Annotated in this window: 55 protein-coding genes and 1 pseudogene (2 of these 56 running past the window's edge); 39 read left to right on the forward strand and 17 right to left on the reverse strand. The window is 70.6% G+C overall.

Annotated features, from left to right (window positions below):
* Positions 1 to 476, forward strand: partial view of a radical SAM family heme chaperone HemW gene (gene hemW / locus LCH29_RS35010; protein WP_446465700.1) — the 3' end only. Its footprint begins 757 nt before the window's first position; only the last 476 of its 1,233 coding nucleotides appear in the window; its start codon lies beyond the left edge, outside the window; the stop codon is at positions 474 to 476.
* Here hemW and LCH29_RS35015 read toward each other — a convergent pair.
* Together LCH29_RS35015 and LCH29_RS35020 are read right to left on the reverse strand one after the other, a co-directional pair.
* Positions 473 to 1,303, reverse strand: coding sequence for a DUF3097 domain-containing protein (locus LCH29_RS35015; RefSeq protein WP_446465701.1), 831 nt, complete (start codon positions 1,301 to 1,303; stop codon positions 473 to 475). The genes hemW and LCH29_RS35015 overlap by 4 nt on opposite strands.
* A gap of 30 nt (positions 1,304 to 1,333) precedes the next feature.
* The gene (locus tag LCH29_RS35020; protein WP_446465702.1) at positions 1,334 to 2,056 is read right to left on the reverse strand and encodes an MBL fold metallo-hydrolase; all 723 of its coding nucleotides are present in this window, start codon (positions 2,054 to 2,056) and stop codon (positions 1,334 to 1,336) included.
* A gap of 175 nt (positions 2,057 to 2,231) precedes the next feature.
* Between LCH29_RS35020 and hrcA the strand changes: the two genes are divergently transcribed.
* From hrcA to LCH29_RS35100, 16 genes are all read left to right on the forward strand, one after another.
* Positions 2,232 to 3,248 carry a heat-inducible transcriptional repressor HrcA gene (gene hrcA / locus LCH29_RS35025; RefSeq protein ID WP_123106630.1) on the forward strand — a complete coding sequence of 339 codons (1,017 nt, stop codon included), beginning with the start codon at positions 2,232 to 2,234 and terminating at the stop codon, positions 3,246 to 3,248.
* Entirely contained in the window at positions 3,249 to 4,382 is a 1,134-nt protein-coding gene (gene dnaJ / locus LCH29_RS35030) for a molecular chaperone DnaJ (protein WP_123106629.1), read from the forward strand.
* A gap of 196 nt (positions 4,383 to 4,578) precedes the next feature.
* Entirely contained in the window at positions 4,579 to 5,667 is a 1,089-nt protein-coding gene (locus LCH29_RS35035) for a nitronate monooxygenase (protein ID WP_446465703.1), read from the forward strand.
* Complete coding sequence (locus LCH29_RS35040; protein ID WP_446465704.1) at positions 5,664 to 6,407, forward strand: 16S rRNA (uracil(1498)-N(3))-methyltransferase; 744 nt, start codon at positions 5,664 to 5,666, stop codon at positions 6,405 to 6,407. Before LCH29_RS35035 ends, LCH29_RS35040 begins: the two co-directional genes overlap by 4 nt.
* 125 nt (positions 6,408 to 6,532) lie before the next feature.
* Complete coding sequence (locus LCH29_RS35045) at positions 6,533 to 7,018, forward strand: hypothetical protein (protein WP_446465705.1); 486 nt, start codon at positions 6,533 to 6,535, stop codon at positions 7,016 to 7,018.
* A 21-nt stretch (positions 7,019 to 7,039) separates the two neighbouring features.
* On the forward strand, positions 7,040 to 8,365 hold the full coding sequence (locus LCH29_RS35050) for an ATP-binding protein (protein WP_446465706.1): 1,326 nt from the start codon (positions 7,040 to 7,042) through the stop codon (positions 8,363 to 8,365).
* Positions 8,366 to 8,387: 22 nt separating this feature from the next.
* On the forward strand, positions 8,388 to 9,464 hold the full coding sequence (locus LCH29_RS35055; RefSeq protein WP_446465707.1) for a tetratricopeptide repeat protein: 1,077 nt from the start codon (positions 8,388 to 8,390) through the stop codon (positions 9,462 to 9,464).
* Positions 9,465 to 9,534: 70 nt separating this feature from the next.
* Positions 9,535 to 9,894, forward strand: coding sequence for a histidine triad nucleotide-binding protein (locus LCH29_RS35060; RefSeq protein WP_446465754.1), 360 nt, complete (start codon positions 9,535 to 9,537; stop codon positions 9,892 to 9,894).
* 5 nt (positions 9,895 to 9,899) lie between these two features.
* Positions 9,900 to 10,820, forward strand: coding sequence for a ribonuclease Z (locus LCH29_RS35065; protein ID WP_446465708.1), 921 nt, complete (start codon positions 9,900 to 9,902; stop codon positions 10,818 to 10,820).
* A 209-nt stretch (positions 10,821 to 11,029) separates the two neighbouring features.
* Positions 11,030 to 12,139 (forward strand): PfkB family carbohydrate kinase, encoded by a 1,110-nt coding sequence (locus LCH29_RS35070; protein ID WP_446465709.1) that lies wholly within the window; start codon positions 11,030 to 11,032, stop codon positions 12,137 to 12,139.
* A gap of 171 nt (positions 12,140 to 12,310) precedes the next feature.
* Positions 12,311 to 14,395 (forward strand): PhoH family protein, encoded by a 2,085-nt coding sequence (locus tag LCH29_RS35075; RefSeq protein WP_446465710.1) that lies wholly within the window; start codon positions 12,311 to 12,313, stop codon positions 14,393 to 14,395.
* 47 nt (positions 14,396 to 14,442) lie between these two features.
* Complete coding sequence (gene ybeY, locus LCH29_RS35080) at positions 14,443 to 14,940, forward strand: rRNA maturation RNase YbeY (protein ID WP_123104078.1); 498 nt, start codon at positions 14,443 to 14,445, stop codon at positions 14,938 to 14,940.
* Positions 14,937 to 16,244, forward strand: coding sequence for a hemolysin family protein (locus LCH29_RS35085; protein ID WP_446465711.1), 1,308 nt, complete (start codon positions 14,937 to 14,939; stop codon positions 16,242 to 16,244). The genes ybeY and LCH29_RS35085 overlap by 4 nt, the downstream gene beginning before the upstream one ends.
* A 321-nt stretch (positions 16,245 to 16,565) precedes the next feature.
* Complete coding sequence (locus tag LCH29_RS35090) at positions 16,566 to 19,529, forward strand: beta strand repeat-containing protein (RefSeq protein WP_446465712.1); 2,964 nt, start codon at positions 16,566 to 16,568, stop codon at positions 19,527 to 19,529.
* Positions 19,530 to 19,648: 119 nt separating this feature from the next.
* Entirely contained in the window at positions 19,649 to 19,999 is a 351-nt protein-coding gene (locus LCH29_RS35095; protein ID WP_446465713.1) for a cytidine deaminase, read from the forward strand.
* 61 nt (positions 20,000 to 20,060) lie between these two features.
* Positions 20,061 to 21,080, forward strand: a complete 1,020-nt coding sequence (locus LCH29_RS35100) for a GTPase Era (protein ID WP_446465714.1) — start codon at positions 20,061 to 20,063, stop codon at positions 21,078 to 21,080.
* A 13-nt stretch (positions 21,081 to 21,093) separates the two neighbouring features.
* On the opposite strand, the gene LCH29_RS35105 is transcribed toward LCH29_RS35100, so the two are convergent.
* Positions 21,094 to 21,360, reverse strand: a complete 267-nt coding sequence (locus LCH29_RS35105) for a protealysin inhibitor emfourin (protein ID WP_123104072.1) — start codon at positions 21,358 to 21,360, stop codon at positions 21,094 to 21,096.
* Between the two features lie 27 nt (positions 21,361 to 21,387).
* Positions 21,388 to 22,470, reverse strand: a complete 1,083-nt coding sequence (locus tag LCH29_RS35110) for a M4 family metallopeptidase (protein ID WP_446465715.1) — start codon at positions 22,468 to 22,470, stop codon at positions 21,388 to 21,390.
* Between the two features lie 326 nt (positions 22,471 to 22,796).
* Between LCH29_RS35110 and leuA the strand changes: the two genes are divergently transcribed.
* Positions 22,797 to 24,575 carry a 2-isopropylmalate synthase gene (gene leuA / locus LCH29_RS35115; RefSeq protein WP_446465716.1) on the forward strand — a complete coding sequence of 593 codons (1,779 nt, stop codon included), beginning with the start codon at positions 22,797 to 22,799 and terminating at the stop codon, positions 24,573 to 24,575.
* A 166-nt stretch (positions 24,576 to 24,741) separates the two neighbouring features.
* On the forward strand, positions 24,742 to 25,455 hold the full coding sequence (locus LCH29_RS35120; protein WP_039939029.1) for a TerB family tellurite resistance protein: 714 nt from the start codon (positions 24,742 to 24,744) through the stop codon (positions 25,453 to 25,455).
* Positions 25,456 to 25,466: 11 nt separating this feature from the next.
* On the opposite strand, the gene LCH29_RS35125 is transcribed toward LCH29_RS35120, so the two are convergent.
* The 3 genes from LCH29_RS35125 to LCH29_RS35135 all read right to left on the reverse strand — a co-directional run bounded on the left by LCH29_RS35125 (position 25,467) and on the right by LCH29_RS35135 (position 27,588).
* Positions 25,467 to 26,579, reverse strand: coding sequence for a hypothetical protein (locus tag LCH29_RS35125; RefSeq protein ID WP_446465717.1), 1,113 nt, complete (start codon positions 26,577 to 26,579; stop codon positions 25,467 to 25,469).
* Between the two features lie 79 nt (positions 26,580 to 26,658).
* Positions 26,659 to 26,850: a YegP family protein gene (locus tag LCH29_RS35130; protein ID WP_009718006.1), complete on the reverse strand. Its 192-nt coding sequence runs from the start codon at positions 26,848 to 26,850 to the stop codon at positions 26,659 to 26,661.
* Positions 26,851 to 26,919: 69 nt separating this feature from the next.
* Positions 26,920 to 27,588, reverse strand: coding sequence for a GNAT family N-acetyltransferase (locus LCH29_RS35135; RefSeq protein ID WP_446465718.1), 669 nt, complete (start codon positions 27,586 to 27,588; stop codon positions 26,920 to 26,922).
* 103 nt (positions 27,589 to 27,691) lie between these two features.
* On the opposite strand from LCH29_RS35135, the gene LCH29_RS35140 reads away from it, so the two are divergent.
* The 5 genes from LCH29_RS35140 (at position 27,692) to LCH29_RS35160 (ending at position 31,742) form a co-directional block, all read left to right on the forward strand.
* Positions 27,692 to 27,901, forward strand: coding sequence for a helix-turn-helix domain-containing protein (locus tag LCH29_RS35140; RefSeq protein ID WP_055553048.1), 210 nt, complete (start codon positions 27,692 to 27,694; stop codon positions 27,899 to 27,901).
* A complete protein-coding gene (locus LCH29_RS35145; protein WP_446465719.1) occupies positions 27,901 to 28,449 on the forward strand; it encodes a Clp protease N-terminal domain-containing protein in 549 nt (182 codons plus the stop codon). The genes LCH29_RS35140 and LCH29_RS35145 overlap by 1 nt, the downstream gene beginning before the upstream one ends.
* Positions 28,450 to 28,490: 41 nt before the next feature.
* Complete coding sequence (locus LCH29_RS35150; RefSeq protein WP_446465720.1) at positions 28,491 to 29,006, forward strand: GNAT family N-acetyltransferase; 516 nt, start codon at positions 28,491 to 28,493, stop codon at positions 29,004 to 29,006.
* Positions 29,007 to 29,101: 95 nt separating this feature from the next.
* Positions 29,102 to 30,415: a M20 metallopeptidase family protein gene (locus LCH29_RS35155; RefSeq protein ID WP_446465721.1), complete on the forward strand. Its 1,314-nt coding sequence runs from the start codon at positions 29,102 to 29,104 to the stop codon at positions 30,413 to 30,415.
* Between the two features lie 595 nt (positions 30,416 to 31,010).
* On the forward strand, positions 31,011 to 31,742 hold the full coding sequence (locus LCH29_RS35160) for a class I SAM-dependent methyltransferase (protein WP_446465722.1): 732 nt from the start codon (positions 31,011 to 31,013) through the stop codon (positions 31,740 to 31,742).
* A gap of 17 nt (positions 31,743 to 31,759) precedes the next feature.
* On the opposite strand, the gene LCH29_RS35165 is transcribed toward LCH29_RS35160, so the two are convergent.
* From LCH29_RS35165 to LCH29_RS35180, 4 genes and pseudogenes are all read right to left on the reverse strand, one after another.
* Positions 31,760 to 32,338 (reverse strand): Clp protease N-terminal domain-containing protein, encoded by a 579-nt coding sequence (locus LCH29_RS35165; RefSeq protein WP_446465723.1) that lies wholly within the window; start codon positions 32,336 to 32,338, stop codon positions 31,760 to 31,762.
* 91 nt (positions 32,339 to 32,429) lie between these two features.
* The gene (locus LCH29_RS35170) at positions 32,430 to 33,557 is read right to left on the reverse strand and encodes a methyltransferase domain-containing protein (RefSeq protein ID WP_446465724.1); all 1,128 of its coding nucleotides are present in this window, start codon (positions 33,555 to 33,557) and stop codon (positions 32,430 to 32,432) included.
* Positions 33,558 to 33,833: 276 nt separating this feature from the next.
* Positions 33,834 to 34,339 (reverse strand): annotated as a pseudogene (locus tag LCH29_RS35175) (DUF6624 domain-containing protein).
* Between the two features lie 180 nt (positions 34,340 to 34,519).
* The gene (locus LCH29_RS35180) at positions 34,520 to 34,930 is read right to left on the reverse strand and encodes an ATP-binding protein (RefSeq protein ID WP_446465725.1); all 411 of its coding nucleotides are present in this window, start codon (positions 34,928 to 34,930) and stop codon (positions 34,520 to 34,522) included.
* A 164-nt stretch (positions 34,931 to 35,094) separates the two neighbouring features.
* Here LCH29_RS35180 and LCH29_RS35185 point away from each other — a divergent pair, with 164 nt between their 5' ends.
* On the forward strand, positions 35,095 to 35,943 hold the full coding sequence (locus LCH29_RS35185; protein WP_446465726.1) for a Scr1 family TA system antitoxin-like transcriptional regulator: 849 nt from the start codon (positions 35,095 to 35,097) through the stop codon (positions 35,941 to 35,943).
* Positions 35,944 to 35,953: 10 nt separating this feature from the next.
* Positions 35,954 to 36,163, forward strand: a complete 210-nt coding sequence (locus tag LCH29_RS35190) for a DUF397 domain-containing protein (RefSeq protein WP_446465727.1) — start codon at positions 35,954 to 35,956, stop codon at positions 36,161 to 36,163.
* 132 nt (positions 36,164 to 36,295) lie between these two features.
* On the opposite strand, the gene LCH29_RS35195 is transcribed toward LCH29_RS35190, so the two are convergent.
* Complete coding sequence (locus tag LCH29_RS35195) at positions 36,296 to 38,686, reverse strand: beta strand repeat-containing protein (protein WP_446465728.1); 2,391 nt, start codon at positions 38,684 to 38,686, stop codon at positions 36,296 to 36,298.
* A gap of 348 nt (positions 38,687 to 39,034) precedes the next feature.
* On the opposite strand from LCH29_RS35195, the gene recO reads away from it, so the two are divergent.
* From recO to LCH29_RS35235, 8 genes are all read left to right on the forward strand, one after another.
* Entirely contained in the window at positions 39,035 to 39,781 is a 747-nt protein-coding gene (gene recO, locus LCH29_RS35200) for a DNA repair protein RecO (RefSeq protein WP_063734250.1), read from the forward strand.
* Positions 39,782 to 39,823: 42 nt separating this feature from the next.
* Positions 39,824 to 40,663, forward strand: a complete 840-nt coding sequence (locus LCH29_RS35205; protein ID WP_446465729.1) for an isoprenyl transferase — start codon at positions 39,824 to 39,826, stop codon at positions 40,661 to 40,663.
* A 260-nt stretch (positions 40,664 to 40,923) separates the two neighbouring features.
* Entirely contained in the window at positions 40,924 to 42,279 is a 1,356-nt protein-coding gene (locus tag LCH29_RS35210) for a cytochrome P450 (protein ID WP_446465730.1), read from the forward strand.
* 110 nt (positions 42,280 to 42,389) lie between these two features.
* Positions 42,390 to 42,749, forward strand: coding sequence for a hypothetical protein (locus LCH29_RS35215; RefSeq protein WP_446465731.1), 360 nt, complete (start codon positions 42,390 to 42,392; stop codon positions 42,747 to 42,749).
* Positions 42,746 to 47,065: a DUF6531 domain-containing protein gene (locus LCH29_RS35220; protein ID WP_446465732.1), complete on the forward strand. Its 4,320-nt coding sequence runs from the start codon at positions 42,746 to 42,748 to the stop codon at positions 47,063 to 47,065. The genes LCH29_RS35215 and LCH29_RS35220 overlap by 4 nt, the downstream gene beginning before the upstream one ends.
* 113 nt (positions 47,066 to 47,178) lie before the next feature.
* On the forward strand, positions 47,179 to 47,529 hold the full coding sequence (locus tag LCH29_RS35225) for a barstar family protein (RefSeq protein WP_446465733.1): 351 nt from the start codon (positions 47,179 to 47,181) through the stop codon (positions 47,527 to 47,529).
* Positions 47,530 to 47,901: 372 nt separating this feature from the next.
* A complete protein-coding gene (locus LCH29_RS35230; protein WP_446465734.1) occupies positions 47,902 to 48,279 on the forward strand; it encodes a hypothetical protein in 378 nt (125 codons plus the stop codon).
* A gap of 476 nt (positions 48,280 to 48,755) precedes the next feature.
* Positions 48,756 to 49,253: a hypothetical protein gene (locus LCH29_RS35235; RefSeq protein ID WP_446465735.1), complete on the forward strand. Its 498-nt coding sequence runs from the start codon at positions 48,756 to 48,758 to the stop codon at positions 49,251 to 49,253.
* Between the two features lie 176 nt (positions 49,254 to 49,429).
* Here the strand turns inward: LCH29_RS35235 and LCH29_RS35240 are convergent, their stop codons facing one another.
* A complete protein-coding gene (locus LCH29_RS35240; RefSeq protein ID WP_446465736.1) occupies positions 49,430 to 50,284 on the reverse strand; it encodes an AraC family transcriptional regulator in 855 nt (284 codons plus the stop codon).
* A gap of 49 nt (positions 50,285 to 50,333) precedes the next feature.
* On the opposite strand from LCH29_RS35240, the gene LCH29_RS35245 reads away from it, so the two are divergent.
* The 4 genes from LCH29_RS35245 to LCH29_RS35260 are packed head-to-tail and all read left to right on the forward strand — an operon-like array spanning position 50,334 to position 52,152.
* A complete protein-coding gene (locus LCH29_RS35245; protein ID WP_446465737.1) occupies positions 50,334 to 50,783 on the forward strand; it encodes a DUF2000 family protein in 450 nt (149 codons plus the stop codon).
* 38 nt (positions 50,784 to 50,821) lie between these two features.
* On the forward strand, positions 50,822 to 51,304 hold the full coding sequence (locus LCH29_RS35250; protein ID WP_446465738.1) for a hypothetical protein: 483 nt from the start codon (positions 50,822 to 50,824) through the stop codon (positions 51,302 to 51,304).
* Complete coding sequence (locus LCH29_RS35255; protein ID WP_446465739.1) at positions 51,291 to 51,722, forward strand: helix-turn-helix transcriptional regulator; 432 nt, start codon at positions 51,291 to 51,293, stop codon at positions 51,720 to 51,722. Before LCH29_RS35250 ends, LCH29_RS35255 begins: the two co-directional genes overlap by 14 nt.
* A 10-nt stretch (positions 51,723 to 51,732) precedes the next feature.
* Positions 51,733 to 52,152 carry a VOC family protein gene (locus LCH29_RS35260; protein ID WP_009718028.1) on the forward strand — a complete coding sequence of 140 codons (420 nt, stop codon included), beginning with the start codon at positions 51,733 to 51,735 and terminating at the stop codon, positions 52,150 to 52,152.
* Between the two features lie 11 nt (positions 52,153 to 52,163).
* Here the strand turns inward: LCH29_RS35260 and LCH29_RS35265 are convergent, their stop codons facing one another.
* The 4 genes from LCH29_RS35265 to LCH29_RS35280 all read right to left on the reverse strand — a co-directional run bounded on the left by LCH29_RS35265 (position 52,164) and on the right by LCH29_RS35280 (position 55,540).
* Positions 52,164 to 52,583 (reverse strand): Fur family transcriptional regulator, encoded by a 420-nt coding sequence (locus LCH29_RS35265; RefSeq protein WP_446465740.1) that lies wholly within the window; start codon positions 52,581 to 52,583, stop codon positions 52,164 to 52,166.
* A gap of 110 nt (positions 52,584 to 52,693) precedes the next feature.
* Positions 52,694 to 53,581: a metal ABC transporter permease gene (locus LCH29_RS35270; RefSeq protein ID WP_446465741.1), complete on the reverse strand. Its 888-nt coding sequence runs from the start codon at positions 53,579 to 53,581 to the stop codon at positions 52,694 to 52,696.
* 1 nt (position 53,582) lies between these two features.
* Positions 53,583 to 54,506: a metal ABC transporter ATP-binding protein gene (locus tag LCH29_RS35275; protein WP_446465742.1), complete on the reverse strand. Its 924-nt coding sequence runs from the start codon at positions 54,504 to 54,506 to the stop codon at positions 53,583 to 53,585.
* A gap of 41 nt (positions 54,507 to 54,547) precedes the next feature.
* A complete protein-coding gene (locus LCH29_RS35280) occupies positions 54,548 to 55,540 on the reverse strand; it encodes a metal ABC transporter substrate-binding protein (protein WP_446465743.1) in 993 nt (330 codons plus the stop codon).
* A 153-nt stretch (positions 55,541 to 55,693) separates the two neighbouring features.
* On the opposite strand from LCH29_RS35280, the gene LCH29_RS35285 reads away from it, so the two are divergent.
* Positions 55,694 to 56,959, forward strand: partial view of a glycine--tRNA ligase gene (locus LCH29_RS35285; protein WP_123104010.1) — the 5' portion only. Its footprint extends 117 nt past the window's final position; the window shows 1,266 of its 1,383 coding nt (coding positions 1-1,266); it begins with the start codon at positions 55,694 to 55,696; its stop codon lies beyond the right edge, outside the window.

Here is a 56,959-nt window from a genome sequence, read left to right on the forward strand (position 1 = left end):
ACGCGGACCGCTACCTGATCGCCGAGGAGATGCTGTCGGCGGCCGGGTTCGCCTGGTACGAGGTCTCCAACTGGGCGACCTCGCCCGAGGGCCGGTGCCGCCACAACGAGCTGTACTGGCGCGGCGCCGACTGGTGGGGCGCGGGCCCCGGCGCGCACAGCCACGTCGGCGGGGTGCGCTGGTGGAACGTCAAGCACCCCGGGGCGTACGCCCAGGCGCTCGGCGAGGGCCGCTCCCCGGGCGCCGGGCGGGAGCTGCTGTCCGACGAGGAGCGCCGGGTGGAGCGGATCCTGCTGGAGCTGCGGCTGTCCGAGGGGTGCCCGCTGGAACTGCTGCGCCCGGCCGGGGCGGCGGCCGCGGCACGGGCGCTGGAGGACGGCCTGCTGGAGCCGGAGCCCTACGGCCAGGGCCGGGCCGTGCTCACCCTCAAGGGCCGCCTGCTGGCCGACGCGGTGGTGCGGGACCTGGTCGACTAGTCGGCCGGGGGCGCCGTGACGAAATCGATCAGTTCCTCCACCCGCCCCAGCAGCTCCGGCCGCAGGTCCTTGTAGGAGCGGACCGCGGACAGGATCCGCTGCCACGCCGCGCCCGTGTTCTCCGGCCAGCCCAGGGCGCGGCACACGCCCGTCTTCCAGTCCTGGCCGCGCGGCACCGCCGGCCAGGCCGGAATGCCGAGCGAGGACGGCTTCACGGCCTCCCACACGTCGATGAAGGGGTGCCCGACGACCAGGACGCTCTCGTCGGTGATCTGCTCGGCGATACGGGACTCCTTGGACCCGGCCACCAGGTGGTCCACCAGCACGCCGAGCCGGGCGTCCGGGCCGGGCGAGAAGTCGCGCACGATGGCGGGCAGGTCGTCGACGCCCGCCAGGTACTCCACGACGACACCCTCGATGCGCAGGTCGTCGCCCCAGACCCGCTCCACCAGCTCCGCGTCGTGGCGGCCCTCCACGTAGATGCGCCCGGCGCGGGCGACCCGTGCGCGGGCACCGGGGACGGCGAGCGAGCCGGAGGCCGTGCGCTGCGGCGCGCCGGGGGCCGCCGCGCGCGGGCGTACGAGGGTCACGACGCGGCCCTCCAGGAGGAAGCCGCGCGGCTCCATGGGGAAGACCCGGTGCTTGCCGAAGCGGTCCTCCAGGGTGACCGTCGGCCCCTGCGCGGTCTTCTCGCAGCGGATCACGGCACCACAGAACCCCGTGGTGACCTCCTCGACCACCAGGTCCGGGTCCGCGGGGACCTCGGGGGCGGGCTGCTGCCGCTTCCAGGGCGGGGTCAGATCCGAGTCGTACTGTCGGCTGCGCATCCGGATGACGATAGCGCGGCGGGTCAACGGTCAGCGGGACACGCCGAAGCGCGCGGCCAGTTCGTCGCGTTGGTCACGTACGAAGGCCGCGTCCACGACCGACCCGTGCCCTGGCACGTACCGCGCGTCCTCGCCGCCGAGGGCGATCAGCCGGTCGAGGGCGGCGGGCCAGTGGGCGGGGATCGCGTCGGGCCCGGCCTGCGGCGTGCCCGACTCCTCGACCAGATCGCCGCAGAAGACCACCTCCGGCCCTCCCGGGACCAGAACGGCCAGGTCATGGGCGGTGTGCCCGGGGCCCACGTTCGCCAGCAGCACGGACCGGCCGCCCAGGTCGAGGGTGACCTCCCCGGAGACCGCGTGATGCGGCGGTACGAGGTGATCGACGGCCTCGGCGGCGGCGTCGGGGGCCACCCCGTGCCGTACCGCGTCCTCGCGCAGCGCGTCCCGGTCGCGGCGCAGCACCCCCTCCAGGCCGGTGGCCCCGTACACCGCGCAGCCCGCGAAGGCGGCCGTGCCCAGGACATGGTCGAAGTGCGGATGGGTGAGCGCGATCCGGGTCGGCCTGCGGCCGGTCAGCCGGGTGATCTCGGCCCGCAGCGCCGCGCCCTCGCGCAGCGACGAGCCGGTGTCCACCACGAGGACGTCCGTAGCACCGACGACCACACCGACCGTGCAGTCCCAGTCCGGCAGCCGGCGGCGGGCGACATCGGGCGCGAGCTGTTCCCACCCGGCCTCTTCCCAACACGTCTTCATACCGAGACGCTAGCTCCAACAGCGATAGCGTGACGTGTGGCCGGGCACCGGCGGGGGGCGGCTCTTGCCGTGGCCACCGCACCCCGCCGTACACTGGCTGAGGGGTTCTGGCACTCGTGACCATTGAGTGCCAGAGGGACGACCTGATGACACGGCTGGACTGGAGGTGCGCGGGGTGCTCAGCGAACGCAGACTCGAAGTGCTGCGTGCCATTGTCCAGGACTACGTGGGCACCGAGGAGCCGGTCGGCTCCAAGGCGCTCACCGAGCGGCACCGGCTGGGGGTCTCCCCGGCCACGGTGCGCAACGACATGGCGGCGCTGGAGGACGAGGGCTTCATCGCCCAGCCGCACACCAGCGCCGGGCGCATCCCCACGGACAAGGGCTACCGGCTCTTCGTGGACAGGCTGGCGGGAGTGAAGCCGCTGTCCGCTCCGGAGCGGCGCGCCATCCAGAACTTCCTCGACAGCGCCGTCGACCTCGACGACGTGGTGGGGCGCACCGTCCGGCTGCTGGCGCAGCTGACCCGGCAGGTCGCGGTGGTGCAGTATCCGTCGCTGACCCGTTCGACGGTGCGGCACGTGGAGCTGCTGCCGCTGGCCGTGGCCCGGGTGATGCTGGTGCTGATCACCGACACCGGGCGGGTCGAGCAGCGCATGGTGGACTGCCCGGCTCCGATCAGCGACGACTCGCTGGCGGACCTGCGGGCCCGGCTCAACAGCCGGGTCGTGGGGCGGCGGTTCGCGGATGTGCCGCAATTGGTGCAGGATCTTCCGGAGTCCTTCGAGCAGGAGGACCGGGGGACGGTCTCGACCGTGCTGGCGACGTTGCTCGAAACGCTTGTCGAGGAGACCGAAGAGCGGCTGATGATCGGCGGCACCGCGAACCTCACGCGTTTCGTGCATGATTTCCCCCTGACGATCCGGCCCGTGCTGGAGGCACTTGAGGAGCAGGTCGTCCTCCTCAAGCTGCTCGGCGAGGCCAAAGACTCGGGTATGACCGTGCGCATCGGGCATGAGAATGCTCACGAGGGGCTGAATTCAACCTCGGTCGTCGCGGTCGGCTACGGTTCGGGCGACGAAGCCGTCGCCAAACTCGGCGTGGTCGGACCGACCCGCATGGACTACCCCGGAACGATGGGAGCGGTACGCGCAGTGGCACGTTACGTCGGACAGATCCTGGCGGAGTCGTAAGTGGCGACGGACTACTACGCAGTCCTGGGCGTGCAGCGCGATGCCTCGCAGGACGAGATCAAGAAGGCATTCCGCCGGCTCGCACGCGAGCTGCACCCGGACGTGAACCCGGATCCGAAGACCCAGGAGCGGTTCAAGGAGATCAACGCCGCTTACGAGGTGTTGTCGGACCCGCAGAAGAAGCAGGTCTACGACCTGGGCGGGGACCCGTCGGGTTCGGCCGCGGGCGGCGGCGCCGGTGGCTTCGGCGCGGGCTTCGGCAACTTCTCCGACATCATGGACGCCTTCTTCGGCACCGCCTCGCAGCGCGGACCTCGGTCCCGGACGCGGCGCGGCCAGGACGCCATGATCCGCCTCGACGTGGAGCTGAACGAGGCCGCGTTCGGCACCACCAAGGACATCCAGGTCGACACCGCGGTGGTGTGCACGACCTGTAGCGGTGAGGGCGCGGCGCCGGGCACCTCGGCGCAGACGTGTGACATGTGCCGCGGCCGCGGTGAGGTCTCGCAGGTGACGCGGTCCTTCCTGGGCCAGGTCATGACCTCGCGGCCGTGCCCGCAGTGCCAGGGCTTCGGCACCGTGGTGCCGACCCCGTGCCCGGAGTGCGCGGGCGACGGGCGGATCCGCTCGCGGCGCACGCTGACGGTGAAGATCCCGGCCGGTGTGGACAACGGCACCCGCATCCAGCTCGCGGGCGAGGGCGAGGTCGGCCCGGGCGGCGGCCCGGCGGGCGACCTGTACGTGGAGATCCACGAGGTCCCGCACCCCGTCTTCCAGCGGCGCGGCGACGACATGCACTGCACGGTGACGATCCCGATGACCGCGGCGGCCCTCGGCACCAAGGTGCCGCTGGAGACGCTGGACGGCCTGGAGGAGATCGACATCCGGCCCGGCACCCAGTCCGGCCAGTCGGTGCCGCTGCACCAGCGCGGCGTCACCCATCTGCGCGGCGGCGGCCGGGGCGATCTGATCGTCCACGTCGAGGTGACGACCCCGACCAAGCTCGACCCGGAGCAGGAGGAGCTGCTGCGGCGGCTGTCCAAGCTGCGCGGCGAGGAGCGGCCGACCGGGGAGTTCAAGCCGGGGCAGCAGGGTCTGTTCTCGCGCCTGAAGGACGCGTTCAACGGACGGTAGGCGCCCGGCCGGGGCCGGGGGCCCGCGGCGGAGCCGCTGTCCGCAGCCCCCGGGGGATGCGGCCAAGCCGGGGCAGCAGGGCCTGTTCTCGCGCCTGAAGGACGGGTTCAACGGACGGTAGGCGCCGCCGGTGAGCGCCTTCGGCGGACGCTGATCCGGTGACGGATCGCCGCGGGGGGCATGGCACCATGTGCCCATGTCCTCCGCGCTGACCGATCTCGCCCGGTACCCGATCGTGCAGGCTCCGATGGCGGGCGGGGCCTCCTGCCCGCAGCTCGCCGCCGCTGTCATCGAGGCCGGGGGCCTCGGCTTCCTCGCCGCCGGTTACAAGACGCCGGAGGCGATGTACGAGGAGATCAAGCAGCTGCGCGGGCTGACCGGCCGCCCCTTCGGCGTCAACCTGTTCATGCCGCAGGCGCCCGGCGACCCGGCCGCCGTCGCGGTGTACGCCGACCGCATCGCGGGCGAGGCGTCCCGCTACCAGACCGCGCTCGGGGACCCCGAGTCCGGCGCCGACGACGCGTACGACGCCAAGCTGGCGATCCTGCTGAACGACCCGGTCCCGGTGGTCTCGTTCACCTTCGGCTGCCCCACCCGGGCCGTGCTGGACGCGTTCGCCCGGGTGGGCACCCGGACCATCGTCACCGTGACCTCGCCGGTGGAGGCGGAGACCGCCCAGTGGGCGGGCGCCGACGCCGTCTGCGTCCAGGGCGTGGAGGCCGGTGGCCACCAGGGCGGCTTCCGCAACGACCCGGCCGACGACGCCCCCGGCGCCGTGCTCGGGCTGCTGTCGCTGGTCGCGCTGGTGCGCGAGACCGTGCAGATCCCGATCATCGCGGCGGGCGGGCTGATGCGCGGCTCGCAGATCGCCGCCGTGCTGGCCGCGGGCGCGGCCGCGGGGCAGCTGGGCACCGCGTTCCTGGTGTGCCCCGAGTCGGGGGCGAACGGCCTGCACAAGGCGGCCATGACCGATCCGCTGTTCGGCCGGACCGAGCTGACCCGGGCGTTCTCCGGCCGCCCGGCCCGCGGTCTGGTCAACCGGTTCATCCGCGACCACGGCCCGTACGCCCCGGCCGCCTACCCCCAGCTGCACCACCTCACCTCCGGGCTGCGCAAGGCGGCGGCCAAGGAGGGCGACCCGCAGGGCATGGCGCTGTGGGCCGGGCAGGGGCACCGGCTGGCGCGTGAACTGCCCGCCGCGCGGCTGGTGGAGACCCTGGCCGTCGAGCTGAACGCGGCGGGGTCCGCGTACGGGTTCCAGGACCCGCGTGGCGTGGTGTCGTGACCGCCCCGGTGTTCGTGGCCGACTCCCTCGCGGGAGCGGCCACCGGGGCCCGTATCGCGCTGGAGGGCCCGGAGGGGCGGCACGCGGTGTCGGTGAAGCGGCTGCGGGTCGGCGAGGCGGTGATCCTCACGGACGGCGCCGGTACGGGCGTCTCGGGCACCGTGGCGTCCGTCGAGGGCAAGGACCGGCTGCTGGTCGAGGTCGATGACGTACGCCACGAGGCGGCGCCGAGCCCGCGGATCACCGTCGTCCAGGCGCTGCCCAAGGGCGACCGCGGCGAGATGGCCGTGGAGACCATGACCGAGACGGGCGTCGACGCGATCGTCCCGTGGACGGCCGCCCGCTGCATCACCCAGTGGAAGGGCGAGCGCGGGCAGAAGGCGCTCGGCAAGTGGCGGTCGACCGCGCGCGAGGCGGGCAAGCAGTCCCGTCGGCTGACCTTCCCCGAGGTCGCGGACGCGATGACGACCAAGGAGGTTGCTCGACTTCTCGCCGATGCCGACCTCGCGGCCGTGCTCCACGAGGAGGGCAGCGACCCCCTGGCGACGGCTCAACTGCCCCAGGAGGGCCATATCGTCCTCGTCGTGGGCCCGGAAGGGGGCGTTTCGCCGGAGGAGTTGGCGGCGTTCGCCGCGGCGGGCGGGCGCCCGTACCGGCTGGGCCCGAGCGTCCTGCGCACCTCCACGGCGGGAACGGCCGCCGCCGCGCTCCTGTTGGGACGCACCGGCCGCTGGAGCTGACCCTTCCGCGGGGAGCCGCGAGGTGGCCGACGATGGTCTTCCGGTTCGCCGTGCGTGATGGGAACCTGACCCCTATGGGGGTATTAAGCGATCATGTACGGCATGGACGGCCACTGCTGGCGGTCGTGGCCGCGGTCGCCGCGGCCGCCGCGGTGACGGGGTGTGAGCCGAGGGACGGCGGGGTCACCGCGATCGCCGTCTCGATCACCACGGACAAGGTCTCCACCTCCGCCCTGGAGCGGGGCGGCATCGGGGTGCGCTGGCTGACCTGCAACGCGGACCTGAAGACCGGCCCCACCGCCGGGGCCTCGGCCTCCCGCGCCGGTGACGCGGGCACGACGGACGCCTCCGTGGACTGCCGGGGCAGGACCGAGGACGACAAGGCCATCGGGATCCGCGGCAAGGTCACCTATGTGCGGGAGAACCACTGCGTGCGCGGTGATCTGACCGGCACGGTCGACGGCCACAAGGTCTTCCAGGCCGATGTGATCGGCGAGTGCGACGGCGGCGACGCCACCGAGAGCCCGACGCCGGAGCGCACCCACCCCTGGGACGAGGCCACCAGCTCCCGCCACACGTACGACGAGAGGACCACCGCACCCGGGAAATAGCGTCCGCATAAGCTGTGGGCCATGTCGGACGAGTCACCGCTGATCCAGAGCCTGCGCACGGCCGTCGCCGCCGCCCCGGACGATGTACCCCTGCGGCTGCACCTGGCGGGGCTGTTGCTGGACGGCGGGCGCGGGCAGGAGGCGATATCCGAGGTCGCGGCGGCACTTCAGCGCGACCCCGGGAACGCCGGGGCGCAGGCCCTGATGGCGCGCGCCGTGGCGCCCCCGGCCCCGCCCGCCGCCCCGGCCCCCGCCGCGGCCCCGGCCGCTCCCGGCCCCGCGTCCGGAACCGGTTCGTACGATTGGCGGCGCGCCGAGGGCGAGTTGGCGGACGTTGTCCCACCGCGCTTCGTGGAGACCCCGGACGACCCCGCGGATTCCGAGCACCCCGAGCACCCCGACGAGGGGCCCCGGCCGCACAGGCCGCTGGCCGCCGACGGCTCCGACGACCCCGGTGAGACCTCCGCGTGGGAGGTGGAGCGCACCGGTGTGCGCCTGGCCGACATCGGCGGCATGGACGAGGTCAAGGAACGCCTCGACGCGGCCTTCCTCGCCCCCATGCGCAACCCCGAGCTGCGCAAGCTCTACGGCAAGAGCCTGCGCGGCGGGCTGCTGATGTACGGGCCGCCCGGCTGCGGCAAGACGTACATCGCGCGCGCCGTGGCGGGGGAGCTGGGCGCCCACTTCATGTCGGTCAGCATCAGCGACGTTCTCGACATGTGGATCGGCAATTCCGAACGGAACATGCGCGAGCTGTTCCAGACCGCCCGCCGCAGCGCCCCCTGTGTGCTCTTCCTGGACGAGCTGGACGCCCTGGGCGCCAAGCGCAGCCAGCTCCGCCACAGCGGGCTGCGCACCACCGTCAACCAGCTGCTGGCCGAGCTGGACGGGGTCGACGCGCAGGCCAACGAGGGGCTGTTCGTGCTCGCCGCCACCAACCACCCCTGGGATGTGGACGGCGCGCTGCGCCGCCCCGGCCGCCTCGACCGCACGCTGCTGGTGCTGCCGCCCGACCAGCCCGCGCGCGAGGCGATCCTCCGCCACCACCTGGCGGACCGCCCGATCGCGGGCGTCGACGTGCGCAAGCTGGCCAAGAAGACCGACGGATTCTCCGGCGCGGACCTCAAGTACCTGTGCGAGACGGCGGCCGAGCGCGCCCTGATGGACTCCGTACGGACCGGACAGGCCCGGATGATCGGCCAGGACGATCTGCTGGCCGCGCTGGGCCAGGTGCGGCCCTCGACCCGCCCGTGGTTCGACACCGCGCGCAACGTGGCCCAGTTCGCCAACGAGGGCGGCACGTACGACGATCTGCTGGTCTACCTCAAGAGCAAGCGGATGCTGTGAACGCCGCGAACGGGGACCGTACATGAGCGAGACTGGAACCGAGCACCCGCTGACCGCCCAGGCGGCCGCGCTGATCGAACTCGATCGGTACGACCAGGCGAAGGAGCTGCTGGCCCGCCGCCTGGCCGGTGATCCGGACGACGTCCGGGCCTGGGCGCGGCTGGCCGTCTGCCACAACCACGCCGAGGACTTCCAGGACGCGCTGCACGCGGCCCAGGAGGCGCTGCGCCGCGCCCCGGAGGACTTCGCCACGCACCGGATACGCTCGTACGCCCTGCGCCGGCTCGCACGTGCGGACGAGGCGGTCGCCGCCGCCCGTGAGGCCGTCCGCATCCTGCCGGACCACTGGGCGGGGTACGTGACGCTCTCCGAGGCGTTGATCGGTCAGCGTGAGTGGTCGCAGATGTACGAGGCGGCGGTGACCGCGGTGCGGCTCGGACCGGAGGAGATCGAGACCCACCACGGCCTGTGGCGGGCGGCCCTGGTCACCGGGCGGCAGGACGTATGCGACCAGGCGGTGCGCGAGGTGCTGCGCCTCGACCCGTCCAACGCCTGGGCGCTACAGCAGCTCGCCACCCGTAAGGCGGCCGCGAAGGACGCCAAGCTCCCGGAGGTCGCCCAGGGCTACGCCCAGGCGCTGGCCGCCGCCCCGAGCGACCAGGGGCTGCGCAGGGGCCTGGAGGGAACGCTGTTCCGGATGGTGCGCGGCACCCGCTGGCTCGCCCTGCTGTGCCTGCTGATCGCCGTGCTGACCGCCAGGGTCTTCCCCACCGGGGACGATCCGACCGCGCTGCCCGCGCCCCTCGGCACGAGGCTCTACTCGCTCGCCCTGATGGGGGTCGTCTGGGCGCTGGGCGCCTGGCGCGCGTACCGCAAGCTGCCGCACGGCGCCAAGCTGGGCGTCCGGTCGCTGGTACGGCGGGAGTTCTGGGTGAAGGTGTCGCTGTACGAGGCGGTGTGGAGCACGCTGTGCGCCGTGCTGATCGTGACCGTCCCGTGGACGGACCGGGTCTTCCTCCACGTGCTCACGCACGCGGGCTGGGTGCCCCCCTTGATCACCATCTGGTTCGAGCGGGCCGCCCTGAGGGAGGCCCGGTAGCATCCCGTGCGAAGACGTTGATGATCCAGAAGTGCCGATGATCCAGCCGACGATCCGTAAGGAGCCACCGGTGGCGGGAGAACCGCAGGCCGACTGCCTGTTCTGCAAGATTGTCTCGGGGGAGGTGCCGGCGACCGTCGTCCGCGAGACGGACACCACCGTCGCGTTCCGCGACATCAACCCCCAGGCGCCGACGCATGTCCTGGTGATCCCCAAGGTGCACTATCCGGACGCCGTGTCCCTGGCGGCCGCCGAGCCGCGGATCGCCGCCGACGTGCTGGTCGAGACGGGTGCGGTCGCCGCCCACGAGAAGATCGACGACACGGGCTACCGGGTCGTGTTCAACACGGGCTCGGGCGCCGGGCAGACCGTCTTCCACACGCATGCCCACGTCCTCGGCGGCCGCGGCCTCAACTGGCCCCCCGGGTAGTCCCGTTGTCCGCGCGGGAACTGGTCGTCCTCGGCACCGCGAGCCAGGTGCCCACCCGGCACCGCAACCACAACGGCTATCTGCTGCGCTGGGACGGCGAGGGCATGCTGTTCGACCCCGGCGAGGGCACGCAGCGGCAGATGCTGCGGGCCGGGGTGGCGGCCCATGACATCAACCGGATCTGCGTCACCCACTTCCACGGCGACCACTCGCTCGGGCTGGCCGGGGTCGTCCAGCGGATCAACCTCGACCGCGTGCCCCATCCGGTGACCGCGCACTACCCGGCGAGCGGACAGCGCTTCTTCGACCGGCTGCGGTACGCCACGGCCTACCGCGAGACGGTCCGGCTGACCCAGCGGCCGGTCAGCGGTGACGGCGAGGTGATCGCCCGTACCCCCGCGTACACCCTGGAGGCGGTCCGGCTCTCGCACCCGGTTGAGTCGTACGGCTACCGCCTCGTCGAGCCCGACGGCCGCCGGATGCTGCCGGAGCGGCTCGCGGCGCACGGGGTGCGCGGGCCCGAGATCGGGCGGCTCCAGCGGGAGGGCGCGATCGAGCGGGACGGGCGCACGGTCACGCTGGAGGAGGTCAGCGAGGCCCGGCGCGGCCAGCGGTTCGCGTTCATCATGGACACCCGGCTGTGCGAGGGGGCGCACGCGCTGGCGGAGGGCTGCGATCTGCTGGTGATCGAGTCGACGTTCCTGGACGAGGACGAGCCGCTGGCGACCGAGCACGGCCATCTGACGGCCGGGCAGGCGGCCCGGATCGCGGCCGGGGCGGGCGTACGCCACCTGGTGCTGACGCACTTCTCGCAGCGGTACGGCGACCCGGCCGAGTTCGAGCGCCAGGCGCGCGCGGCGGGCTTCGACGGGGAGCTGACCGTCGCCCAGGACCTGATGAGCGTGGCCGTGCCGAAGCGGCGCTAGCGCCGTCCCGCCGCCGTCCCGCCGCCGTCCCGCCGCCGTCCCGCCGCGGGACGGGTGTCATCGGGCACACTGGCCGCATCCGTCCCGGCGGCAACGACGGAACGAAGCGGCATCAACGGAACGAAGCACCAGCAAAAGCGCACGGCGCCAGCAACAGAACGAAACCGGTAGCAACAGAACAGAACGGTCCGACCTGGGAGCACACGGTGATGACACACGACGGTGATCAGCCCTCGCCCTGCCGCCCCCTGCTCGATCCGCTGGCGGCCGTCCGCGGCCCAGGCGACCCCGGCTGTGACGTCTATCTCACCGGCACCGTCTTCCTCGACATCATCTTCACCGGCCTCGACTCCGCGCCCGTCCGCGGCACCGAGTCCTGGGCGCGCGGCATGGGTTCCAGCCCCGGCGGCGTCGCCAACATGGCCACCGCGCTGGCCCGGCTGGGCCTGCGCACCTCGCTCGCCGCCGCCTTCGGCGACGACCACTACGGCGACTACTGCCGGGACGCGCTGGAGCGCGGCGAGGGCATCGATCTGGCGCTGTCCCGCACCATCCCCGGCTGGCACTCCCCGGTGACGGTCTCCATGGCGTACGAGGGGGAGCGCACGATGGTCAGCCACGGCCACGAGGCGCCGCCGCCCGAGGAGCCCGCGCCCAGCTGCCCGCCCCCGGCCCGGGCCGCCATCGCCTCCCTCGTCCCCGGCCGCCGGGAGGAGTGGGTCGCCGAGGCCGCCCGGCGCGGCAGCCGGATCTTCGCGGACGTCGGCTGGGACGACACCGGCCGCTGGGACCCGGCGGACCTCGCCGACCTGGAGCACTGCGAGGCGTTCCTGCCCAACGCGGCCGAGGCGATGTCCTACACCCGCACCGACTGCCCGCGGGCCGCCGCCCGCGCCCTCGCCGATCGGGTACCGCTCGCCGTGGTCACCCTGGGCGCGGAGGGGGCGTACGCGGTGGACGGCCGCACCGGCGAGACCGCCGAGGTGCCCGCGATCGCCGTGGAGGCCCTGGATCCGACCGGTGCCGGGGACGTGTTCGTCGCGGGCTTCGTCACCGGCACCCTCGCCGACTGGCCGCTCGCCGACCGGCTGGCGTTCGCCGGGCTGACCGCCGCGCTGTCCGTCCAGGAGTTCGGCGGCTCGCTCTCCGCGCCCGGCTGGTGCGAGATCGGTGCCTGGTGGCAGCACGCCCGCTCCTACGACGACCAGTCGCCGAGCGCGCTGCGCCGCTACGCCTTCCTGGACCGTCTGCTGCCCCCCGCCGCCCGCCCGAGCCTGCTGCGCCGGGCCGTCCCCACGATCGGCTTCCGCCGGGCGTGAACACCCGTGCCCGATACCAGGCACGAAGCGCCTGCGGCCCGGTGTGATGAAGGGTATGGAGTAAAAGCACTCGGGTCTTGTCGGTGGCCCGTCGTACCCTGGTATCTCAAGGTTGTCGAGCAGCGAGAACCCTTGTCGCAGGAGGTAGGAGCAGGCCGCAGAGCCGAGCCCATGACGCAACCAACCACAGCACCGCAGGCGCATGCGCAGTTCACGGTTCCGACCAAGCACCCGATGGTCATGGTCCTGGGATCAGGTGACTCGTTGCTGCGTGTGATCGAAAAGGCGTTCCCGTCGACCGATATCCATGTCCGGGGCAACGAAGTCAGCGCGACCGGGGACCCTGAGGAAGTCGCCCTGGTCCAGCGTCTGTTCGATGAGATGATGCTGGTGCTCCGCACCGGTCAACCGATGACGGAGGACGCGGTGGAGCGCTCCATCTCCATGCTGCGCGCAGCCGAGAACGGCGAGGGCGAGGCGGCCGAGACGCCCGCGGAGGTGCTCACTCAGAACATCCTCTCCAACCGCGGCCGCACCATCCGCCCCAAGACGCTCAACCAGAAGCGCTATGTCGACGCGATAGACAAGCACACCGTCGTCTTCGGCATCGGCCCGGCCGGTACCGGCAAGACCTATCTGGCGATGGCCAAGGCGGTCCAGGCCCTCCAGTCCAAGCAGGTCACCCGGATCATCCTGACCCGGCCGGCGGTCGAGGCGGGGGAGCGGCTGGGCTTCCTGCCCGGCACGCTCTACGAGAAGATCGACCCGTATCTGCGCCCCCTGTACGACGCGCTGCACGACATGCTCGACCCCGACTCCATCCCGCGCCTGATGGCCGCGGGCACGATCGAGGTCGCCCCGCTGGCGTACATGCGCGGCCGTGCGCAGCCCGTCTTCACCAAGGTCCTCACGCCGGACGGCTGGGTTCCGATGGGCGACCTCCGGGTGGGGGACCTGGTCATCGGATCGAACGGCGAGCCGACCCCGGTCCTCGGTGTCTACCCGCAGGGTGAGAAGGACATCTACCGCGTCACCGCCCAGGACGGTTCCCGGACCCTGTGCTGCGGCGAGCACCTGTGGACCGTGCGCACCGCCTCGGACCGCCGCCGGAACAAGCCGTGGCGGGTCCTCGAGACCCGGCAGATGATCGACAAACTGCGTGCCGCGCATGCCCGCAGGTACGAGCTTCCGATGCTCACCGCGCCTGTGCATTTCCCGGAGCGAGAGGTCCCCATGGACCCGTACGCCTTGGGTCTGCTGCTCGGGGACGGCTGCCTGACCGGATCCACCACGCCCGCTTTCTCCACCGAGGACCCGGAGCTGGCCTCAGCCCTCGGTGCGGCGTTGCCCGGTATCCAGATGCGCCGGAAGTCGAGTGTGGATTACGTGCTGAATCGGGTGCGGGCGTCCGGGGATGTCATCACCTTGGAGAACCCGGTCACAGGTGTGCTGCGCACCCTGGGGCTGCTCGGCACCCGCTCGCATACGAAGTTCATCCCGGAAAGCTATCTGCACAACACCGCGGAGACCCGGCTTGCTGTCCTTCAGGGCTTGCTGGACTCCGACGGCGGACCGGTCACCCAGGCGGCCCGGACCTGCCGCATCCAGTACACCACCACGTCGGCCCAGCTGAAGGATGACGTGATCTCCCTGGTCCGGTCGCTGGGCGGTGTCGCGTATACCCGCTGTCGGACAGCGGCAGGCCGGTCGCCGGGCAGGGCGAACGGCCGTGATGCCGGTTACCGCCATGACGCACACATCATGGACATCCGACTCCCAGAGGGTATCGAGCCGTTCCGGCTGCCGCGTAAGCGGGACAAGTACCATGCAGCCGGGGGCGGCGGTCGTCCGATGCGTTCCATCGACAGCATCGAGCCCGCTGGCCGTGAGGAGGCCGTGTGCATCCAGGTCGCGGCGGAAGACTCGTTGTATGTCACTGAGGACTACCTGCTCACACACAACACGCTCAACGACGCGTTCATCATCCTCGACGAGGCGCAGAACACGAACCCCGAGCAGATGAAGATGTTCCTCACCCGGCTCGGCTTCGACTCGAAGATCGTGATCACGGGTGACGTCACCCAGGTCGACCTCCCCGGCGGGACCAAGAGCGGTCTGCGCCAGGTGCGGGAGATCCTGGACGGCGTCGACGACGTCCACTTCTCCCTGCTCACCAGTAAGGACGTGGTCCGGCACAAGCTGGTCGGCCGTATCGTCGACGCGTACGAGCAGTACGACAGCCGCAACGGCCAGTGACCGACCCCGAAGAGACCCGAGAAACCCGAGAAAAGACGAACCACCCCATGGCGATCGACGTCAACAACGAATCCGGTACGGACATCGACGAGCGAGCGATCCTGGACGTCGCCCGCTACGCACTGGCCCGGATGCGTATCCACCCGCTCTCCGAGCTGTCGCTGATCGTCGTCGACGCCGACGCCATGGAGCAGCTCCACATCCAGTGGATGGACCTGCCGGGGCCGACCGATGTCATGTCCTTCCCGATGGACGAGCTGCGGCCGCCCGCCAAGGACGACGAGGAGCCCCCGCAGGGCCTCCTCGGTGACATCGTGCTCTGCCCCGACGTGGCCAAGAAGCAGGGGGAGGAGGCACCGACCGGGCATTCCATGGACGAGGAGCTCCAGCTGCTCACCGTCCACGGCGTCCTCCATCTCCTCGGCTACGACCACGAGGAGCCGGACGAGCGCGCCGAGATGTTCGGCCTCCAGGCGGCGATCATCGACGGCTGGCGGGCCGAGTACGGCCTGACCGGGCCCTCCCCGGCCCCCACCACGCGATGAACGGGCAACTCCTCACGGCGACCGTCCTGCTGGTGGTCGTCGCCTGGCTGGCGGCCTGCGCCGAGGCGGGCCTCGCCCGCACCACCCGGTTCCGCGCCGAGGAAGCGGTGCGGAACGGGCGGCGGGGCAGCGCCAAGCTGATGCTGGTCGCCGAGGACCCCACCCGCTACCTCAACGTGGCGCTGCTGGTGCGCGTCGCGTGCGAGGTGGCGGCGGGTGCCGTCGTCACGTACGCCTGTCTGCACGCGTTCCCGGAGACCTGGAAGGCGCTGACCGTCGCGATCGGCGTGATGGTCCTGGTGTCGTACGTGGCGGTGGGCGTCTCGCCGCGCACCATCGGCGCGCAGCATCCGCTCAACACCGCGACCGTCGCCGCCTATGTGCTGCTCCCGCTGGCCCGGATCATGGGCCCCATCCCGCCGCTGCTGATCCTCCTCGGTAACGCGCTCACCCCCGGAAAGGGCTTCCGGAAGGGCCCGTTCGCCTCCGAGGCCGAGCTGCGCGCGCTGGTCGACCTCGCCGAGCAGGAGTCGCTGATCGAGGACGACGAGCGGCGCATGGTGCACTCCGTCTTCGAGCTGGGCGACACCCTGGTGCGCGAGGTGATGGTGCCGCGCACCGATCTGGTGGCCATCGAGCGCTTCAAGACCATCCGGCAGGCGCTCACCCTCGCGCTGCGCTCCGGCTTCTCCAGGATTCCGGTCACCGGGGAGAACGAGGACGACATCGTCGGGATCGTCTACCTGAAGGACCTGGTCCGCAAGACGCACATCAACAGGGAGTCCGAGTCCGAGCTGGTCTCCACCGCCATGCGGCCCGCCGTCTTCGTCCCCGACACCAAGAACGCGGGCGACCTGCTGCGGGAGATGCAGCAGGCGCGCAACCACGTGGCCGTGGTGATCGACGAGTACGGCGGCACCGCTGGCATCGTCACCATCGAGGACATCCTCGAGGAGATCGTCGGCGAGATCACCGACGAGTACGACCGCGAACTGCCGCCCGTCGAGGACCTCGGCGACGGCACCCACCGGGTCACCGCCCGGCTCGGCCTCGGCGACCTCGGCGAGCTGTACGGCACGGCCCTGGAGGACGAGGACGTCGAGACGGTGGGCGGGCTGCTCGCCAAGTCGCTGGGCCGGGTGCCGATCGCGGGCGCCACGGCCCAGGTCGACGTCCCCGAAGGCGGCACCGACCCGGCCCTGAAGGCGCTGCGGCTGACCGCCGAATCCCCGGCGGGCCGCCGCAACCGCATCGTGACGGTGCTGGTGGAGCCGGTGCGGGAGACGGCGGCGGCCGAGTCGTAGGCGGGCGCGGGGCGCCTGGGGGCGCTCCGTATCACGCCCGCGCGGGGAGGCGCACGGACGCGCGGGGTCGCGCTGCGCCATACGGATGCATTCCCCCTCTGTGGTCTGGCCCATCTGGCGTAGGCAGCGGCTTACTTGCAGATACCGACCGGTGGGCCGCCCATACCCCTGTCGGGGGACAGCCGGCTTGTCGTTCCGACGTAGGCAGGTCGGCCGTATGGGCACCCCCACGCAGGGAAACACGGTCTCCGCGGGCTTGCGCGCGGAGACCCGGGCGGTCCACCCCTCCCCCATACCGCACCCCGGGAAGGGGCCGCTCCCATGGCTTCCTCGACCACCACGGTCACCTCCACCCCGAACCCCTCCGTCCCCGGCCAGGCCGTCACCTACACCGCGACCGTCGCCTCGGTTCCACCGGGCGCGTTCACCCCGACCGGCACGGTCACCTTCACCCTGGACGCCGGTGTGCCGGTGACCGTGGCGGTCGACGCCATTGGACAAGCCTCCTTCACCGACAGCTCCCTGTCCGTGGGCTCCCACACGGTGACGGCCACCTACAACGGCGACGCCAACCTGGACCCGTCGACGGGCACCAGCATCCAGCAGGTCAACCAAGGGGCGACGACCACCTCCCTGACGGCCTCGCCCAACCCCGTGGTCTGCGGCGAAGCGGTGACCCTGACGGCGACCGTGGCGGCCGTCCCGCCCGCCTCGGGGGTCCCGACCGGCACCGTGACGTTCATCATCAGCGCCGACGGACCGGCCCTCACCGCGCCCCTCGACGCCACCGGGCAGGCGTCCGTCACGGTCGCCGATCTGGACGTGGGCACCCATCTGGCGACCGCCTTCTACGGCGGGGACACCGAGTTCGCCGCGTCCAACTCGGCCCTGATCCCGGTGACGGTGAACCAGGCGGACTCGACCACCGCCTTCACCGCCACCCCCGACCCGTCGGTGTGCGGCGAGACGGTGACGCTGTGCGCGACGGTGACCGTGGACGAGCCGGGGACCTGTACCCCCACCGGAACGGTGACCTTCACCGTCCCCGGAGGCCCGACCCTCACCGCCCCGCTCGACGCGACCGGCCAGGCCTGTGTGACGACCGACGAACTGCCCCTGGGCACCAACTCGGTGACCGCCACCTACTCCGGTGACACCGGTGTCGCGGGCTCCACGGTCACCGGGACGGTCACCGTCGACCAGGCCACGTCCTCGACCGCCGTCACGGTGACGCCGGCCACGTCCGTCTGCGGCGAAGCGGTGACCCTCTGCGCGCAGGTGACGGTGGCAGCGCCCAGCACCTGCACCCCGATCGGCACGGTGACGTTCGTGGTCGCGGGCGGCCCGACGCTGACCGCGACGGTGGACGGCACCGGTCAGGCGTGCGTGACCACCAGCGCCATCCCGGTCGGCACCCACACCGTGACCGCCACCTATGGGGGCGACTCCGGCATCGCGGGCTCCACGGGCACCGCGAGCGTGACGGTGAATCAGGCGGCCTCCACCACCACCGTCACCGCCCCCGACCCCTCCGCCTGCGGCGAATCGGTGACGATCTGCGCCCAGGTGACGACCGTGCCGCCCGGCACCTGCCCCCCGACCGGCACGGTGACGTTCGTGGTCGCGGGCGGCCCGACGCTGACGGCCACGGTGGACGGCACCGGTCAGGCGTGCGTGACCACCAGCGCCATCCCGGTCGGCACCCACACCGTGACCGCCACCTACTCCGGCGACACCGGCGTCGCGGGCTCCTCGGGCGTCGGGACGGTCACCGTCAACCCGGGCACGTCCACGCTGACGGTCACGGCGACGCCGAGCCCCTCCGCCTGCGGCGAAGCGGTGACCATCTGCGCCCAGGTGACGGTGGCTCCGCCCAGCACCTGCGTCCCGACCGGTGACGTGACGTTCGTGATCACCGGTGGCCCGACGCTGACGGCGACCCTGGACGCCACCGGCCAGGCGTGCGTGACCACCACGGCGGTGCCGGTCGGCACCCACACGATCACCGCCACCTACGCGGGCGACTCCGGCGTCGGAGGCTCGACGGGCACGACCACGCTGACGGTGAACCCGGCGTCGTCCACCACCACGGTCTCGGTCACGCCCTCCCCGTCGGTCTGCGGCGAGTCCGTCCTGCTGTGCGCCCAGGTCACCACCGTGCCGCCCGGCACCTGCGCCCCGACCGGCACGGTGACGTTCGTGGTCGCGGGCGGCCCGACCCTCACGGCCACGGTCAACGCCAGCGGTCAGGCCTGTGTCTCCACCACCGCCATCCCGGTCGGCACCCACACGGTGACGGCGACCTACGGGGGAGGCGGCGGCGTCGCGCCCTCCACGGGCAGCGGCTCGGTCACCGTCAACCAGGCCGCCTCCACGACGACACTGACGATCTCGCCCAACCCGGCCGTGTGCAGCCAGCCGGTGACGATCTGCGCCCAGGTGACGACCGTCGCGCCGGGCACCTGCACCCCGACCGGCACCGTCACCTTCGTGATCAGCGGCGGTCCCACCCTGACCGGAACGCTCAACGCCAGCGGTCAGGCCTGCGTCACCACCAGTGCGCTGGGCGTGGGAGCACACACGGTCACGGCCACCTACGGGGGCAGTACCGGCGTCGCGGGCTCGACGGCCACCGGCACCGCCACGGTGAACACGGCCGGTACCACCACCACGATCACCTCCACCCCCAACCCCTCCGCCCCCGGCCAGACGGTGACCTTCACCGCCACCGTGGCACCGGTCGCCCCGGCGACCGGCACCCCGACCGGCACCGTCACCTTCGTGATCAGCGGCGGCCCGACCCTCGTCGGAACGCTCAACGCGGCCGGACAGACGACCGTGAGCACCAACGCGCTCACCACCGGCTCCCACACGGTCACCGCCACCTACAGCGGTGACAGCTGCTTCAACTCGTCGACCGCGACGCTCACCCAGACCGTGTCCGGCTCGACGACGACCACCCTGACCGCCGCCCCGGCGGTCATCCGGCTGCGGATGAACGGCCAGCTCGTCATTCCCACCCTCAGCGCCACGCTCAAGAACCAGGCCAACAACCCCGTCCCCGGCCAGACGATCGTCTTCACGGCCAACACCGTGCTGGGCCCGATCGCCCTGGGCAGCGCGGTCACCAACGCCTCCGGCACGGCGACGCTGACCAATGTCACCGTCCCGTCCTCGGTCCTGACCGCCAACACGTACACCGCCACCTTCGCGGGTGGTCCGGGCCTCAGCCCGGCCACGGCGTCGGCCTCGCTGACGTTCCAGCCGCTGCCGCTGCTCCCGTAGCGGATCCCGTCCGCCCGCGCCGGGCCGTCGCCACTGCGGCCCGGCGCGGGTCCATGCGTGCATGCAGTTCGCACAACCGGTGTCACGCCCGGTCAGTCCCCCGTCCTATGCTCATCCGTATGAGCGAAGCAGCGCAGCTGGACCCCGAAGACCGCAAGATCATCACGCTGGCCCGCTCCGCGCGCGCCCGCAACGGCGTCGCGGAGGGCGCCGCCGTACGTGACGAGACGGGCCGTACGTACGTCGCGGGCACCGTCGCCCTCGACTCGCTCCAGCTCAGCGCGGTGCGCACCGCCGTCGCGATGGCGGTCGCCAGCGGGGCGAAGTCGCTGGAGGCCGCGGCCGTGGTGACCGAGGCGGAGACCGCCACCGACGAGGACCGCGCGGCCGTACGGGACCTGGGCGGGGCCGGAACCCCGATCCTGCTGGCGGGCACCGACGGCACCCTGCGCGCCTCGCTGCCGGTCTGAGCCACCGGCCCGGAACGACGCTGTGGACGGCTGGTCGGAGCGGTCCGGGGCATCGGGGAGAATGGTGGCCATGACTGCCGGTACCCCGTCCCCGACCGAGCAGCGGGAGACCCCGCACCGCTCGGGTTTCGCCTGCTTCGTCGGCCGCCCCAACGCGGGCAAGTCGACCCTGACCAACGCGCTGGTGGGGACGAAGGTCGCGATCACCTCCAACCGCCCGCAGACCACCCGGCACACCGTGCGCGGCATCGTGCACCGCCCCGACGCACAGCTGGTGCTCGTGGACACCCCCGGTCTGCACAAGCCGCGCACCCTGCTCGGCGAGCGGCTGAACGACGTCGTACGGACCACCTGGGCCGAGGTCGACGTCATCGGCTTCTGCCTGCCCGCCGACCAGAAGCTCGGCCCCGGCGACCGCTTCATCGCCGCCGAGCTGGCCGGGATCAAGAAAACGCCCAAGGTCGCCATCGTCACCAAGACCGACCTGGTCGAGTCCGAGCAACTGGCCCAGCAGCTCCTGGCCATCGACCGGCTCGGCAAGGAGCTGGGCATCGAGTGGGCCGAAATCGTCCCGGTCTCGGCCGTGGGCGCGGAAAAAATGGGGGCGGGACGCAGTCCCTCGTCTGAGGGTGGTGGTGGGAGAGGGGCCGGCCAGGTGGGCCTGCTGGCCGATCTGCTCGTCCCGCTGCTCCCCGAGGGCCCGACCCTCTACCCCGAGGGCGACCTGACCGACGAGCCGGAGCAGGTGATGGTCGCCGAGCTGATCCGCGAGGCGGCGCTGGAGGGCGTACGGGACGAGCTGCCGCACTCCATCGCGGTGGTCGTGGAGGAGATGCTGCCGCGCGAGGACCGCCCGGCGGACAAGCCGCTGCTGGACATCCACGCCAACCTCTTCATCGAGCGCCCCAGCCAGAAGGGCATCATCATCGGCCCGAAGGGCCGCCGCCTGAAGGACGTCGGCTCCAAGTCCCGCAAACACATCGAGGCCCTGCTCGGGACCCCGGTGTTCCTCGACCTTCACGTCAAGGTCGCCAAGGACTGGCAGCGCGACCCGAAGCAGCTCCGTCGCCTGGGATTCTGAGACCGCTCGGGCGCTACGTGCCCTCCTTCAGGACCGTCCGCACCAGCTCCCGCTGGGCGTCGCTGAGGTGGGGGTCCGCGGCGTGGACCGTGCGGCCGTCCACCGTGATCTCGTAGTGGAAGCCGTCCGGGACGCCGCGCGTGGCCGCCGGGGCGCCGGACTCGACGGCCTGGTGGGCCAGGGCGGCCAGATGGGTGGCGTCGGGCCGACCGGCGGTGTCCAGATCGGCCCGGCGCTCGATTCCGGCGAATCCGCCGGATCGGGTCACGGAGATACGCATAGGTCCATCAGTACCCGAGGGTGGGGCTCAGCGCGCGTCCAGGTCCGTGATCCCGACGCCCTCCCAGGCCTCCCGCACCGCGTCCCGCTCCTCGCCCTCGCCGAAGCGGGCTCCGGCGGCGGCCACCGTGAGCCGGGCGAAGTCGTCGAACTGCGCGTCGGGGGACAGCTCGCCGCCGGTCAGCACGTCGTACCAGATCCGCCCGGCCTTCTCCCACGCGTTGCCGCCGAGGGCCGTGGCGGCCAGGTAGAACGCGTGGTTGGGGATGCCGGAGTTGATGTGGACGCCGCCGTTGTCGCGCGAGGTGCGCACGTAGTCGTCCATCGTGCCCGGCTGCGGGTCCTTGCCGAGGACGTTGTCGTCGTACGCCGTGCCGGGGGCCTTCAGTGAGCGCAGGGCCACCCCGGTGACCCGCTCCGCCAGCAGCCCGGCCCCGATCAGCCAGTCGGCCTCGTCGGCGCTCTGGCCCAGCGCGTGCTGCTTGACGAGCGAGCCGAAGACGTCGGACATCGACTCGTTGAGCGCGCCGGACTGGCCGAAGTACTCCAGGTTGGCGGTGTACTGGGTGACGCCGTGGGTCAGTTCGTGGGCCATGACGTCGATCGGGATGGTGAAGTCGAGGAAGATCTCGCCGTCCCCGTCGCCGAAGACCATCTGCTCGCCGTTCCAGAACGCGTTGTTGTAGTCCTGGCTGTAGTGGACGCTCGCGTCCAGCGGCAGGCCCGCGTCGTCGATCGAGTGGCGGCCGTAGACCTTGAGGAACAGCTCGAAGGTCGCGCCCAGCCCGTTGTAGGCCCGGGTCACCGACTCGTCCGAGGTCGCCGTGTCGCCCTCGCCGCGCACCTTCTTCCCCGGCAGCGCGTCCTGGTGCTGGGAGTCGTAGATCGTCCGCTTGGGCCGGTCGGAGGGCGCGCCCTCCAGGGTGGGGGCGGCGATCCCGCGGACGGTGGTGATCCGGCGGCGCGTGCGCTCCAGGGCGTCCCGCTCCAGGGTGCGGCGGGCGGGGTCGGCGAGGGCGGAGTCCTCGTGCTGGGAGACCTTGTCGAGGACATGCGGCGGCACGATCGTGCAGAAGACACGGCGGCTGCGGGAGTTCGCGTTGACATCCATCCAGGCAATGTCGCACCGCGTCTACCGCTTGTCACGCCTTGCGGTCATGATTGATGAAATCGAGTGGTAGATGTCTATTTCTCCTTGCAGGGATGCCGTGGTCCGCATAGTGATACGGGTCCACGCGCCGGGCGCGTCTCGGTTAGGCTGCTGAGCATCATGCGTTTCGGGCTGCTTCTTCTTAGCTGCCGCGGCGAGGGCCTGTAGTCGTAGGCCGACCCCCTCCCCGCGGAGTTCGGTGTTGCGGTGATTACGCCCCGTCGGCCGCCCCATGGACTTTCGTCCCAGCGGACACCACGAGCGGATCCCAGAGGAGCCCACGCATCATGAGCACGTCCGACAATCCCGGTCAGCGCGCCGTAGGCCGTCCCACCCCCATCACCGCCGCGACCGTCACCCAGAAGCCCTCGGGCATGCCGATCCACAAGTACGGCCCGTACGAGGCCGTCGACATCCCCGACCGCACGTGGCCGAACAACCGGATCACCGCCGCACCGCGCTGGCTGTCCACCGACCTGCGGGACGGCAACCAGGCGCTGATCGACCCGATGTCCCCGGTGCGCAAGCGCGAGATGTTCGACCTGCTGGTCCGCATGGGATACAAGGAGATCGAGGTCGGCTTCCCCTCCTCCGGCCAGACCGACTTCGACTTCGTACGGTCGATCATCGAAGAGGGCGCGATCCCCGAGGACGTGACGATCTCCGTCCTCACCCAGGCCCGCGAAGAGCTGATCGAGCGCACCGTCGAGTCGCTGCGCGGCGCGCACAAGGCCACCGTGCACCTGTACAACGCCACCGCGCCCACCTTCCGCCGCGTCGTCTTCCGCGGCACCCGTGAGCAGGTCAAGCAGATCGCGGTGGACGGCACCCGGCTGGTCGTCGAGTACGCCGACAAGATCCTGGGCGACGACACGGTCTTCGGCTACCAGTACAGCCCCGAGATCTTCACCGACACCGAGCTGGACTTCGCGCTGGAGGTCTGCGAGGGCGTCATGGACGTCTGGCAGCCCGAGGCCGGCCGCGAGATCATCCTCAACCTGCCCGCGACGGTCGAGCGCTCCACGCCCTCCACCCACGCGGACCGGTTCGAGTGGATGTCGCGGAACCTGTCCCGCCGCGAGCACATCTGCCTGTCCGTCCACCCGCACAACGACCGCGGTACGGCCGTCGCCGCCGCCGAGCTGGCGATCATGGCCGGAGCGGACCGCATCGAGGGCTGCCTGTTCGGGCAGGGCGAGCGCACCGGCAACGTCGACCTGGTGACCCTGGGCATGAACCTGTTCTCCCAGGGCGTCGACCCGCAGATCGACTTCTCGCAGATCGACGAGATCCGCCGCACCGCCGAGTACTGCAACCAGATGCAGATCCACCCGCGCCACCCCTACGCGGGCGACCTGGTCTACACCGCCTTCTCCGGCTCCCACCAGGACGCCATCAAGAAGGGGTTCGAGGCGATGGAGGCCGGCGCGGCCGAGCAGGGCAAGACGGTCGACGACATCGAGTGGGCCGTCCCGTACCTGCCCATCGACCCCAAGGACGTCGGCCGCTCCTACGAGGCCGTCATCCGGGTCAACTCGCAGTCCGGCAAGGGCGGTATCGCCTATGTCCTGCGGAACGACCACAACCTGGATCTGCCGCGCCGCATGCAGATCGAGTTCTCCAAGACGATTCAGGCCAAGACCGACGCCGACGGCGGCGAGGTCACCCCGGCCCAGATCTGGGCGACCTTCCAGGACGAGTACCTGCCGACGGACGACAACCAGTGGGGCCGGATCGCGCTGCGCACCGCCCAGACGTCCACCACCAGCGAGGGCACCGACGCGCTCACCGTCGAGGCCGTCGTGGACGGCACCGAGACCGTGCTGACCGGCACCGGCAACGGCCCGCTGGCCGCCTTCTTCGACGCCCTGGGCGCCATCGGCATCGACGTACGGCTGCTGGACTACTCCGAGCACACCCTGAGCGAGGGCGCGGCCGCCCAGGCCGCCGCGTACATCGAATGCGCGATCGACGGGAAGGTGCTGTGGGGCGTCGGCGTCGACGCCAACATCGTGCGCGCCTCCCTCAAGGCCGTCGTCTCGGCGGTCAACCGCGCACGGCGGTAAACGCCTGCTGAGCTTGTCACCCACACGGGGCCCCGTTCGCCGCATGAGGTGGGCGGGGCCTCGGGTTTGGCCTGTTGTCTCCGTTCGGGGTACTGACGGCGCATCATGGATGTGGCTAGCATCACGTCAACGCGGCAACGTGGCCGAAGCGTTATGGAGGTGTGACGTGGTGCACGCGCGAGCCCGCCGTGACCGGGACCTGTGTGTGGTAGGCGTCCGCACTCTATGGCGGACGGTCGGCGATGGTGAGTTCTTCTGCCCCGATTGCGGAGGCGACCGCAACTACCGCCGCCGCACCGGCCGCCGCCGCATCGTGGTGCTCGGCCTGCCGCTGCTGCCCCGCGGACCGGTCGCGCCCGTCGTCGAATGCGCCGCCTGCGCGGCCCGGTTCGGCACCGAGGTCCTGGACCACCCCACCACCACCCGCTTCTCCGCGATGCTGCGCGACGCCGTGCACACCGTCGCCCTCGCGGTCCTCGCCGCGGGCGGCACCGAGGCCACGGCGGTGCGTCAGGTGGCGGTCGGCGCCGTGCGCGCCGCCGGATTCGCCGACTGCGACGAGGACCAGCTCCTCGCCCTCATCGAAGCCCTCGCCGCCGACACCGGCCGCCTCCCCGGCGCCGCCACCGGCGAGCGCGACGGCCTCGACCCCTGCGGTACGGCGCTCGCCATCGAGCTCCACGAGGCCCTGGAGCCCCTGGCCCCCCACCTCGCCCCCACCGGCCGCGAAGCGATCCTCCTCCAGGGCGCCCGCATCGCCGTGGCCGACGGCCCCTACCGCCCCGCCGAGCGCGCGGTCCTCGAAACCGTCGGCCGCGCCCTCATGATCTGCCCCGACGACACGGCCCGCCTCCTGGCCGCCACCCGGGCGGCGTTCTGAGCGAGGCCCGGTCAGCCTCCGGACGCCTCCGCGAGCCCCCACCCCTCCCGGTACGCCGCCCAGTCGGCGTCCGTGGCGGCGAAGTCCACGTACAGCGCCACCCCGAACCGTTTCCGCAGGCGGTCCTCGCGGCCGAGGCCGAGGCGGGTGCCGCGGACGGCGGCGGTGACGGTCTCGGCCCAGGCGTGGTGGCCCCAGTTGTTGGTGTGGTAGCCGGGCAGGCCCATGAGGAGGTCCGTGCCCGGCGGGGTGGCCTCCAGGGCGAGTTCCGTCTGCTGGGCCACGTAGCCGCCGTACAGGCTCTCCAGCGGCATCGACGTGTCGTACGACATGACCGCGATCTGGTCGACCCGCCGCGCCACCTGTCCGAAGAACGCCTGCGACCACCACTTGGGGTGGTTGAAGAAGAAGCCCGCCACCGAGTGCAGCGCGGGCAGCGGGTCGATCTGGTGGGCGGCGACCGAGAGCGGGGCGCGGCGGGCGCGGGTGAGGGCGTGCAGGTCGTCGAGGAGGGTGAGGTAGTCGCGGTCGCCGGAGTGCAGCGGTTCCAGGTCGAAGTGGACGCCGTCGAAGCCCGCGTCGAGGATCTGGCGGGCGGAGCGCACCACCTGGGCCCGGCTGCCCGGGTCACTCAGCCGCAGCCCGGTCGGGCCCTCGGTGGCCAGGACGTCGCCGAGCCACGCCTGTACCCGCACGCCGGGCAGTTCGCGGTGGACGGCCTTCAGCAGCCACCCGGCGCGCGGGTAGCGCTTCGCGGACAGGGTGCCGTCGTGGTCCAGCGGGCCCGCGTGGACGTACAGGTCGCGGACGCCGGTGCCGCGTATCCGCCGGGCCAAGGCGGCGAGTTCGGCGTCGCCGTTGCGGCCGTCCACCCAGGCGTGGCCGAGCCACACCGCGTCCCGGCCCCGGGTGCGGGTGCCGGGCTCGGGGTCGCCCGCGTAGTTCAGCCGCAGCGTGATCCCGGCCGCGAGCAGGGACAGCACCAGGCACCCCACGAGGGCGGCCACGACGCGCTTGGGCCACCTCAGCCGGGGATGCGACCAGCAGCGGACGACGGCGGAGCGAGCCCGGCGGAGCCGGGTGCGGGCAGCGGCCAGGGCGGGGGATATCGGGGACTTGGTCACGTACGGGAGAGTAGCGAGCGCCGTACGGACGCCTTCGGCCGTACGGCGCGGCTACCGCACCGAACCTGCCCCGCCGGGCCTACGACTTGTCGGTCGGGATTTCCTTGACCTCGGCCGTGGGCGCGTTCTTCTTGACCGACTCGACGCCTTTCTGGGCCGCGGACTTGGAGTCATAGGACTCGCCGACCGCGATGATCTCGCCGTTGCCCGCTTTCAGGCGGAAGCGGTGCTTGCCGCGCTTGTCCTCATAGATCTCGAACTTGCCCGCCATGTGGATGCCACCTCCACGGGTCGTCGCGGCCCCCTCGAACCACCGTAAATCGGGCCACAGGTCCTCGCATCAGGGGTGCTCGGGGGTGCTGGGGGCGGGCGCGCCGAACATCTCCCGGCACGGCTCCAGCCCCCGCACCTCCACCGGGACGGTGCGCCGCTCCTCCCAGGCCGCGCGGTCCATCCGCAGTCGCTGGAGCGTCCGCTTCTCGCCCCGTACGGCGACCGTCTCCAGGCCGTCGGGACGGTAACCGAGGCGGCGCGAGACGCCGAGCGAGCGCCCGTTCTCCATGAACGCGGCCGACGTCAGGCTGAGCGCCCCCAGCCCGGCGAACGCCAGATGCGCCACGGCCGCGCGCATCTCCGTGCCGAAGCCCTGCCCCTGGTGGGCGATGCCCAGCCAGGAGCCGGTCCGCGCCTCCCGCGTCACCGCGAAGCCGGTGGCGGTGATGTCCTGCCGTCCGATCACCGTGCCGCCGTGCAGTACGGCGAGGCTCAGCGCCCAGTCCTCGGGTCGCCACTCGGCGATCGTGCGCAGGACGTGCTGGAACGTCGCGCGACCGCGTTCCGCCGGGGCGGCATCGGTCCACGGCACGCTGAACGGCATCTCCGTCGGGTCGTGCACCCCGCCCGCGGCGACGGCGGCCAGCTCGTCGGTCCGCGCGATGTCGGGAAGGCGCAGCTCAAGGCGCGGGGTGTGGAGGCGGAGTCCGTAGAGGGGCCAGTGACGGGGGTCCATGGCCAGAGGTTGCCGGAGCCACGGAGGGCGCGTCGACCCCATTACCGCCGCGGGCTGTCAATCACGGTTGACGTCCGAGTTTGTGTCAACGTACATTGACGGCATGACCGAAGCAACGGATCTCGCCGCGCGCGCCGGCGACCGGGACCCCCGGGTCGGACTGCGCGCCGTCGCCGCGCTGCGCCGGCTGCTGGAGCAGCTGGAGGCCGTACAGGTGCGCAGCGCCCGCGCCAAGGGCTGGTCGTGGCAGGAGATCGCGGCCGAACTGGGCGTCAGCCGTCAGGCCGTTCACAAGAAGCACGGGAGGCGTTGATGTTCGAGAGGTTCACCACCAGTGCCCGCGAGGTCGTCCGCGGGGCCGTCCGGCGGGCGGACGAGACGGGCGGCGCCACGGTCGGCGAGCCCGAGCTGCTGCTCGCGCTGCTGGACCGCGCGGACAGCCCCGCCGCCCACGTCCTGACCACCCTGGGCGCCACCACCCGGCGCGGCTCGATCGAACGCGCCCTGACCGAGGCCCGCCGCCGCGGCGGCATCTCGCCCGCGGACGCGGAGGCCCTGGCGGGGCTCGGCATCGACGTGGACGCGGTCGTCTCCCGGGTGGAGCAGGAGCACGGCGTCGGGGCCCTGGCCGCCGCCCCGCGCCGCCGCCGCTCCCGCGGCCGTTTCGCCCCCGAGGCCAAGTCGGTGCTCGAACGGTCGCTGCGGATCGCGCTCGGCCGCGGCGACAAGCACATCGGCGACGAACACCTCCTGCTCGCGCTCCTCGCCCGCCCCGGTGTCGCCGCGAACGTCCTCGCCGACCACGACGTGACGTACGTCCGGGCCGAACGGGCCCTCGCCACCCGCGCCGAGGCGAGCTAATTGGGTTGCCCCGGGCTCGATCCGCCACGCATCCTGTGCCGATGCTGATCCGACGAGAAACCCCCTCCGACCTCGCCGGCGTACGCGACGTCACGGCGGCAGCGTTCGGCAAGTCGGAGGCCGCGGTCCCGGTCGAGGTCACCCTCCTCGATGAACTCCGCACCTGCGACGCCTGGTTACCGGCCCTGTCGTTCGTCGCGGCCGACGACCGCGGCGACGTGATCGGCCATGTGGTGTGCACCCGCGGCCACGTCGGCCCTGACCTCGCCCTCGGACTCGGCCCCCTCAGCGTCCACCCCGCCCACCAGCGCCGGGGCGTGGGCCTGGCGCTGATGCACGCGATCCTGGGCGCGGCGGACGCGTTCGGCGAGTCCCTGGTCGCCCTCCTCGGCAGCCCCGCGTACTACGGCCGCTTCGGCTTCCGCCCCGCGGCCGCGTACGGCATCACGGCTCCCGACCTCGCCTGGGGCGACTACTTCCAGGCCCGCCCCCTGACCGCGTATCAACCCACCCTCAAGGGCCCCTTCGCCTACGCCGAGCCGTTCGACCGCGTCTGAGGCCGCGGCCCGACCGCGGCGAGGGGGCTGCCCCCACCCCCGGGCGGGTGGCTCGCCGGATGGGCCGCGGGCCCGCGTGCGGCGATCGTGGCGTCATGACACACCACGAAGGAAGAACGGCTCACGCGGAGCGCGCTCTCGCACGTCGCACGCTGCTGCTGACCGGCGCGGCGGCGGCCGGTGCCGGAATGACCTGGGGCACCGCGGGGCGGGCCGCCGCGCACGGAGGGACGCGGGGGACGCGGGGAGTGGCGCAGGGGGCGGTGGACGCCGAGGTGGCGCGGCTGGAGCGCGAGCTGATCGCGCTGCGGCGGGACCTCCACCGGCACCCCGAGACGCCGGGGCAGGAGCGGCGCACCGCCGGTGTGGTGGCGCGGGAGCTGCGGGCGGCCGGGCTGGACGTCGCCACGGGGGTGGGCGGCCACGGCGTGGTCGGTGTCCTGCGGGGCGTACGTCCTGGCCGGACCGTGGCGTACCGGGCGGACATGGACGCCGTGCCGCCCAAGGACATCGTCGGGGGCGGCCCAGCGGCGGCGCACCTCTGCGGGCACGACGTCCACACCGCCGTGGCCGTCGGCGTTGCGCGGGTCCTGGCGCGCCTGCGGCGGCATCTGCACGGAACGGTGGTGTTCCTCTTCCAGCCCGCCGAGGAGACGCTGTCCGGGGCCCGCGCGCTGATCGACGCGGGGGTGCTGGAGCGCACCGGGGTGGAGGAGATCCACGCGCTGCACTGCGGGCCGTTCCCCGTCGGCCGGTTCGCCGTGACCCCGGGCTACGGGCTGCCGGGCCAGGACAAGGCCGTAATGACGCTCTCCGGCCCGGACGCGCCCGAGGCCGCGAAGCGCTTGGCCCCCGAGATCGCCGCGCTCGCGACGGTGACCGTGCCGCAGACCCCGGCCGACCTGGAGCGGCTGGTCGCCGACGCCCAGGTGCCGGGCGGGCCGCTGGCCCGGTTCGTGGCCGTCCGGGCCACCGCGCAGGAGGACACGGTGAGCGTGGCCTACCGCTGCTGGCCGGAGGAGCGGTACCCGGAGGTTCGCGCGGACATCCGCCGACTGGCGGAGTCCGCCGACGTGAGCTTTCCCGCCGAGCCGTTCCCCGCCATGGTCTGCCCGGAGCCCGACGGCCGCAGGCTCGCCCGCCATCTGCGCCGCACGGTGGGCCGGGACGCGGTGGTCGAGCTCCATGCCGCGTTCCCGCCCTTCAGCGGCGAGGACTTCGCCCTCTACCTGGACCGCGTCCCCGGTACGTACACCTTCCTCGGCGTCCGCGCCCCCGGCGCACCCGTCACCGCCGCCTACCCGCACTACCCCGACTTCGCCCCGGACGAGCGCGCCATCGGCCTCGGCGTACGGACGATGGCGGGCTGGCTCGCGGAGCGGACCTCGGCCGCCGTGACGGGTCCCTAGTCCCGGAACGAGCCGTCCGCCCTGCGCGCGTGCCGGGACAGCAGGTGCTTGCACTGGGGGCAATGCCGCCTGAAGCCCCTCTTGACCAGATAGCTGATGCCGAGCGTGCACACGTGCATCAGCCCCACGGCCGCGTTCTGGAACACCCGCCCCAGCCACGACCTCGTACACGTCCCGCAGTCCCGGCAACCCGCCGCCATGCCGCACCCCCATCGTCGCGTCTCGTGGAACCAGTGTGCGGAACGTGCCGTGCCTGCGGCGCCCCAGCGCTTCCCGCCGCCCGGGTTGTGACCGGGTCAGGCCGGATCCGCCGCGCGGCTGTGACATCGGCGCCACGGGCGAGCACGACGTGAGGAGGCGATCACAGCCGGTCCGGGATCGTCCCGGATGATGAACGTGATGAGCGTCACCCACTCTGGTGTCGATGCCCCTCTTCACATCGGGCCTTCTCCCCAACTCATCCCGTAATGCGAGGAGGCCGATTACCCGGAGTTCCCACGGCGCCCTTCCGTGCCGACCCCGCGTCATCGCGGGTGGGAACTGTCACACGTGGAAGGATCTACCGATCCGGAGGTGGTTTGTAGCGTGCAGGGCCATGGACGACTCGACCACCTCGCACGACCGGGCCCTCGGGCAGACCGCTGCCGGGGGCTGGATGTTCCTTCTCGAGGCAGCCCGGGACATCCGCACCACCGGGGCCCTCGCCCCCAGCGGCCGGGCGCTCGCCCACGCGCTGACCGAACCGGTGCGCTCCCAGGCGGGGCGGCCGCTGAGCGTCCTGGAGGCCGGAGCCGGTACCGGCTCGGTCACCCGCTCCCTCATCCCCCAGCTCCCGGCGGGCAGCCGCCTGGACATCGTCGAGGCCAACCCCCGCTTCACCGGCCGGCTGCGCGACCTGGTCCGCACCCACCCGCACCTGGCCGGACAGTGTGAGGGGGTCCGCGTGCACGAGGCGTACGTCGAAGAGCTGGATGTAGGCCGTCGCTACGACGCGATCGTCTCGGCGCTGCCCTTCGCCAACTTCGACCCGCCCCAGATAGAAGCGATCATGGGCCGGTATCTGGAGCTGCTGCGCCCCGGCGGCCTCTTGGCCTACTTCGCCTATCGCGGCACGCGGCAGGCCCGCAGCCTGCTGCCCTCCCGCACCCTGGCCCGGCGGCACCGGGCCGCCGAAGAGGTGCTGGCCGACTACCGCCGCCGCTACGCCACCGCCCGCAGCACGGTCTGGGCCAACCTCCCCCCGGCCGATGTCTGGCACCTTCAGCGCCCCACGGAAAGGCTCCCGGGGGCGAGCCGGCAATCCGCTGGAGCCGCGGCCGGCCGGTAACGGCCCCACCGAAGCCCTTACGCCTCCGCCCCGCCCCCGCCCAGCACCGCCATGTCCGCGCCCGCCTCGCCGAGCACCGCCGCGGCCACCCCGCGGCCGATCCGGGCGAGGCCGAGCAGCGGGTGGTCGCAGTCGATACGCGCCGACCTTGCCTCCTCCGCCCGCTCCTCGGCGATGGCCATGGCCTTGCGGGAGTACGGGGTCCAGGCGATCCGTTCGGCCGCCTGCGACGCGCCCATGCTCAGCCGGGCGCCGACGGCCCGGTGCACCTCGGCGGGGGAGGCCCCCGCCGAGGACAGCAGTTGGCCGGCGCTGTTCTCCTCCGCGGTCAGCCCCCACAGCAGATGCTCGGTGCCGATGTAGTTGTTGCGGTGCTGCACCGCGGCCCGCTTCACGTGCGTCATCGCCTGGCGCAGGCCGTCGGTCATGTTCTCCGCCGCGTATCGCTTGTGGGGCGCGTAAAAGCGCTGCTGCACCGCCTGCCGGGTCACGCCGAGCGCCGTCCCGATGTCGGTCCACGAGCAGCCGTGCATGCGGCAGTGTTCGACGTAGTCCTCGACCAAATCGTCGGCCAGCGCTTGCCATTGCCCGGACACCCCGGCCGCCGCGGTCAGCAGCGCGAGCCAGTCGGGCTGCTCCTGTCCGCCGGGACGGCGACTCCGGGAGTTGTGACGAGCCAGGGACCGGTCACTGCTCCCGCAGGTCAGCGGGGAGGACGTTGTCCGGGCGGTCGAGCCACGCCCACTGTCCGGCGGAGGCGACGGTCAGTCCGAATCGCGTGCGCACCGGCCACCCGGCCCGTACCCACCAGGCGTGGGCCGCCTCCACCTCGCTCCAGAGCAGCCGGGGCCCGTGCTGCCGCACCTCGTACTCGGTGGCGTCCGGTTCGTAGTCGACGGACGCCCATGAACCTGTGGCCGAGTCGGCGAGCCAGAGAGTCCATTCCCCGTCAGGCCCCTGGCCCACGGCCGACCGGCAGCCCGGCACCAGGATGCCTGCGGCGAACCACGCGTCGTCGTCACCCAGGACGCTGGGATCGAGGCGAGTCCTGCCCCTGTCGCCCTCGCCTCGGACGACGGCCATGACGTCCCGCGCGGGTGCCTGTGCCCGCATCCACATGAACGCGCTGTCGCCGATGACCGGGCCGGACGCCACGGGGCCGTCGGGAGCGTGCTCGACCATGAGCCGCAGCAGGACGCCGTTACGCAGCGCGGTGCCCCACGGCAGGACGATGAGCCCGCCGGGTGCGGTCTGCTCGACCCAGGCCCGGAGGATGTCGTGTACGGCGCAGGTGGCGATGATCCGGTCGTACGGCGCGCCCCCGGGCCATCCCCCGGCGCCGTCTCCGGTGATCACCGCGGGGCGGTGGCCGATGGCTTTCAGGGCGGCGCGCGCCCCGTCGGCGAGGACGGGATCGACCTCAACGGTGGTGACGTGCTCGTCGCCGAGCCGGGCGGACAGCAGGGCGGCGTTGTACCCGGTGCCCGCACCGATCTCCAGGACGCGCTGCCCCTGTCGGATGTCGAGGGCGTCGAGCATGGTGCCGACGACGCTCGGCATGCTCGCCGAGCTGGACGGGACGCGCCCCGACGCGTCGACCTGGGTGACGAGGGCTTCGTCTCTGTAGGCCAGCTCCCGCCATCGGCCCGGCTCGGCGGTGCGGTCGACCGGCTCGTAGCCGTCGGCGACGCGGACCCAGATGCGATCGGGGAGGAATGCCGCACGGTCGACGCGGATGAAGGCGTCGTGCCAGGCGCGGGGGAGATGACCGGCGTCGGTAAGCCGCTGGGCCAGAGCGGCTGGGCCGACGGTCATCGCTTCGGCGGCTCGGGCCGCTTCGGATCGGGCGGTGGGATGGGCCGGTCCGGCTTGTGCCCGTCACTCTCGGCCGGGTCGGGCTTGCCCTCGTGCCTGCCCATGCGGGTCTCCCCCCTCCTGGCTGCGGTGCTTCCCGGGCCATAGTGACGCGGCCTCAGCTCGCGCGGCAGAGCGCACGGGCGCTCGCGGAGGAGTGTTTGGATCGCGGTGACCTGGCCGGTGGATCATTGCCCACGGCAGATGAGCCTCGGACAATGATTCGCCGGATGCGATTTAGGCCATCGAGAACTTGGCAACGTACTCGTCGAACGGATCGATGTCGACTTCCGCACGCAGTTCGTTCATACGCTCGGGCTCTTCGCAGGGCCACGGGACCGGTGACCCGTCCTTCACGCCGCGATCTGAGTCCCGTAGATCTGCTTGCGACCCTCATTGACCAGCGTGCGGTCGTGCAAGAAGGCCAGCTCACGTGAGCTGGCAGAGCCGGCCGACACCGCCTGCCGCATCAGATCGAGGGCGCGTCGCTGGACGTCGAGTTGCCGGTCGGCGTGCTGGGCGATCAGCCATGCCGCGCGTGCGGCCTCGGCGCCGACCAGTTCCGCCGTCGGCCAGCCGTACTCATCCATGATCTCGCTGAGCCGGTCACCGTGCCGCGCGGTCAGTCGACGCCACACCAGCTGCTCGGCAGGGTCATCACTGTTCGCGTGAACTGAGTACTGATGATCGGCCGCCGCCATCTCCTTAAGTTCCACCGCCAGCGCGGCAACGTCGTGCGCCATTCTCGCCTCCCCGCCTTATCAGTGTGTTGTGCTTGTCACCGGCAAGCCTAAAGGTGCATATCAGGCGTAAAGATCATTCCGGAGGACGGTGACAGGCGCCTCCGTGCGCCGGGATGATGGATCTACAGCCGGAGCGCGCGGTCGTCTCCTGCGGGCTCTGGCAATGATCCGCCGGGGGCCCTAGTGATCGCGCAGCTCGAACCAGATGTGCTTGCTGGTGGGCCGCAGTGTGTTCGCCCAGGTCACGCCCCAGGCGTACGCCAACTCCTGCATCAGCAGCAGCCCTCGACCGCCCTCCTCGTCGGTGTCGGCGTGGCGGAGGTGCGGATGCCGGTCCGGCGAGCTGTCCCGTACGGCGATGGTCGCGATGCCATCGTGGACGAGGGTGTCGATGTGGATCAGCTCGGTCGCGGTGTGCCGGTTGACGTTCGTCACGGCTTCGGAGACCAGGAGTTTCGCCGTGTCCGCGAGGTCGTGCAGGTCGTTGGCCTGAAGGAGGGCGGCGACCGCGTCCCGGCACGCTTTGGGGCTCGTGGGGGAGTTGGGTGCGCTGAGGCGGTAGGCGTACGGAGGGTTGGCGGCTTCGGGCATGGCGGTGCTCCCACTGCGGTGCGTAGTTGTTCCGATGCTTTGCGCTAGCAGGACCATAAGGCATACGTGAGCACACGTGCTACGCAATCTATAAATAGGTGCTTCCATTGGACGTGTGTGAACGTCTCACGCGACACTGTGTCCGTAAGCGAAGGGGAGAGCGCATGCCGAGGACGGCGCCGACTGCGAGGCAACGACGCCTTGGTACGGAGCTGCGCAAGATGCGCGAGCACGCCGGGATGAACGTGGCGCAGGCCGCCCAGCAACTGGGCGTGGATCGGACCCGGATCAGCAATACGGAAGCGGGTCGCTTCGGTGTGAGCGAAGAGCGCGTCCGCGCGCTGGCCGCGATCTACTCGTGCGGCGACAAGGCGTACGTCGACGCGCTCGTGGACATGGCCTTGGAGCGTGTCCAGGGCTGGTGGGAGGAGTATCACGGGAAACTTCCCAGCGGTGCTCTCGATCTTGCCGAGCTCGAGCACCATGCGGTAAGCCTGCGATCGATGCAGCCCATGCATATCCCGGGTCTCCTGCAGACGGAGGACTACGCCAAAGCCGTGTTCTCCACCGCTGTGCCCGACCTGAGCGCCGTCGAACTGCGCCGCAGACTGTCCCACCGGCTGAAGCGCCGCGACGTACTGGACAGCGATGACCCGCCGGAGNGCACCTTTCTCGTACATGAGGCGGCGTTGAGGATGCAGTTCGGCGGGGCAAAGGTGGCCCGTAGCCAGTTGGAGCACCTTCTGGAGACGTCCGAACGGGACAACGTGACCGTGCGCGTCATCCCGTTCTCCGCCGGAGGCTTTCCGGGTGCCGGAGCCTCAATCCTGTACGCGGCAGGCCCGGTACCGCAGTTGGACACGGTTCAGCTCGACGTGGCGACCGGAGTCGCCTTGGTGGACGCGGAAACGCTTGTCGCCAACTACCGGCAAGTCCTGGAACGGACGCAAGGGCTGTCGCTCAGCCCCGAGGAGACGCGCGACTTCGTCCGCGCGATCGCACACCAATCTTGAAGGCGTGGAGATGTCGGACATACATCAGTGGCGGAAGTCCTCGTACTCGGGTGACGCGGCCAACAACTGCGTCGAGCTGGCCCACGGCCCCGACGCCGCCGTCCTCCTCCGGGAGAGCGACGATCCGGACGTGGTGATCGCCACGGCTCCCGCCGCCCTCCGGGCGTTGGTCCGGGCCGCTCGGGCCGGGCGGTTCGATCAGCTGCCCCACTCGCCTTGAGGCGAAGGCGCGCGCGGAGAAAGTGCCTTCCTGCCGGAACGACAGAAGCTTTTCAAGAAAGCCCTGTCGTCCCAGTGCAGAAGGCACTTTCCCGTTCCCGCCCATGGTCCGGAGACCGCCGCGGGCGAAACGCTACGCCAGAGGCGAGGAGACGAGAAGGCGATCGCTGACCTGGCCGCCGACATTCGAGTAGACCTGATCCGCCACGTAGATCTTTCCGTCGCTCGAGATGTCGATGCCCGAGTAGCCGTTGTCGAGCGCGGTGTTCGGGTGGGGGAATGCGGGGATCGTGATCGTGGCGACCTGCGTAAGCGTCCCGGCGTCCAGCACCGCGATCTGCGAATTGTTGGCGAGGTACTGCGCCGTGTACACCTTGCCGCCGCGCAGGGCGACGTCCATCGCTCCGAACACCGTGGCGGAGGTGGCCGAGGAAAGATCGCTCGAGATCCTGTAGACCGTCCCGTTGGTGAAGTTCCCCGTGTCCGTGCTGGCGAGGTAGATGGTGCCGTCAGGGGCGACCGTCAGCCCACGTGGGAATCCGGCCGTGCTGAAGCCCGGAAGGGCGGCGAGGTTGAACGTGCCCGTGCCGTTGAAGGTGGTGTCGAGGACCGGGTTGGCAGGATCGGTCACGTCGAATCGCTGGATGTAGGCCTCACCACTCCCGCTCTCGCGCGAGATGTAGAGGTAGTAGGTGCTGCCGCTCTTCAGGATGGCGGCACCACCGATGCGCTTGTCCTTGGTCGCGGCGTCGGACGTCTGCACCCTTCCGCTGACCGGCGTCAGCGAGCTGTCGAGGACGAGGACGTACGGCCGGTCGACGTCTCCCGGGCCGCCGCAGGCGATGTCGCGATCACCTGAGCCGATGTAGACGAAGTCCCGGTCATCGGTGGCGATCGCTCTGGCCTGCTCGCGTCCGGCGGGGCAATTGACCGGATCGATGGTGCTCGCCGGAAGGGCGAAGGAGGCCAGCAGGGTGTTCGGAGTGGCCGTGGCGTACTTCCTGACCCTCCTGTTCGTCGGGCTCTGCTGAAGCCAGGTGGTGTAGACGGCTGTGCCGTCGCTCGACACGGCGACGCCCCGAATGCTGAATGTGCCCGAGGCGGCAACCGTCTGATCGACCAATGCCGACCAGCTGAGGTTCACGGTGTGGGTAGCCCCCGGCGAGGTGGAACCAGTGAAGCTGGCCGTATCCGGCGTGAACGTCGCACTGATCGGGAACGGTGAGACCGCGGCCGTGGTGTAGGTGTGCGTCGTGGTCGCCATCCCACCGGAGAGGGTGACAGTGGCCGTGTTGCCGTCACCGAAGTCGAACAGCACCGACCCGGTGGGGGTCCCCGCGCCGGGCGCCGTCACCGACACCGTCGCCGTGAAGCTGACCGACTGACCCACCACCGACGGATCCGGCGTATCCGTCAACGTCGTGGTCGTGGACGCCGCGCCGACGGTGTGACTGCCCGTACCCACCGAACCGGCGAAGGTGCTGTCACCGCTGTAGGTCGCGCTGATCGCGAACGGCGGACCCGACGTGGTCGTGTACGTATGGCTGATCGTCGCGACCCCGCCGGCCAGGGACACCGGCCCCGAGACGTTGCCGTCACCGAAGTCGAAGACCACCGTGCCCGACGGCACCCCCGTAACGGGGGGAACCGGTGCGACGGTGGCCGTGAACGTCACCGACTGACCCACCACAGACGGATCCGGGAGATCGGTCAGGGTCGTGGTCGAGGGCACCGGGGTGTAGGTGTACGCGGCGCCGTTGCTGGTGCCGCTGGGTGTCACCACGGTGACCAGGACCGTGCCGGTCCCGGGAGGGGCGACGGCGTTGATCACCGCGCCGCCGATCACGGTGAAGCTGGTGGCGTTGGTGGTGCCGAATTTCACGGCGGTCGTGCCGGTGAATCCGGAGCCGATGATCTGGACGGTGTTGCCGCCCGTGGCGGAGCCGATGATCTGGACGGTGTTGCCGCCCGTGGTCGGCCCGGAGGTCGGGACGATGGTCGTGATGGTCGCTGTCGTGGANCCNGCGTAGNTGTANGCGNCNCCGTTGCTGGTGCCGCTCGGCTTGACCACGGTGACCAGGACCGTGCCGGTCCCGGGAGGGGCGATGGCGGTGATCAGCGTGTCGGCGATCACGGTGAAGCTGGTGGCGTTGGTGGTGCCGAATTTCACGGCGGTCGTGCCGGTGAATCCGGAGCCGATGATCTGGACGGTGTTGCCGCCCGTGGTGGCCGGCCCGGAGGTCGGGACGATGGNCGTGATGGTCCCCCCTGTCGTGGATCCGGTATAGGTGAATGCGGCGCCGTTGCTGGTGCCGCTGGGTGTCACCACGGTGACCAGGACCGAACCGGTCCCGGGAGGGACGACGGCGGTGATCAACGTGCCGCCGGTCACGGTGAAGCTGGTGGCGTTGGTGGTGCCGAATTTCACGGCGATCGCACCCGTGAAACCGGAACCGATGATCTGGACGGTGGCGCCTGGGGGTGCGGTGGAGGGAGCGATGAGAGTAATCATCGGTGTTGCCATGGTGGCTCTCCTTGAGAGGTGATCCCAAGGCGGAGGTCCCGCTGGCCGAAGGCAGGCCGGTCAACTCCGAGTCCCCTGCCGGGGAGCACGGCTGGAGAAGGCCGTCCGCACGTGGCGAGGTGAGGCCCCACTACCTGATGCCGCAATTGAAGCGAACAGGCGACACGCCCCGAAAGGAGCAAAAAACCATAGAAGGAGTACAAGTGATGAATCAGACAATAGGATGAGGAGCGGGTTGCGTCATTCCGTGCTGGCGTACGCCCCTCGAGGAGCCGTCCGCGAGGCCGGATGACATACCCGGCAGCCGGGCGGTTCGATCACCTGTCCCGCTGGGGGACAATGGGCGCCATGAGTCTGTTCCGCGACGACGGCATCGTGCTGCGCACCCAGAAGCTGGGCGAAGCGGACCGGATCATCACCCTGCTCACCCGCAACCACGGCCGCGTCCGCGCCGTGGCCCGCGGGGTGCGCCGTACGAAGTCGAAGTTCGGCGCGCGCCTCGAACCGTTCTCCCATGTGGACGTGCAGTTCTTCGCCCGCGGCGGCGAGCTGATCGGCCGCGGGCTGCCGCTGTGCACGCAGAGCGAGACGATCGCCCCCTACGGTGGCGGAATCGTCACCGACTACGCCCGCTACACCGCCGGTACGGCGATGCTGGAGACCGCGGAGCGGTTCACCGACCATGAGGGCGAGCCCGCCGTGCAGCAGTATCTGCTCCTCGTCGGCGGGCTGCGTACGCTGGCCTCCGGGGAGCACGAGCCGCATCTCATCCTGGACGCGTTCCTGCTCCGCTCACTCGCCGTGAACGGCTACGCGCCCAGCTTCGACGACTGTGCGAAGTGCGGGATGCCCGGTCCGAACCGGTTCTTCTCGGTCGGCGCGGGCGGGGTCATCTGCGGAGAGTGCCGCGTGCCGGGAAGCGTCGTACCCTCTGCGGAGTCCCTGACGCTGCTGGGCGCGCTGCTGACCGGCGACTGGGAGACGGCGGACGCCTGTGAGCTGCGCCATGCCCGGGAGGGCAGCGGGCTCGTCGCGGCGTACTTGCACTGGCACTTGGAGCGGGGCCTCAGGTCGCTCCGGTACGTAGAGAAATAACACCAAGCACACAGCACACCGCATACGAGGAGACGCGAAGCCATGGCACGACGCGGGATTCTGGGCCGACAGCGGCGCGAGTACCGGGCCCCGGACCCGCACCCGTCCGGCGCCCGCCCGCCGAAGATCCCCGGCGAGCTGGTGCCGAACCACGTGGCCTGCGTGATGGACGGGAACGGCCGCTGGGCCAAGGAGCGCGGGCTGCCGCGTACGGAGGGCCACAAGGTCGGCGAGGGCGTCGTCCTGGACGTGCTCAAGGGCTGCCTGGAGCTCGGCGTCAAGAACCTCTCCCTCTACGCCTTCTCCACCGAGAACTGGAAGCGCTCGCCCGACGAGGTGCGCTTCCTCATGAACTTCAACCGTGATGTCATCCGCCGCCGCCGCGACGAGATGGACGAGCTGGGTATCCGCATCCGCTGGGCGGGCCGGATGCCGAAGCTGTGGAAGTCGGTGGCCCAGGAACTCCAGGTCGCGCAGGAGCAGACCAAGGACAACGACGCCATGACGATGTACTTCTGCATGAACTACGGCGGCCGCGCCGAGATCGCGGACGCGGCGAAGGCGCTGGCCGAGGACGTGCGCGCGGGCAAGCTCGACCCGTCCAAGGTGAACGAGAAGACGCTCGCCAAGTACCTCTACTACCCCGACATGCCGGACGTGGACCTGTTCCTGCGCCCGTCGGGCGAGCAGCGCACGTCGAACTACCTGATCTGGCAGAGCGCCTACGCCGAGATGGTCTACCAGGACGTGCTGTGGCCGGATTTCGACCGCCGCGACCTGTGGCGCGCCTGCCTCGAATACGCCTCCCGCGACCGCCGCTTCGGCGGGGCGATCCCGAACGAGGACCAGCTGAAGAAGGAGGACGGCCCACAGCCTGCATGAGGCCTTCCGGCAGGTCCGGGCCGGGGTCGCTCTGTTCAGTCCCTGGTCCGGCCGCTAGTGTGGCTGCCCAGTAGCGGGTCGATTTCGCTCCGTGCCGTGCGACAGGATGCCCTGTGGCCGTTCCCCCACCACGGACCACAAGGCCTGGCCGGAATGAGCACTGCTGTCGCTCCCCCAGCTACCGCTGGGCGGTACTCCCTAGGACATCGAAGATGCGATTCCCCCCGTCCGAGTTGGCGTCCCTGGCCGTTGAACCACTGATGACCCGGGACTTCGAGACCCGGCCCGGGTCGGTCTACGCACGGTTGCGGGGCCGGTACGGCCCGGTGGCGCCCGTGGACCTGCACGGAGTCCCGGTGTGGCTGGTTCTCGGCTACCGCGAGGTGTGGGAGGTCCTGCGGGACGAGAGCACGTGGAAGAAGGACGTCCAGCACTGGCGGTTGATGCGTGAGGGCCTGGTGCCGTCCGACTGGCCGTATCTGCCCGGCTATCAGGTCGGGCATCTGCTGCTGAGCGACGATCAGGAGCGCAAGGCGACGCGCGCCGCCGTGGACGACGCGCTCCGTCCCTTCCAGGACACTCAGGCGCCACATTCCTGGGATATGCAGAAGGCCATCTCCCAGCACGCCGACGAGCTGATCACGTTCTTCGCGGACGGCAGCGACAGCGGATGGGTGGACCTGGGCGCACAGTTCGCGCGTCCGCTGCCGCTGATGGTCGTCAACCGGCTGTTCGGCTTCCCGGTCGACCAGGGTGACGACGTCTTCATGGACTCGTGGCGCATGGTGGACGGCGGCCCGGACGCCGGTGCGGCCGTCGGACGGCTGGTGGCGGCGACGACCGAGCTGGCCGCGTACAAGCGCGAGAACCCGGGCGACGACCTGACCACCCGGCTGCTCGCCGCCGACCCGCCACTGACAGTGGAACAGATCGGCATCGAGCTGTACGCGATCCTCGTCATCATGTCCGAGCTGGTCAGCCACGCCATCACCAACAGTGTGCTGGAGGTGCTGGACGGAGAGGCAGGGGCGCAGGCGGCCCTCATGGCGGGCCCCACCGAAGAGCTGGTCAACCGCGTGCACATCGCCTCGCCCCCGTGGGTCAACCTCACCGCCCGCTACCCGGTGGCCGACACTGACCTGGGGGACTTCCGGCTCGCCGCGGGCGACATGGTCATGCCCTCGATCGCCGCCGCGCACGGCGACCCGATGTTCACGACGACCAACAGCTATGAGAGGTCGACCAGCTCGCGCGCCCATCTGGCCTGGGGCACGGGGCCGCACCAGTGCCCGGGGCGGGAACTCGCGGACATGATCGTGACCACGGCGGTGGGCAGGCTGTTCGAGCGGTGCGACTTCGAACTGGGGCTGCCCGCCGACCAGTTGCCGTGGCGCTCGTCGGCGTTCGTACGCGGTCTGAAGTCCTTCCCGGTCCGGTTCCGGATGCGCGCGCGCCAGGCCCCGGTGCCCTCGTCCCCCGGACTCCCCGTACCCGCGCCCGCTCCGGCCCCCGGGCCGACCCCACCGGTCGCCCCCGAGCCCGCGTCCGCGCCTGCCCAGCCGACCCGCCCCCGCTCCGCGCTCTGGCGGTTCCTGGCGAGCCTGCGCCGGGGGTAGACGGGCGGCGCAGGCTTTACTCGTTGTAGAGCCCACATTGAGCAGGTCGTGATCACACCCCCTCTAGGCTTGAGACTTTGCACCACGAAGGCCGGAGGGGGAGACCTGGCATGGGCGGCGGCCACGGCAAGGGCGAGGTCCTGGACATCAAGGTGGCGGACATCAAGTCCGTCTCGCCGACGTTCCACCACCAGGCGGTCAAGCTGAGCGAGGCGCTGACCACGCTGATCAACACGCTGGACGGCTACGGCGAGCCGTGGGGGGACGACAAACCGGGCAAGGACTTCGCGAAGCACTACAAGCCGAACCAGAAGCACATCGAGTCGGCGACCGGTGTCCTCGTCCTCGGCCTGACCAGCATCCACGAGGCGATGCAGGACATGGCCGACGGCCACGTCGACAACGACAAGCTGATCGAGGGCATGTTCACCAAGGCGAAGAACGCGCCTGGCAAGGACGGCCACCAGTGAGCTTCGGCAGCGCGGTCGAGGAGAAGGCCAAGGCGATCCTGCTCGAACTGGGCATGTGGTGGCCGGACGCCAACTCCGGCACCCTGCGCCACGCCGCCGACGCCTGGCGGACCTTCGCCGACACCGTGGATGACGTGCGCGCCGCGACCAACAAGGCCGCCACGACGCTCATCCACAACAACAAGGGCGAGGCGATCGACGCCTTCGAGACCTTCTGGGGGCGCTACGCCAAGGGCAAGGACGCGGGCTGGCTGAGCGACCTCGCCACATCCGCCCGCAGCATGGGCAAGGCGCTGGACAGCTTCGCCGACAAGGTCGATGAGGCGATCGAGGAGTTGTGGACGCAGATCGCCATCGATGCCGTGGCGATCGTCGCCGGCGGGTTGCTGACCCTGCCGACCGGGGGCGGTTCCGACGCGGTCGCCGGGGAGATCATCGCCATGGCGGCGGGCCTGGGTGTCGCGGTGGAGGGGGCGGTGGCCACCATCGCGGCGGAGATGCTGGTCGGCGCCGTGTACACCAGCATCGCGTCGGTCACCGTCGACCTCGCCGTCGCGCAGCCGGTCAAGATCGCGCTCGGTCAGCAGGGTGGTTTCAGCCTGGACGAGGTGAACGCCGCCGCCAAGGAAGGCATGATCTACGGCGGCCTCTTCGGCGCCGGAGCGGGCGTGCTCAAGCCCGGGGTGCTGCCCAAGACCGGCGGCGTCCCCGGCCTGCTGAAGCCGCCCGGCATCCGCCCCAACCTCATTGGGAAGGGCCCCGCGGGCCGTCCCGCCAAGGAGACTCCGAAGGTCGGCGAACCCATTGACATCGCGACGGGCGCGATGCTGATGGAGCAGACCGACCTGACCCTGCCGGGCTCCCTGCCGCTGGTCTTCGAACGCACCCACCTCTCCTCCTACCAGGGTGGTGTCAGCTTCGGCCCGACCTGGTCCTGTCTGCTGGACGAGCGCATCCAGTTGGACTCCGAGGGCGTCGTCTTCGCCGCCGCCGACGGCATGCGGCTCGTCTACCCGGTGCCGGAGCCCGACGTTCCCACCCTGCCGGAGAAGGGTGCCCGCTGGCCGCTGGAGTGGGACGGGAAGCCGGACGGCGTCATGACCGTCACCGACCCGCAGACCGGTGTCGTACGGACCTTCACCCGACCGGTCCCGACGGAGGAGTCCGGCGCCGTCCACCTCTGGCTGGAAAGCCTCCAGGACCGCAACGGCACCCGCATCGACATCGAACGCGCCCTCGCAGGCAACCCTCTCGCCATCCGCCACTCCGGCGGTTACTACGTGGCCGTCGACACCGACGAGCACCGGCGCGTCACCGCCCTGCGTCTGCTCGACGAGGCGCCCTCGATCTACGAGCCCCACGGCCGCGACGGTGCCGGCACGATGGTGATGCGCTACGCGTACGACGAGGCCGGAAACCTCGCCGAGGTCATCAACTCCAGCAACGAGCCCCTGCGCTACACCTACGACGCGCAGGGCCGGGTCACGTCCTGGACCGACCGCAACGGCACGTCGTTCGCGTACGTCTACGGCCCGGACGGCCGGGTGATCCGCACCGAGGGCAGCGACGGCGTCTACAACGGCACCCTCGAATACGACGACCAGGCGCGCACCACGGTCTACACCGACTCCCTCGGCCACCGCACCACCTACCGCTACAACACCGACGGCCAGGTCATCGAGGAGACCGATCCCCTCGGCCACACCACCCTCACCACGTGGAACACCCGGGGCGACCGCCGCCTCTCGGTAACCGACCCCCTGGGCCACACCACCCGCTACGCCTACGACGAGGACGGCAACCTCACCGCCGTCACCCTCCCCGACGGCAGCGAGGCCCGGGCCACGTACAACGACCTCTGCCTGCCCGTAGAGGTCACCGAACCGGGAGGCACCACCTGGCGTCACGCCTACGACGAGGCGGGAAACCTCCTCGCCACCACCGACCCGACCGGTGCGAGGACCCACTACGGGTACAACGACCACGGCCACCTGACCGAGGTCACCGACGCCCTCGACCACACCACGCGCGTCACCCCCGACCCGGCCGGACTACCCCTCACCGTCACGGACCCCCTGGGCCACACCACAACGGCCCGCCGCGACCGCTTCGGCCGTGTGGTGGAGGTGGCCGATCCCCTCGGCCACACCACCCGCATGGGCTGGACCACCGAGGGCAAGCCCGCCTGGCGGGACTGGCCCGACGGCGTACGGGAGACCTGGACCTGGGACGGCGAAGGCAACCTCCGCAGCCACACCGACCCCCCGGGCCACACCACCCGCCACACCGCCACCCACTTCGACGTCCCGGCGACTCGCACGGACCCGGACGGCGCGAGCTACGCCTTCGCGTACGACACCGAGGTGCGCCTGACCCAGGTCACCAACCCGCAGGGCCTGACCTGGACGTACACCTACGACCCGGCGGGCCGCCTCACCGCCGAGACCGACTTCAACGGCCGCACCCTCACCTACACCCACGACGCGGCGGGCGGTCTGCGGACCCGCACCAACGGCGCGGGCGAAACCCTCCACTTCACCCGCGACGCGCTCGGCCGTACCGTCGAACAACGCACCGACGCGGGCGAAACCACGCGGTACACCTACGACACCTCAGGCCACCTGACGCAAGCGGTCAACCCGGACTCCGAGCTGACGATAGAGCGGGACGTTTTGGGCCGGGTCCTCTCAGAAACCGTCAACGGCCGCATCACCACCTACGCCTACGACGCCGTCGGTCGCCGCACCGAACGCACCACCCCCAGTGGCCTGCGCTCCACCTGGACGCACGACGCCACAGGCCACGCAACCAGCCTCGACAACGGCGCGGGCGCCCTGTCGTTCACGTACGACGCAACGGGCCGAGAAACGGAACGCCACCTGGGCGACGGCGTATCCCTGACCCAGACCTGGGACAAGGCGGACCGCCTCACCACCCAAACCCTCACCGGCGGCTCCGACGCGGCCGACCACCTCCTCCAGCACCGCTCGTACGCCTACCGCGCGGACGGCTACCTCACCGAGATCCGCGAACTCACCTCCGGGACGCGCCGCTTCGACCTCGACCCGGTCGGCCGGGTCACCGCCGTCCATGCCCACGGCTGGACCGAGACGTATGCGTACGACACAGCGGGCAACCTCACCCACGCCACGGCCCCGGACCACGGCACCCCCGGCGACCGCGACTTCACCGGCACGATCCTCCACCGCGCGGGCCGCACCACCTACGAACACGACGCCCAGGGCCGCCTCACCCGCCGCACCCGAAAACTCCTCAACGGCCGGACCCGCACCTGGACCTACACCTGGAACGCCGAAGACCGCCTCACCGACGCGACCACCCCCGACGGCGAGCACTGGCACTACACGTACGACCCCCTCGGCCGCCGCATAGCCAAACACCGCCTGGCCGAGGACGGCACCGCCGCCGAAACCCTCCACTTCACCTGGGAAGACACCCGCCTGGCGGAACAGTCCACCCCGGACGGCACCCACACCACCTGGGACTACACCCCCGGCACCCACCGCCCCCTCACCCAGACCACCCACCACACCCGCCGCCCGGGCGACTCCCTCATCACCCAATTCGCGGACGCCACCGAGCCCCGCTTCCACGCCATCATCACCGACCTGGTCGGCACCCCCACCGAACTGGTCACCCCGGACGGCACCCTGGCCCGGCAAAACCGCACCACCCTCTGGGGCACCCCACTCCCCACCCCACCAGGTGCCGTCGACTGCCCCCTGCGCTTCCCCGGCCAATACGCCGACCCCGAAACGGGCCTGTACTACAACTACTTCCGCCACTACGACCCCGAGACGGCCCGCTACGCCACGCCCGACCCCCTCGGCCTCGCACCTGCTCCAAATTCCACCGTCTACGTCAGCAATCCCCACACCTGGATGGACCCCCTTGGCCTGAGCGGTTGTGGACCAAAGGGATTCGAGCCGGGCACTCAGCTGGGTGACACAAGTAAGCTTCGCGGATGGATCCCAACGAAGGTTCCGGACGAAGCCATGGAGTCTATTAAGGATGTCAAAAAATACGGCCGCGATGCGACAGGTTGGGGGTCTCAGTGGCACGGCCCCAATCTGACGATGGAGCCGTTCGGTAATACCGGAAAGAATGAGGCCCACGTGCTCCCGACGCGTGATCCGCAAGGTAATCCGATCACTTACAAAGAATACGGTGCGCCAGCTTCGAAGGACAATCCGAAGCCCGGTGGCGAGAGGACGGTCTGGGGGAGTGACGGATCCGTCTACTATACGCCTACGCACTACCAGACCTATATCGTTGTGGAGAGTCCGAAATGGTAATGGATCGGGGCTCCTGGATCCAGGTTAAGCCCTGGCTCCATCTCGTGGGGGCGGAGGTTCGTGTTCCGGTGCGAAGCTTGCTTCCCATGCCGGGGTCAACATTCACGGCATGGATGAACGGAACTCATATGGGAACCCTCGATGGAGTGTTCCAGAGTTTCTACGACGCGTTTAGGCTGCCGGATTATTTCGGATGGAATCTTCCTGCGCTGAATGACTGCCTCCGAGACCTGAGGTGGATCTCGGCGGATCAGTACGTCCTGCTGATCGAAGAGGCGCAGGATGTTCTCAGTGAGGAGAGGGAAGACCTTGCTGAATTCCTTAGCATTCTCGCGAGGGCTGGAGAGAAGTGGTCCTACGCGAAGCATCCTGGGGTAAATGAAAGGGCGGCCTTTCAGGTTGTTCTTGAATGCGGCGAGGAAGGTTTGTCACGTATGAGTGAGGCTACTTCCCATTTGCTGTGAATCGGTCACGAGAACCCGCTCTCCGTTGCTGTCTGCAGATTGCGACAGGGAGATCGGGCATCTGCTGAAATACGCGCGAGACGACTGGCTGGGATTCTCTGTGATCAGCGGTGCGGTCGCAACCTTCTTGGGGAAGGGGGCCACTCGTCAGGAGTTGACGAGCGTGACGCTACGAATCGTGGGTGATCTGTACGACAGGGGGGTTCGTGCCGGAGATCTCACTGCGTCGGAAGCGCGCCCATTCTCTCCGTGGCATGCGGACAAGCAGGTAACCCTGGACAGGATCGAGTCGGCTATGCGGAAACTACCTGGGATGCCGGACTCGGGAGATATTTGCTGGTTCACAGTCCCATGAACAGTGCGGACACAAGCATGGACATGAATGAGGGGAACCGAGCGGTCGAAGACCTCCTCCACTGGCGCGGCGCGTTGGCCGACCTCATCCAGGCGGCTCGGGGTGAAGACATGTCCTTGGCCAGCGTCCTCGACCGCGTCATCGTCGCGGCCGTGCTGGAGAAGGTCGTGGAGGGCTTGGCGGAGCCCGGCGAGCTATTCCTCTGGGCCCACACCGTGCACTTTCGCGAAGACGTGGATCTCGAAGAGGGGCACGAGGACTTGCTGACGCAGTTCCTGTTCGAGATCTCAACACCTGAGCTGTTCGAAGCCGTTACGCCCGACCTCTGCTATCGCTGGCTGGGAAGATTCCGTACATCCCTGGCGACATCGGCAGTCGGCGAATCCCAAGAGTGAGCCTGAGGCGTGGTGGAGAAGCGAAGATCGCCGGACCAGCTCTCGCACCGTACGTTGCCGGAGGGAAAGGCGATCTCCAGCGTGAGGCGCCCGGTGTCCGGGGATCCCACTTCCCGCACGGCGAGGATCGTCTCGCCGAGGTGTTCCGCGAAAGGCGTCCCGCCGTTGATCGGGGTCACCTCGACGCGGCCGTTCTGCCCCATGCTGTACCCCTCGTACGGGGTCGAGTTCTCCACGATCAGGCACCAGTCCGAGCCGGTCGTGATGTGGGTGGAGACCTGTGCGCTGTCGATCAGCCATACGTCCAGCGGGACCGAGCGAGCCTCGGCGCCGTATCGGTGCCAGGCGGCGACGACGTGCTCAAGGCGTCGGCCGACCAGGTACTCAGGGCGCCTGGCGGGCCCGTGCAATGGGCACCCGTGCAACCGCGTCGACTCCGTTCGATAACCGTACCGATCATCCGGAGGACCGAGTACGTGGACGGCATTTCCCTCTTGGCGGACCTCATCACCACTGGCCGACTTCATGGGGTCGGCCCGGGCGCCTCCATCGAAGAAGTTGTTCAGGTGGTGAAGGCCGAGTTCATCGAAGTGGTCGATGAGGCACATGAAATGCTGCGCAGGGACTACGGTTTCGTGGAGATGTACTTCTCCGGTCGGCCAGAGGAGTGGGTCATGACCAGCGGGACCATCGAGGTCCACCGCTTGGCGGCTGACGGCGAGGGCGTGGCGGAGGAGTGGCGCCGGGACATGGGAGTCGACTTTCCCGCGTACTGTTCCTGGGCCGAGCTGCGGGAAGCGTTGTCCAGGACGTCGGCGGCGCCCGAGCTCGATCGCGTACGGCAGGGTGGCCACCTCGAATACCGGGCGCACGATACGAACGTCTCCGTGTTCGTGGTCGATGATCGGGAAGAGCGCGATCATTGGCCGGGAAAGGGAGACGTGTGGAGTGTCGGATTCAGCGTGAAGGGGTGAGGAGTTGACCGCGGAAGATTTTCGGTTCTTCGCCGAGGTCCGGGTCGTGGCCTCCCCTCGTCGACCGGAGCTACAGGGGGCCATCGGTGCGATCCTCGGCATTTCCGAGCCGCCCGACCCCGGCGCGGCGCCCCATGACGGGGTCATGCTCGACGGCTTCGACCTCGTGCATGTGTTCACCGGCGAGCAGATTGCGCCGACGGGGCGGGAGCGCCGGGAATCGGCCTCCTACGAGAGCCGACCAACCGGGCGTACCGGCCCGGGGCTACCCCCACGACCCGCTTGAAGTGGCGGGTCAGGTGGGACTGGTCGTAGAGGCCCACTGCGGTGGCCACTTCTCCCGGCGGCTTCCCATCCAGGAGCAGGCGGCGGGCCAGGTCGATGCGACGGGAGGTCACGTACTGGTGCGGGGCGATACCGAACGCCGCGCTGAAGGCGCGTACGAGGTGGGTGGGGTGGGCGTGGAGGAGGCGGGCGGCCTCTTCCAGGGTGGGGGCTTCGACGTAGCGCTCGTCGAGGAGGTCCCGCAGGTCCCGGGCGACGCCGCGGTCGGGCATCGCGGCGGCGGCGGTCGGCCCGGGGCGCAGGTGGTCGCGGAGGCGCTGGCTGATGAGGGCCAGGCGGCTCTCCGCCTCGAGTTCGTCGCCCGGGGTGGCGAGGGCGGCGTGCAGCTGTGCGATGCGTCGGCGCAGGAGGGGGTCGGTGAGGTCCGGGCCGTCGACTGCCGGACCGATGTAGCTCGCGTCCAGCTGGGTCATGTCGAGGTAGATGACCCGCTTGCGGAAGCCGTGGGCGGTGGCGGGGGAGCCGTTGTGGGGGACCTGCGGCGGCAGCAGGCTGACGGTGTCGTTCGGGGTGCCGCGCTCGTGGCGGTCCAGGTCGTAGCGGACCGCGCCGTCGTCGACGATCAGCAGGGTCCAGGCGTCGTGGACGTGCATGGGGTACGCGTGCTCGGTGAAGTGGGCGTGGAAGACCTCGCTGACGCCCGGGACCGACGGGCGCCAGGCAGAGATTTCCTGTCGGGACGCCATGCAAGGAACGTACAAGACGACGAGGGCCCGCAGCCGTCAGTCTCGAAGCATGAGAACGAGTGAGGAGAACGGGGCGGAGAGCGCCCCCGTTCGGTTCGATACGAAGATCGCCGTACTGCTGCGTGACGATTTGGAGACCTGGCAGCGGCTGAACGTGACCGCTTTCCTCGTCAGCGGGCTCGGCACCGCGGCCCCCGAGGTGATCGGCGAGCCGTACGCGGATGCCGACGGGACCGCGTATCTGTCGATGTTCCGCCAGCCCGTGCTGGTCTTCGAGGGGACGAAGGAGACGCTGACCACGGCGCACGGTCGGGCGCTGTCCCGCGCGCTGCCGCGGGCCGTGTTCACCTCGGACCTGTTCGGCACGGGCAACGACCGGGACAACCGGGCGGCCGTACGGGCGGTGGGCACCGACCAGCTCGACCTGGTGGGGCTGGCGGTCTACGGGCCGCGCAACGCGGTGGACAAGGTCCTCAAGGGTGCGCGGATGCATCACTGAGCGGGGCGTGACCCGCCCCCGTCGTTAGCCTGAGGATCATGGAATTCGCGAGGGCTGATTGGGACCCGGAGCTGCATGGGTTCCGGGTCGATCCGACCGCCTATCTGGCGGAGCTGCCGCGGCTGCGGGCGGCTCTGCCGCCCGGGGCGTGGGCGTTCGCTTCCGATGAGGGGCACTACCGCCTCGGGAGCGGCACCAGGTGTGTGAAGGACCTGGGGCTGGCCGGGGTGGACATCCCCAGGGGCAAGGAGGGCGGGCTGACGCTCACCTTCGTGCCGAGCAGGTGGAAGCACGACGCGGGGCTGCGCATCCGCTACACCGGCGTACGGCACTTTTCGATCACGTACGAGCACGCCATCGACTGGATGGAGACGGACACGGTCCTGCTCGACGAGATCCTTCCGCATGACGCCGGATGCAGCCATGAGATCGTCCTGACCGATGCGGTGATCGTCGTGCACTGCCGGGATCTGGCAGCCGTCTGGGGCGGCGTGGGATCCTCTGGGAGTGAATCTGGATGACCTGGTCCGGTTGCGGCGGGCGCGGGACCGGATGGATCGGGACTACGCGCAGCCGCTGGACGTGCCTGCGCTGGCGCGCGGGGCGCTGATGTCGACGGGGCACTTCGCGCGGAGCTTCCGCGAGGCCTTCGGGGAGACGCCGTACAGCTATCTGATGACGCGCAGGATCGAGCGGGCGAAGGCGCTGCTGCGGCGGGGGGACCTGTCGGTGACGGACGTCTGCTTCGCGGTCGGGTGTACGTCGCTGGGGTCGTTCAGCTCGCGGTTCACGGAGCTGGTGGGGGAGAGCCCGAGCGCGTACCGGGCGCGCGATCACGAGCACGGTGCGGAGATTCCGGCGTGTGTCGCCAAGGTCTTCACCCGACCGGTCAGGGATCCGATCAGGAATGGAGAAGCGAAGCCCGCTTCCCGGTCGTAGCGTGACAGACATGAACACCAACATCACGCTTTCGACCTGCTTCATCGCCGTCGACGACCATGACAAGGCGCTCGAGTTCTACCGCGACATCCTGGGCCTGGAGGTGCGCCAGGACGTCGGTTTCGAGGGAATGCGCTGGGTGACCGTGGGCTCGCCGTCGCAGCCGGACGTCAACATCGTCCTCGAACCCCCCGCCGCGAACCCCAACGCCTCGCCCGCCGACAAGCAGGCCATGGCGGAACTGCTCGCCAAGGGCATGCTGCGCGGGGTCCTCTTCGCCACCGACGACGTCGACGCCACGTTCGAGCACATCCGGGCGGCGGGCGGCGAGGTGTTGCAGGAGCCGATCGACCAGCCGTACGGCGTGCGGGACTGCGCTTTCCGCGATCCGGCGGGGAACCTGCTGCGGTTCAACCAGCCGAAGCGCTAGCCGGGCAGCCCTCAGTCCGTCGCCGGGGCCGCGCAGTCGCCGCAGGTGCCGAAGATCTCGATCGTGTGGGCGACGTCCACGAAACCGTGCTCGGCGGCGATCGCGTCGGCCCACTTCTCGACCGCCGGGCCCTCGACCTCGACCGCCTTGCCGCAGGAGCGGCAGACGAGGTGGTGGTGGTGCTCCTCGCTGTTGCAGCGGCGGTAGACGGCCTCGCCCTCGGTGGTGCGCAGGACGTCGACCTCGCCGGCGTCGGCGAGGGACTGGAGGGTGCGGTAGACGGTGGTCAGGCCGACCGAGTCGCCCCGGTGCTTGAGCATGTCGTGAAGCTCCTGCGCACTGCGGAACTCGTCCACCTCGTCCAGTGCCGCCGCCACCGCCGCGCGCTGCCTGGTGGACCGGCCGCGTACTGGGGGACCCGCGGTCGCCACAGTTGCCTCCTCAACCTCGCTTGCCCGTAGCGCTCTGTCTGCCGCTCTGTCTGCTTGGCCATTGTGCCAGCTAATGGATCGGCTACGGGCTAGCTGTGGATGACTCCGTGCTACACGAGCACATCGTCCTTCAGCGTGCACCGCCCCTCGGCCGCCGCCGCGGACCGCCCGGCGTGTTGGGTGGCCCGGCGTTTGGCCAGGGGCGCGGCGAGCGCGGTGATGACGGCGAAGACGCCGATGGCGAGGACGACGATGCTCGCGCCGGGCGGCACGTTCTTGTAGAAGGAGAAGACGGTGCCGGACAGGGTGACCACGACGCCGATGCCGACCGCCAGCGCCAGCGTCATCGCGAAGCCGCGGGTGGCCTGCTGGGCGGCGGCGACCGGGACCACCATGAGGGCGCTGACCAGCAGCAGGCCGACGACGCGCATGGCGACGGTGACGGTGACCGCCGCGGTGACGGCCAGCAGCAGGTTGAGCGTACGGACCGGCAGCCCGGTGACCCGGGCGAACTCCTCGTCCTGGCAGACCGCGAACAGCTGTCGCCGCAGCCCGAGCGTGATCAGCACGACGAAGGCGGCGAGCAGGCTGATCACGACCACGTCCTGCTGCGACACGGTGGTGATCGAGCCGAAGAGGTACGTGGTGAGGTTGGCGTTGGAGCCGGTCGGCGCGAGGTTGATCAGCAGGACGCCGCCCGCCATGCCGCCGTAGAAGAGCATCGCGAGCGCGAGGTCGCCGCGGGTCTTGCCGTACCAGCGGATCAGCTCCATCAGCACGGCGCCGAGGGCGGAGACGAGGATGGCGGTCCAGACCGGGTTGGTGCCGGTCAGGAAGCCGAGCGCGACCCCGGTGAGCGCGACGTGGCCGATGCCGTCGCCCATGATCGCCTGGCGGCGCTGGACGAGGTAGATGCCGACGGCGGGGGCGGTGATGCCGACGAGGACGGCGGCGAGCAGGGCCCGCTGCATAAAGGCGTAGTCGAGGACTTCCAGCATGTCAGGTCAGCAACCCTGTCCGGATCGGTTCGGCGTCGGGCGCCGCGTGGGGATGGACGTGGTCATGGCCGGGCAGCGCATGCTGGCCGACGGCCTTGGGCGGCGGGCCGTCGTGGACGACGCAGCCGTCGCGGAGCACCACCGCGCGGTCGATCAGCGGCTCCAGCGGGCCCAGCTCGTGGAGGACGAGGAGGACGGTGGTCCCCGCGGCGACCTGCTCGCGCAGCGTCCCGGCGAGGATCTCCTGGCTGGCCAGGTCGACCCCGGCCATCGGCTCGTCCATGATCAGCAGTTCGGGTTCACCGGCCAGCGCACGGGCGATCAGCACCCGCTGGTGCTGGCCGCCAGAGAGCGCGCCGACCGGGTCGCGGGCGCGGTCGGCCATGCCGACCAGCTCCAGGGCGCGGCGGACGGCCGCCCGGTCCGCCTTGCGCGGCGGCCCGAACCGGCGGCGGGCCAGCCGCCCGGCCGAGACGACCTCGCGGACGGTCGCGGGGACGCCGCTGGCCGCGGTCGTCCGCTGCGGTACGTAGCCGACGCGGGCCCAGTCGCGGAACCGGCGCCCGGGGGTGCCGAACAGCGCCAGCTCGCCGCCGGTCAGCGGCACCTGGCCGACGACGGCGCGTACGGCGGTCGACTTGCCCGAGCCGTTCGCGCCGAGCAGCGCGACGACCTCGCCGCGGCCCACGGCCAGGTCGACGCCGCGCAGGATCGGGCGCCCGCCGAGGGAGGCGGTGGCGCCGCGCAGGGATATGACCGGGTCGGCGTCGCCCGCCGTCGCGGCGTGCTCGGTCGCCGCCCCGGGCCCGGTCGCCGTCCCGCGCTCGGTCGCCGTCCCGCGCCGGGCCGCTTTCTCGCGTTCCGCCGGTTCACCGGGCCGTGCACCGCTGTCGGGCGGTGCGCTGCCGTCGGGTTCCTTGGGCATGGGTTCCTCCGTCGTATCGCGCGTAACAGGCGTATCGCGCGTCATCCCGCGCCGAGCGCCTTGCGCAGGGCCGTCAGGTTGGACCGCATGACCTCGAAGTAGTCACGGCCCTTGGACGTCTTCCCGATCCCCTCGATGGGGTCGAGGACGTCCGTCTTCAGATGGAGATCGCCCGCCAGGGTCTTCGCCGTCTTGTCGCTCACCAGCGTCTCGAAGAAGACGGTGTTGACCTTGTCCTTCTTGGCGATCGTGTGCAGCCCCCGCATCCGCGCCGGGCTCGGCTCGGATTCCGGGTCGAGCCCGGAGATGGCCTCCTGGCGCAGCCCGTAGCGTTCGGAGAGGTAGCCGAACGCGGCGTGGGTGGTGATGAAGGTATCCGTGCTGCGGCCCTTCAATCCGGTCGTGAAGTCGTCATTGAGGGCGCCGAGCTGCTTCACCAGGGCGGCGGTGTTCTTCTTGTAGGCGGCGGCGTGGTCCGGGTCCGCCTTCTGGAGCGCCTTGCCGACGCCCTCGGCGACCTGGGCGTAGCGCACCGGGTCGAGCCAGACGTGCGGATCGGCGGCGGCGTCGCCCTCATGGGCCTCGTGCCCGTGCCCCTCGTGCCCGTGCTCGCCGGACTCGCCGTGCCCGTGGCCTTCCTCGCCCTCCACCTCCGTCCCGTGGTCCTCCAGGGAGGTGTACGAGGCGGCGTCGGCGAGATGCTGCGGCTTGGCCTGGCCAATGGCCTGGTCGACGGACGGCTGGAGCCCCTTGAGGTAGACCACCAGCCCGGCCTCGCTGAGCTGGGCCGTCTGCCGGGGGCTGATCTCCAGGTCGTGCGGTTCGACGCCGGGTTTGGTCAGGGTGGAGACATTCACATGGCTCCCCCCGATGCGCTGGGCGAGGAACTGCATCGGGTAGAACGACGCCACCACGTCGAGCTTGCCGTCCGTCCTTCCGTCACCGGTGTTGGAGGAGCAGGCTGTGAGGGTGGTCAAGCCCATCGCGGCGGCCCCGACGAGGGCTGCTGCGGGGGTGAGGCGGCGTATGTTCATGACTCTCATTTTCAACAAAAATGGAAACGGTTGTCAACAAGGGTCTTCTTCTTGATCAATTCCAGTATCGATTTGATCCGGGGGGTGCCGCCGCCGGTAACCTGAAGCATTCGCTTCGCGTCCTCCAATGTCGTCATCAATGAAGAGAGCACCGTGGCCGCCGACAAGATCGACACCATCGTCAGCCTGAGCAAGCGCCGTGGCTTCGTCTATCCGTGCAGCGAGATCTACGGCGGCCAGCGCGCCGCCTGGGACTACGGACCGCTCGGCGTGGAGCTGAAGGAGAACATCAAGCGCCAGTGGTGGCGTTCCATGGTCACTTCGCGCGACGACGTCGTGGGACTCGACTCGTCCGTGATCCTCGCCCGTGAGGTCTGGGAGGCGTCCGGCCACGTCGCCACCTTCACGGACCCGCTGACCGAGTGCACCTCCTGCCACAAGCGGTTCCGCGCGGACCACCTGGAGGAGGCCTACGAGGCCAAGCACGGCAAGCTGCCCGAGAACGGCATGGCCGACCTCAACTGTCCGCACTGCGGCAACAAGGGCAGCTTCACCGAGCCCAAGCAGTTCTCCGGGCTGCTCTCCACCCACCTCGGCCCGACCCAGGACTCCGGCTCGGTCGCGTACCTGCGCCCCGAGACCGCCCAGGGCATCTTCACCAACTTCCTCGCCGTGCAGCAGACCTCGCGCCGCAAGCCCCCGTTCGGCATCGCGCAGGTCGGCAAGTCCTTCCGGAACGAGATCACGCCGGGCAACTTCATCTTCCGCACCCGTGAGTTCGAGCAGATGGAGATGGAGTTCTTCGTCAAGCCGGGTGAGGACGAGACCTGGCACGAGTACTGGATGGAGCAGCGCTACAACTGGTACCGGGACCTCGGCCTCCAGGAAGCCAACATCCGTTGGTTCGAGCACCCGAAGGAGAAGCTCTCCCACTACTCGAAGCGCACCGCCGACATCGAGTACCGCTTCAACTTCGGCGGCTCCGAGTGGGGTGAGCTGGAGGGCGTGGCCAACCGCACCGACTACGACCTCAAGGCGCACTCCGCGGCGTCCGGCCAGGACCTGTCGTACTTCGACCAGGAGGCCGGGGAGCGCTGGACCCCGTACGTCATCGAGCCGGCGGCGGGCGTCGGCCGCGCCATGCTGGCCTTCATGCTCGACGCGTACATCGAGGACGAGGCGCCCAACGCCAAGGGCAAGCTGGAGAAGCGCACCGTGATGCGGCTCGACCCGCGGCTCGCCCCGGTCAAGGTCGCGGTGCTGCCGCTGTCCCGCAACCCGCAGCTGTCCCCGAAGGCCAAGGGGCTCGCGGCGGACCTGCGCAAGCACTGGAACATCGAGTTCGACGACGCGGGCGCCATCGGCCGCCGCTACCGCCGTCAGGACGAGATCGGCACGCCCTTCTGCGTCACCGTCGAC

It is taken from the genome of Streptomyces sp. BRA346 (assembly GCF_052851135.1).

Excerpts from the sequence above, each read along its gene's own strand:
- LCH29_RS35210 (WP_446465730.1), top strand. The coding sequence starts at position 40,924 with ATGACCCGGGACTTCGAGACCCGGCCCGGGTCGGTCTACGCACGGTTG.
- LCH29_RS35085 (WP_446465711.1), top strand. The coding sequence starts at position 14,937 with ATGAACGGGCAACTCCTCACGGCGACCGTCCTGCTGGTGGTCGTCGCC.
- LCH29_RS35215 (WP_446465731.1), top strand. The coding sequence starts at position 42,390 with ATGGGCGGCGGCCACGGCAAGGGCGAGGTCCTGGACATCAAGGTGGCG.
- LCH29_RS35180 (WP_446465725.1), bottom strand. The coding sequence starts at position 34,930 with ATGCCCGAAGCCGCCAACCCTCCGTACGCCTACCGCCTCAGCGCACCC.
- LCH29_RS35100 (WP_446465714.1), top strand. The coding sequence starts at position 20,061 with ATGGTGGCCATGACTGCCGGTACCCCGTCCCCGACCGAGCAGCGGGAG.
- LCH29_RS35270 (WP_446465741.1), bottom strand. The coding sequence starts at position 53,581 with ATGCTGGAAGTCCTCGACTACGCCTTTATGCAGCGGGCCCTGCTCGCC.
- LCH29_RS35035 (WP_446465703.1), top strand. The coding sequence starts at position 4,579 with ATGTCCTCCGCGCTGACCGATCTCGCCCGGTACCCGATCGTGCAGGCT.
- LCH29_RS35190 (WP_446465727.1), top strand. The coding sequence starts at position 35,954 with ATGTCGGACATACATCAGTGGCGGAAGTCCTCGTACTCGGGTGACGCG.
- LCH29_RS35245 (WP_446465737.1), top strand. The coding sequence starts at position 50,334 with ATGAGAACGAGTGAGGAGAACGGGGCGGAGAGCGCCCCCGTTCGGTTC.
- LCH29_RS35205 (WP_446465729.1), top strand. The coding sequence starts at position 39,824 with ATGGCACGACGCGGGATTCTGGGCCGACAGCGGCGCGAGTACCGGGCC.
- LCH29_RS35050 (WP_446465706.1), top strand. The coding sequence starts at position 7,040 with ATGTCGGACGAGTCACCGCTGATCCAGAGCCTGCGCACGGCCGTCGCC.
- LCH29_RS35095 (WP_446465713.1), top strand. The coding sequence starts at position 19,649 with ATGAGCGAAGCAGCGCAGCTGGACCCCGAAGACCGCAAGATCATCACG.
- LCH29_RS35135 (WP_446465718.1), bottom strand. The coding sequence starts at position 27,588 with ATGGACCCCCGTCACTGGCCCCTCTACGGACTCCGCCTCCACACCCCG.
- LCH29_RS35260 (WP_009718028.1), top strand. The coding sequence starts at position 51,733 with ATGAACACCAACATCACGCTTTCGACCTGCTTCATCGCCGTCGACGAC.
- LCH29_RS35280 (WP_446465743.1), bottom strand. The coding sequence starts at position 55,540 with ATGAACATACGCCGCCTCACCCCCGCAGCAGCCCTCGTCGGGGCCGCC.
- LCH29_RS35170 (WP_446465724.1), bottom strand. The coding sequence starts at position 33,557 with ATGACCGTCGGCCCAGCCGCTCTGGCCCAGCGGCTTACCGACGCCGGT.
- LCH29_RS35140 (WP_055553048.1), top strand. The coding sequence starts at position 27,692 with ATGACCGAAGCAACGGATCTCGCCGCGCGCGCCGGCGACCGGGACCCC.
- LCH29_RS35150 (WP_446465720.1), top strand. The coding sequence starts at position 28,491 with ATGCTGATCCGACGAGAAACCCCCTCCGACCTCGCCGGCGTACGCGAC.
- LCH29_RS35250 (WP_446465738.1), top strand. The coding sequence starts at position 50,822 with ATGGAATTCGCGAGGGCTGATTGGGACCCGGAGCTGCATGGGTTCCGG.
- recO (WP_063734250.1), top strand. The coding sequence starts at position 39,035 with ATGAGTCTGTTCCGCGACGACGGCATCGTGCTGCGCACCCAGAAGCTG.
- LCH29_RS35090 (WP_446465712.1), top strand. The coding sequence starts at position 16,566 with ATGGCTTCCTCGACCACCACGGTCACCTCCACCCCGAACCCCTCCGTC.
- LCH29_RS35160 (WP_446465722.1), top strand. The coding sequence starts at position 31,011 with ATGGACGACTCGACCACCTCGCACGACCGGGCCCTCGGGCAGACCGCT.
- leuA (WP_446465716.1), top strand. The coding sequence starts at position 22,797 with ATGAGCACGTCCGACAATCCCGGTCAGCGCGCCGTAGGCCGTCCCACC.
- LCH29_RS35240 (WP_446465736.1), bottom strand. The coding sequence starts at position 50,284 with ATGGCGTCCCGACAGGAAATCTCTGCCTGGCGCCCGTCGGTCCCGGGC.
- LCH29_RS35275 (WP_446465742.1), bottom strand. The coding sequence starts at position 54,506 with ATGCCCAAGGAACCCGACGGCAGCGCACCGCCCGACAGCGGTGCACGG.
- LCH29_RS35055 (WP_446465707.1), top strand. The coding sequence starts at position 8,388 with ATGAGCGAGACTGGAACCGAGCACCCGCTGACCGCCCAGGCGGCCGCG.
- LCH29_RS35155 (WP_446465721.1), top strand. The coding sequence starts at position 29,102 with ATGACACACCACGAAGGAAGAACGGCTCACGCGGAGCGCGCTCTCGCA.
- LCH29_RS35020 (WP_446465702.1), bottom strand. The coding sequence starts at position 2,056 with ATGAAGACGTGTTGGGAAGAGGCCGGGTGGGAACAGCTCGCGCCCGAT.
- LCH29_RS35145 (WP_446465719.1), top strand. The coding sequence starts at position 27,901 with ATGTTCGAGAGGTTCACCACCAGTGCCCGCGAGGTCGTCCGCGGGGCC.
- LCH29_RS35230 (WP_446465734.1), top strand. The coding sequence starts at position 47,902 with ATGGACATGAATGAGGGGAACCGAGCGGTCGAAGACCTCCTCCACTGG.
- LCH29_RS35130 (WP_009718006.1), bottom strand. The coding sequence starts at position 26,850 with ATGGCGGGCAAGTTCGAGATCTATGAGGACAAGCGCGGCAAGCACCGC.
- LCH29_RS35070 (WP_446465709.1), top strand. The coding sequence starts at position 11,030 with ATGACACACGACGGTGATCAGCCCTCGCCCTGCCGCCCCCTGCTCGAT.
- LCH29_RS35075 (WP_446465710.1), top strand. The coding sequence starts at position 12,311 with ATGACGCAACCAACCACAGCACCGCAGGCGCATGCGCAGTTCACGGTT.
- ybeY (WP_123104078.1), top strand. The coding sequence starts at position 14,443 with ATGGCGATCGACGTCAACAACGAATCCGGTACGGACATCGACGAGCGA.
- LCH29_RS35110 (WP_446465715.1), bottom strand. The coding sequence starts at position 22,470 with ATGGATGTCAACGCGAACTCCCGCAGCCGCCGTGTCTTCTGCACGATC.
- LCH29_RS35105 (WP_123104072.1), bottom strand. The coding sequence starts at position 21,360 with ATGCGTATCTCCGTGACCCGATCCGGCGGATTCGCCGGAATCGAGCGC.
- LCH29_RS35015 (WP_446465701.1), bottom strand. The coding sequence starts at position 1,303 with ATGCGCAGCCGACAGTACGACTCGGATCTGACCCCGCCCTGGAAGCGG.
- LCH29_RS35225 (WP_446465733.1), top strand. The coding sequence starts at position 47,179 with ATGAACGGAACTCATATGGGAACCCTCGATGGAGTGTTCCAGAGTTTC.